A 57,671-nucleotide genomic window follows, 5' to 3' on the forward strand; every position below is an offset into this window, starting at 1 on the left:
TAATTCCAATTATAAGGAGTTTTTCTATTTTAAGCAAGTATTTTCGCTGAAAATAGAACTTGACATTTATTAAATATTTTTATGCAATGCTAGTGGAGGAATTACTATTATGGATTTTGTATTTAGCGAAGGTTATTTCGAAGATGATATTCTAGAAGAGGGAAATTACAGGGCAGAATTCACGAACTTTGAACTGGAAGAGAATGTAGACACAAAATATGGTGTAAGAGATCGACTTGTCCTTAGATTTGTAGTTCAAGATAAACATATAGTAGAGAAGTGTCTGGTATCAAAATCTCGTAACTCAAAAATGTATAGATTTATTTCCGGTATGACGGATAATGATATAGGTGGAAACTTTCGTTTTGAAGATTATATTAACTCTGAGTTCTTAGTTGAGATTAAAAATAATACAGATGATCAAGGTAAAGTTTGGTCCAATATCGTAGCTATAGAAACTATAAACAATACTAAAGAAATTGATTAACTCAATTCTCCCTGAGTGGTTATTTGCTCAGGGAGTAATTAAACATCATTATTTAAGGAGGGCCTTTTATTTATGGAGAAGAAAAAACCGAAGATAAAGAATGTTGATAAAGACAAAGCAAAGCTGATGGAGATCAAAAAGCTTAACCCGGGTATCTTTTCAAAAAATGGTTATATAGTTCGAGGGATTAAAGGTGATTATCAGATTATTGCCCGGGATATTAAAGTGAGAAGTATTAAAGAAGTTTTAGAGACTGGTAATGAATTTTTAGAATTAGAAATAGCTACCAGAAATAATAACCGTAAAAATGTTACCATTCCACGAGAATTATTCGGAAATAAACGTAAGTTATCAGAAGTAATGGTTGCTCAGGGTGCAGATGTATATGAGCACAATTCAAAAGATGTAATTAAGCATCTGGTTAACCAAGAAATTAAAACAAAAAAGAATATTATTCACCACAGCTTAGGCTGGGGTGAAAATGATGAAGATAAATTATACTTTAAGCATTTTGATGGTATAGGAATTAAGTCTAAATATGATGGTGATTATGATATTGAGCCCAAGGGTGATTTGAAAGATTATCTTCAGCTTATTAAAAATGAAGTTATAGGAAATAGAAAATTGGAATTAGCTTTTACAATTGGCTTTACTTCAGCAGTAATTGGTCTGATAGGTCGAAGTATCGAGGCTGATTCCATGTCAATCCATATTTTTGGAGAATCAACTACGGGTAAGACAACTGCTGCCCAACTAGCTACCTCGGTCTGGGGTAATCCATCGAGAACAGGCTCTGGTCTTTTACGGGATTGGAACTCAACTCAGAATGCTCTTATTGCAGAACTTAGAAATAATACAGGGGTTACAGTTGCTTTTGACGAGGCATCTATGGCTAACCTTTATGATTTTACTAACACCATTTACAAATTAGCATCAGGCAGGGACAAATCCAGGCTGAACCGTGACGCTCAAATGAAAGAAACTGCTACCTGGTATACGACGATTATCAGTACTGGGGAACACGCACTTACTACGAAATCAAATAATAATATTGGACTTTTGATGAGGGTGATTGAAATTGGTGATATTACATGGACTAATTCTGGAGCTCATGCAGATAGAATTAAGCATGGTGTTACAGCAAACTATGGTTTGGTTGGCCCATTATTTGCCGAGGATCTTATTGTAACTGGCAAAGAAGAGATTATTAATCTCTGGAGCGATGAACAGCAGAAGATATTTGATTATGCTGATGAGGATGATAGATTTCAACACAGAATGGCCAACAAGCTAGCTATTATTACAACCACTGCTATTTTAGTTAATGAATGTTTTGAGATTGAGCTGGATGTTGATGCTATTTTAGATCTACTCTTTGAAGCAGAAAAGACACGTTTACCTGATCGAGATCTGTCTGGTAGAGCTTATGATTATTTGATGGAACAGGTTGCTATTGCTTCAAGAAAGAATTTTAATAGTGATTATGGTGGACATATTGGAAAGATGGAAGGTGCTAATTATTCAGAGTTCTGGGGCAAAAAAATCATGAAAAATGGGAAAAATGAGCTGGTTATTTTCCCTTCAATATTTGAAAAATTGATGAATGATGGTGGCTTTGAAGAGCCACAGTCTATTCTTAGAAAATGGAAAGAGCAGGATGTTTTAAATGCTGAAAAGGATAGATTGACCAGACGCAGGAAAATTGGAGGCAGCAGGACTCCTGTTCATGTTATTAAAATAAAGGATGATGAAGATGATGAGGATGAAGAAGAAGTGAAAGAAAAAAAGGAAGTAGATCAGGAAGCAATCAATGCTAAATTTAATATGGAAGATATTGATGTTAATTAATTAGACTTAGACTAAAGGTATTATACTAACCCACCAATCATTATTATAAGTGATTGGTGGGAACAAAATGGAGGAGATTATTATGCAAAATTATGATCCTAGAGATTGTGAAGGCTATCAAAATACAGATCATTTTAAGAAGCTTGAGTTTATGAAGAATTTGAAAGAGGAAATGCTTGATTATCCAGAACGACTTAGCATTGATGCTCTTTATCATTATGCACCTTTTGAACTGAAAGAAGAGGTGGGAGAAGCTGTAGAAACTGGCTCTTTAGCTTCCATTTACAGCAATGGTGAAGAGATGGTCGAAAAGCAGAACTTTATTTTATGGTGTGCAGAACAAATTACATCAAGCTATGCTCAACCAGTTTATTGATTGAACTTACTTTTTGCGGGACCCGGGTTGGAAACGGGGATGTTTGTGGGTGGCAGAATTTGATGTCATTTAGTGCTTTACAGCCACTTTTCCCGTTTGCCCGTTACTTTTTACTCTCAGAGCTTAGGTTGTTATTTATTGCTGTTGTACATTAGTTCCAACAAAAATGACCTTTTATTCTACTATTTTTTCTAGCGGGAGAACGGGAATTATTATTATCTTTGTTGACATTACATGAATTTTATTTCCCCGTTATGCTAACCGTTAGTTCACCGTTCCCCGTTGAATCATTACACTGCTCAATTATATTTTATTATTTGCATTAGTCATTATTTTGGGTGGTCCTACTTTTCATCATTAGTTATTTATTATTATTCGCTGTTTGTTTTAGACTTGGTGTTGCTCCAACTTCAAATTCAATCCATTCTTTTGTTCTATTTATTTCAAAAATTTGAGTATTAAAAAAACCTGAGCTTACTGAGTTTATGATTATATATTATTATAAAAATTATGAAAGGAAGGGATATTCATGTTATTTACAGAAGCAATTGAGAAGTTCAAAGATTACCTTACCAAAAAAGATTATGCTGAAAAGACCATATACAATTATTCCAAGATATTGGAGGTTTTCAACCAGCACCTGGAAAAGAAGTACAACGGGCAGGTGTACCTCACTGATGTTGTGACAGAAGATATTGAGGATTACATCTACCAGCGGAAACTTGAGGGTGACAGCTCCTCGACTCGCACTCTTAATGGTTATACTATGCGTAGTTTTTATAAATTTATTGCCAGAAAAGATTTTGGTAAAAATATTACTTTAGATTACGAACCACCGAAAGCAAAAATTAAGGAAAGAGAATACCTGACAGCAGAGGAGATGGAAAGAGTTTTAGCAGAAATAGAAAAACCTCTTATTCGTATTGTAGCTTTGTTTATTTTCAACACCGCAGCTCGCATCAGTGAGGCTTTGGATCTTAAGATCGATGAGATTTCTTTCGAAAATGATTTAATTAAGATTATTGATGGAAAAAATAGTAAGGATAGAACTATACCTTTGAATTCCACATTGAAAAGAGAGCTTAAATATTACTTTGCAAATATTAGACCAAAAAATATTGATTCTGACTTTGTATTTGCCACCGCAAAATCTGGGAGTCTTAGTTCAGCATATTTCAACAGAAGACTAAAAAAGGCTGTAGCAAAAGCAGGTATCAACAAATCAATTTCTGCTCACTGCTTGAGGCATTCTTGTGCAGTATTTCTGACAACTCAGCAAGATGTTGCCTTACCTACTATTCAGCGGATATTAGGCCACGAGAATCTGCAGACCACATCCGTGTACCTGCATGCAGACCCGAGTCAGATGAGAGATGCACTAGAAGCTATGTAGAAAGGAGATGTTATTATGGCTTTAGCAAATGTAGAGGGTCCAAAATACAATGAGAAAGTGGAATATATTTTACAGGAGTTGGGAAAAGGTCGATCCAGAGAAGACTTAGCAGCTGAGTATGATTATTCAAATTACAAAAGTTTAGATATCTATTTACGCAGACGAGGTTTTCGCTATGATTCAGAAAAAGAAAATTATGTTCCAGACCTACCGGAAGAAGAGGTTGTAGTACCGGAAAATGCAAATTCCAAAGTGACTCTTATTATTACCATGTTTATAAAAGAGAATGCTGATCCAAAAAAGATTGCAGAAAGTGCGGGCTTTGAGGACCACAGGGAGATGGCAAACTATATGCAGCGTCAGGGTTACAGCTGGTCTACAACACAGCAGAATTATCGTCCTGCAAAAAACAAGGGTGTAGAAGAAGAGAAGGAAGATGACTCTGGTCCAGAAAGTGCAGAAGTACTGACAGAAAAGAAAGAGATGTTACAATCTTCATCTTTACAGAAGTTTATTCCTTTACTGCAGAAACTGCAGCAGAAGGAGGAAGAACTCTTTGCTCTGGTTGATGGAAATTCAGATGGAACTGTACCAAAGTACGCAGTGCCGGGCCAGTCGACTACGAAAAGTATTTATATGTCGAAAAGTCTGGCTCATTTTCTGGAAGAGTTCAGTGATGTCAAAAACCTTAGTCAGCGAGAAATTGTTGAGGCAGCATTGGTTCAATTTCTCAAGCAGTATGGATTCAAAACAGAAATGGAGACCTTACTATCTTCTTAGGGCAAAAAAGAGAGCAGTCTTTCTACGGGGAGACTGTTTTCTTTTTTTTACAGCATCAGAGCAACAATCACTCTTTTTTCGACAAAAATCATCAGCAACACTTGTTATTGCTGGGGTTGCAGATGACTCCTTTAGTTTTTATTTCTATTTATTTTCTTTTCATTGTCTATCTATGGAACAACTTTTCTATTGGCGAATTATCCATAGTTTTTCTATAGAACAACAAATGGTAGAAAAAAGAGAACAACTATCTTTATTGTTATGACAGGGATTACAGGCACTTTCTATTTTGCTGGAAAAATATGTTATCTTCGTCCTTAATGGAAAAGAACACTCAGGACAGCTTAACTGATGCTCAGGCTGAAGAAGTAGCAGATATCGTTGATGCTTTAACATTTGAATTAAAAGCTGAACTTAAAGTATTAGGCGCAGACGTTGACGCTTTAGGTAAAGATATGGCTGAATTAGAAGCTAAAGTAGACGCTATGGACGTTCCACAGGATAACATTGAGTTTACAGCTACTATAGATACATTTGCAGAAGTTGCTAACTATGGTGATAACGCAGATGCTGTTATAGAACTGTGGGCTGATGGAGACGCGCTAGATATTACTGCACCAACTACTTCTGATGAAGAAGATGCAGAAGATTTCCCAGCAGAAAAGAAATTCTGGCAGGAAATTGGAATTAACGCTGCTGGTGAATTAAATGGAGCTAGCTTTAATCTTGCTGTAGATACTACTACTAATGTATTTGCTAAAGAAGATACTGTTTTTGATAGCAGTGTTTATAGTGTTGAAGAAGATGGATTAGATTTAGCTGTTGATAGTGCTTTATTAGAAGTAGCATATAATGATTATGAATTTAAGTTTGGTGACTTAGATGGATATACAGCTTCTTCATACTTCATTGATGATGAAGATATGGAAGGTATGGAAATGACAGCTTCTTACATGGGTAATGACATCACTGCTTTTGTTTTAGGAGAAGATTATGATGTTGATACAGATTATTATGGTGTTCATGTAAGTAGAGAAATGGACTTCGGTACTGTTACTGGAAAAGTATATCAGGCTAGTTTTGATTTAGAAACTAAAGATGTTACTGATGTAGCAGTAGAAGTTTCTGATGTAGCTGTTACTGATATGGTAACTGTTGGTGGAGAAGTTGTGTTTAATGATACTGATACAGAAAGTGATACACTATTCAATGTTAATGCTGAAGCAAAAGTTAGTGACGCATTAACTGTTGATGGTATGTTTGAAACTGTTGGCGAGAATTTTGAGTCAGCAAGTGTATTAGGAGATCTTGAAGAAGCTAATGACTATAACAAGTTTAATGTAGGTGCATCATATGTATTAAATGAAAATAATACGGTTACTGGTGACTATACATTAGTTCAAGATGAATCTAATGACAATAACGAAGATAAAAATACTGTAGAAGTAGCATTAGATAATAGTTATGGTAAGTTTACTAATAGTGCATCTGTTGCTTATACTATGAATGATACTTACAAAGATGGATATGATACTACTATCATCACTTTGGGTACTGAGTATGCTTGGAACGATACAACTACTCTTGGTGCAGAATTAGTTAATAAAGATGAAGATGATAATGGTGCCACTGTAATTAGTTATAACTACCTGAAAGGTTATATGACAAAAGAACTTTCAGATAATATGACTTGGAATACAGAAGCTAAGTGGATTGACGGAGAAGATGACGTTGAGGGCGAAGGTACAGGTAATGCTGTAACTACTTCCTTATCTGTAAGCTTCTAATCATAGTCTAATATAAAGAAATAAAAACAACCCGGGGGATTTATCCCTCGGGTTTTCTATGTTTATAGGAAAAAAATAACAAACTATAGGAGGAATTTAAAGAATGAAGAATAAAATTATAATATTAATGATGGCCTTAATGATAGTAGGGTTGTTAGCAGGAAGTGCAGCTGCATCTGATTGGGAAGCTGTTGGTGGGATTTCTATTACAAATGTTACATTAGATAAATGGAATTCTACAATAGATGATTTAAATAATTTAGTTGCAAGCAATTTTCAGGGTTCAATATCAACAAGTAATATTGAAAAAATGGACAATATTGATAAAGTTCCTATGCTTTATTTAGGAGCGAAAAAGAAAGTAAGTGATAAATGGACAGCAAATATTCAGTATGAACATATCTTTGGTGCAGTAGAAACAAATTTTGATTCTGCTGTTGGAAAAGGATCAGCTGAAATTGATGTTGCACTTAATGGTCTTGCTCTTTTAGCTGATTATGAATTAAGTGAAAGATGGACAACTGGTGGAGGAGTAGCTTTTTATAAAGGTACTAAAGATAAGAATTTTGAAGGTCAAGCTTTTGCTGCTTCAGGTTTAGTAGATGAAAAAGTAGATTTAGATGCGGTTAGTTATAGATGGGGTATTGGTTATAAACGTCAATTTGCTGATAGCTGGGATTTTAATGCTGGTATAGATTATCTATATCTTGAAATGGATGATGAGGATGAAGGAGATGTTTACAGTAACGGATTTTCATATAAAGCTGGTTTAACATATAGTTTCTAAGCGATAAATTAATAATTAATAAGAAGCCCTTAAGGCAGATATTCAAATTTTGACTTAAGGGCTTTTTAAAACAATAATTTAATTAGTCAAAAATAAATCTCTGTATTTTTTTACTGCTTCATCAAATTTATTTAAATCATAGTTTAATTCATTTCCTGCTGTAGGATCTGGAAGTTTAAAGCTTCCTATATTTAAGCTTTCATGAGTCATCATTTTTTCAATCAATTCTTTTTCCAGCTGGTCAGGAAGGTAAAGACTTTTTCTTTCCTGAGAAACCTCACAAACAACTCTATTAGTTACACCATCATCGAATTGATAATATATTTCGTATTCATTACCTAGTTCTTCTATTTTATAAGGCTTCATAACTATCATTATCTCGCCATTTTTCCAAATCACCCTTAAAGGTATAGCATAATCTGATTGGTATATTTCTACAGTAGTATTCCCTGATTCAGAATCTTTACTTTTACTTGTAATCCAATTATCAAAAATATCTATTTCGGGTGCTGCAAATACAGTTCCACTTAAAAATAAAATTAAAGTCAATATAAGTACTAATATATGTTTTCTTTTTTCCATAGATTATCTCTCCCGAGGTTATTTATTTTGTACCATGATATATAATTCTTTGCAAATTATTAGTCTCCTTTATTTTTAAATATGAAACTCAATTTTAAGCTACTGATCAAGATAATGTTCTTAAAAGTTTTTGTTATAAGGTATCTTTTGAAATTTAAAGCAGCATTCTATTTAAAACTTCCAGATAACCACTGATCATTAAAAATCCAAAAATAATTAGTAATATTCCTGTTATTTTGTTTACTAATGGTAGATACTTATTAAAAGCTTTTAACTTTGGCAGGAGATAGTCCATGAAAATTGCTGATAAGAAAAAAGGAACTGATAGGCCAATGGAATAAAATAAAAGGAGCAATCCTCCTCCCATGATGTTGGACCTTGTGCTGGCAGCGATCAGAATTGAACTTAAAATAGGTCCTATACAGGGAGTCCAACCGAGGGCCAGAATTAATCCCATTACAAAGGAACGTAAATTACCCTGCAGATAATCCGGTAACTCAAATTTCTTTTCTCGATAGAAATAGCTTATTTCAAGAATTCCTGTTAAATGAAGACCAAAAATAATAATAATAATGCCGCCAATGTTTGTCAGGATATTCTGATTTCTAATTAAAAATTTGCCTAAAAATGTGGCTGATAGGCCCAGCAAAATAAATATAATAGTAAAACCAGCAATAAAGCTGAGAGAAGAGATTACAATTGAAATATTCTTATTTTTTTCTTTTGCTTTTGCATAATCACCGACCAGATAAGATAGGTAGGTCGGTATTAATGGTAAAATACAGGGAGAAAAGAAAGATAACAGTCCTGCCGAAAGAGCTGCAATCAAACCTATATCTGCTGACATATGATCACCTCAAATATATTTTTATTAATTAGATTATATAATACTATATCGAAATAGACAAATATAATAAATTGGAAAATAAAAGGTTTTCTTATCTGGATTATTCAGGCCAGATCTGTTATAATTAAAGTGTGTAATTATAAAAGAAAGGAGGCAGGGAAAGATGAAGAGGGTATTGATATTTACTGCCATTATTTTGTTAATTTTTACTTTCAATATTTCGGCTAAGGAAGCAGATCAGACCAATACTGATCCTGAAACAGAAAATCTTAAAAGTCTGGACCTGTCTCAGGAAAAGTCGTTTTCCGATTCTGCCAGGGAAGAACTGCTGGGTATTGCTTCTCAGTTTGAAAGTACAACCAACATCGAAGATATTGAAATAGACAACAGCAGCTTTAATCTTACTGGTAATGGAAGCCAGCAGAATACAGGTTTACAGCTTTTATCTGATCTTAATTTTAATACGGATTATAGTCAGCAGATTATTGATGATGAAGTCATTAGTGAAACCCAGCTGCAGCTTGAATATGCCATTAACTCGCGAGCTCTGATTAGAGCAGGTTACAGTCTTGCTAACCGAGAATGGTGGGAGGTGCAGAGTGTAAATTCTTCCACGGTTGATTCGGAAGCCAATCCGAATCTTACTATTAACAGTGAGGAAAACCTATTAACACCTGCCAGTTCTGAGAGAGTTTTTAGAGAAGAAAATGAAAGTCGGCGCAGTCTGGGACTTGCCTATCAAACCAGTGATCGGCTTACAGTTTCTGCTGATTTTATAGAAAATAATGATTTAAATACATTTAATGATGATTATGACTTAAATGCTGATACTACAGTTTTTGGATTGCAGTATAATGACCCAATGGGAACAATTAGAGCCAGCTATCAGATTGATTTAAATGACGAACTGACTCAGAGAATAACTGGTGTTGAGCTTGATTTTAATAATTTGGCAACTTTTAGTGCTTCCTATAAACTGCTGAACCCAGAGGACCTGGAGTCAACTTTAAAATCTCAGACAGCCTGGGATTTAGGTCTGGGAGTAACTTTTGATGAAAATTATGGTTTGAATCTTGGTTATGAATTAATCGAAAATGACGAAAATAAGGATGATAGCGAAAGAAATATTAGTGCTTCTTTCGAAATAAACTTTTAAGGATGGTGCAGTATTTTGTCAATAAATATAAAAAAAATTACAGTACTGATTTTAGTATTTTCAATTATTATGACACCTATTTTGCCTTATTCCCAGCTGCAGGCTGCGGGAATTATCCCGCTCGATGGTCTGGCAGATGCGGAAAGGCTTTTATATGGTTCTGTGTCGGATAAGCCGATTTTAGAACGGGTTAGTGATGTTGAACAGAGTTTATATCAAAAAAAACAGCCGGGATCCATTGTCGAAAGAACAGAAAAAATAATTTCAGATCTTTTTGAAACAACAGAAAAGTCTCCTTCTCTTGTTTTTCTCTTTAATACAGTTGAGTGGGCAATAAGTGGAGAAATCGGGAGATCTAATCTGCTTGAACGGATCAGTAATTTAGAGAAGATGGTAAGTGGTCAAGTTACTGAAGGCCCACTTAAAGAAAGGATTAAGGAGCTTTATCAGCTAACAATCAGCGGGCGGGAAATGCCAATTCAGCTTGTAAAAAGCAGAGAGGATCAGCTAATCAGGATCGAATTACTGGAAGAAATTGATTCTAAAACTGCCAGCCGGGGTAAGAAAGTTCCCTATCAGGTGATAGAAGATATTAAAATTGGGGATGTTTTAATCATACCTGCAGGTACTACAGGAGAGCTGGAAGTTACAGAAATTAAAGAAGCCGGGAAAATGGGTCAGGATGGAGACATTAAAATTGGTTTTCCTCAACTGACTGCTATTGATGGTAGTTCACTGGATGTTGCAATTGAAGATGAGGCCCGAGAAGAGAACGAATCACAGAAACTGGCTATTGGTGCCAGTGTGCTGGGAACGGCCCTTCTTGGTTTGCCGGGAGTAGTTGTCGGTTATTTTGTTGAAGGTGAAGATGAGACAATTCCTGCTGGTTCAGAGTTATATATCCAGCTGATTGAAGAAAAAGAAATTAGGGGTATAGTTTTAAAATAGATCTAACCTGCCAGAAAGGCGGGTTTTTTCATATTATTTTAGATGAGCAGAAAACTGATTTGAAAAGGAGTTAGAATCTTGCAGAAAAATAATTATAGACATTGTCAGTTAAATCAAATTGGAGGATTTTTGCTGCTTGTTTTTGCCTTTCTTTTTTTACTTTCGTTTTCAGTATCTGCAGCAGATTATGTTGTTCAAGGAGAAGAAATTACTTTTATTGAGCAAACAGGTCTGGTAGTTTTTGAAGGTTCACCTGTTTTCAAATCAGCTGATTTTACTGTTAGAGCAGATAAATTTGAACTTGATACCGAAAATAAAAAGTTAAAAGCTTATAAAAATGTTTTAATTGAATCTGATAAAGATGATCTGCGGGGTGACAGCCTGGAGTATAATTATCAACTGGAAACGGGAAGTCTTTACGATGCGAAAGGAAGTGTTGGCCAGATATATTTTTCTGGTTCGGAGCTAAATATACTTTCGGCTTCACCAGTAGAAGGTGTCATGCAGTCAGCAGAATTTACTCCCTGCAGTCGTCCGGAAGCGCACTATCATTTTAAGGCTAAAGAGGTCAGAATTAATCCTGATAATACGATTACTATTCATCATATAGTTCCTTACATAGCCAATATACCTGTTTTTTACTTTCCATATTATTCTGTTACCTATGATCCTGACGGAAAAGAGGGAGAAGAACTTAGAAACACCTTTCCCCTGCCCAGATTCGGCTATGATGCTGAAAAAGGAGTTACAGTTGAGTTGTCCTATCCCTACCAGATTGGAGATTCTAACAGCGGCCGAATTTATTACTGGCGGGAAGGGTCCGGAGAGGAAAGAGATGAACGCAGAGAGTATCTTAATATCCAGCGATTTACTGAGAATTTAAGTTTCAAAAATCGTTATTATTATCTTTATGATTATGATTTTGAGGATGAGGTTTTAGACGAAGAAGAAAAAGAATTTAGAAGTTCACTGCTTTATACTCCTGGCAATTTAAGTTTGGAAGCAGGACTTTTGCGAGATTTACTGCCTGCAGAGCCGGTCAATCGATATTTTGTTGAGGCAAATTACCAATTTGAAAGTGGTTTGAAAACTGGTCTTTTTAAGAAATACGATCCGGAACAGAAAGAAATAATTGAAACAGTTTATACAGCTGACTATCGCTTTGGGACAGGGGTCAATGCATCTTTGAGAAGAGAATATAATAGCGAAGAACTGATTAAAGAAAATTACAGTTTAAGCCATAATCAGACAGCTGTTAACTGGAATCTTAAATATGTGGCAGGAGAAGACTACAATTACTATCCTTATCTTGAACTTTCATTTCCTGCTTTTTATTCTTTTAAAACTTCCCTGGGGACAGGACGGGTCGAAAATGGAGGAGTAGAGTTAAATAAATCCAGATTAAATTTAAACTACAACAATAGCTGGCAGCTTCCAGCTGGTTTCTCCTACCACTTAACTCATAATTATCGACTTGATCATTATCAGAGCGGCTATGATCAGAATTATCACTTTTCGGTTTTAAATACCGGTCTTCGCTATCGAAATCAATTAAATAAAAAGTTGCTTTTTAAATCTGCCCTTTTTTATCGGCAGGATAGAGTGATGGGCAGTACCCCATTAGTCGATGATCGGGAAGAAGAGGAAAGATTGCTTAAACCTTCAATTTCTCTAGATATCAGAGGTGATTATCCAGATTCAGCCTGGGCACTTGAGGCTGATGGCAGTTTTGATTTATCTAGCGAAGAATGGGACGAAATAAACCTTCGACTTAGAAAAAAAGAAGACTGTTTTGATTTTTTTATTGGCTATGAATTTGTTGGTAAAAGTATTAATTTTGGTCTTTCTATTTAAATCTAATCTAATTTATTAAAACCCTGTCTGATTAAAGGACAGGGTTTTGAATATTTTTTCACAAAATTGCAGGAATTTTCCTTTTAATCGTGAAAAATAAAGAAAAAGGGGGATTTTTGTGAAAAAGAACACAATAACTTTTCTGATAGTTTCTATTCTTTTAATTTTCTCTGCTTTGACTTTAACTGGTTTTTATGCAGCCCCGGTGGCAGCTAAAGACTATAGGCCGGAAATTAGTGGCAGTTTTGAGAGTGGAGATAGGCTTTATACTGATCCGGGAGACCTGGAAGAAAATGAAGATAACATTGTTGATTATTATCAGTATAACAAACAGTGGCTGCGATATAAACAGAAGCTGGCTGTAGGTGAATATTATTATTTGAAAGCTCAACGGCAGCAGCGCATTTATGAACAGAGTCAGACCTATGATAATTTGAATTTAGAAGTTGAGGGTAATTATACCTTTTATTTAACTGAGAAACTGCGCAATCGATTTAAACTTTTGCTGCGAGATAAGGATTATCTGGAGGCGGAAACAAAAGACTATCAGCTGGCCCGAGTGCAGTACACACTGCAGTATGATTTAAATGAAAAACACGATTATGAAATTTTATTTCAAAGACAGTGGACTGAATATAAGATCAGTCCGGAAGATGACTATCGATTGAATCGAGTTTCCTTAAAGTGGGGCTGGAAATTTAGCGAAAATCTTGATCTGGACACAAAGCTGCAGTTTGACCAGCAGATAAATACGAAAAATTCCGGTCGAACTGATAAGAGTGGCCGCAAAATTTCTTTGAAATTTAAATATAAACTCTAATTTTTCTTAATTCTTTAAAAACTTTATAAAAAAAATTATTTGTGATATAATATTTTCAATGAGTAGCATAAATACTTTAGATCGTTTATCAACAAAGGAGTTGATCAATTTTGAGTTATATGTCCAGATATCGCGATTGGCTTTTAAGTGACTATTTTGATAAGGAGACAAAAGAAGAGCTGGAAGCCATCCAGGATGATGAAGCAGAAATTGAAGATCGCTTTTATAAAAATATTGATTTTGGTACAGGTGGTATGAGAGGAAAAATGGGGGCCGGAACTAATAGAATTAATAAATATGTGATCCGGAAAGCCACTCAGGGTCTGGCCAATTATATAATTAATTACAGTGATGATGGTCAGGAAAAAGGTGTTGTAATTGCCTACGATTCAAGACATAATTCGCCGGAATTTTCACTGGAAGCAGCACTTGTGCTGGCTGCAAATGGCATCAAAACATATTTATTTACCGGAATGAGAGCAACTCCGGAGCTTTCTTATGCAGTTAGAGAATTAGATGCAATCGGTGGCATAGTAGTTACCGCCAGTCATAATCCACCGGAATATAATGGCTATAAGGTCTACTGGGAAGATGGGGGACAGGTAGTACCTGAGCAGGCTCGAGATATTATTGCTGAAATTGAAGAAATAGATGATTTTTCTATTGTTAAAACTATGGATGAGATGGAGGCAGTTGATAAGGGATTATTAAATTACATTGGTGCCGAAGTTGATGATAGTTATCAAAAAACTTTAATAGATATTTTACCAGATACAGATCTAGCAGCAGAGAAGGGCAGCAATTTATCAGTGGTTTATACTCCACTACATGGAACAGGCAGTACAGTAATTCCAAAACTTCTCAGTGATTTAGGTTTTTCTAACCTGCATCTTGTGGAAGAACAATCAGATGGAGATTCAGAATTTTCTACCGTAGAAAGTCCAAACCCTGAAGACAGAGAGGCTTTTGATCTGGCATTAAAGCTGGCTGAGGAAGAAGAAGCCGATCTGGTTATTGCAACTGATCCTGACTGTGATCGGATGGCACCTGCAGTTAGAGATGCTGAGGGGAACTATCAGTTTTTAAATGGGAATGAAACAGGTGTTTTATTTGCTGATTTTCTTTTAAAAGAAGCAAAGGCAGCAGGTAAGCTACCTGATAATGGAGTTATTGTTAAGTCAATTGTTTCTACAGATATGGTTTTAGATATTGCTGCTGAGTACGGGGTGGAAGTACTCGATGTACTGACAGGATTTAAATTTATTGGAGAAAAAATTACAGAGTTTGAAGCATCAGGGGAAAAAGAATTTATTCTGGGTTTTGAAGAAAGCCTCGGATATTTAATTGGTAAACATGCGCGCGATAAAGATGCTGCGGTTGCCGCTGGTCTGGCAGCAATTATGGCTCTAAAATATAAAGAAGAAGGAACAAATCTGCTGGAGCGTCTGGCAGAATTGCGAGAAGAATTTGGTTATTATCTGGAAGATTTAGAGTCGATTCGCCTGGAAGGAAAGGAAGGTCAGGAAGTAATAACTAAAACAATAGCCAGACTGAGAGAAGAGAGTCCCGAAAAAATAGCAGGCCGCAGGGTTAAGGTGGTTAAGGATTATAAATTATCTACAATTAATTATTTAGATGAAAATCAGGAAGAAGAAATAAAGCTGCCTAAATCAAATGTGCTTCAATATTTACTGGAAGGTGATGCTAAACTCACTATTAGGCCCTCCGGAACTGAACCCAAACTTAAATTTTATTTTGCAGTTCGCGAAAAAGATCAGGCAACAGCAGAAAAAGTGCTGGCCGGATTTAAGGAGAATTTAATGTCTGAAGTTGAGGAGATAATGAACAGCTTCTAAGTATTTGGCATGCAAGAAGAGTAATAGAAAAATAAGAGGCAGAATTAAAAAAATAAAAGGGAGGCTCTGCCTCCCTTTGCTGTTTTATTCAGCTTTTCCCGAACAGAGGTGTTTATTATGAAAAAAATAATTTTCATTTTTATTCTAGTTATTATTTTCACTACTTTATTTTCCGGGCTTCTTTTTGCTGAATCAGAGCCCGAAAGATCTGCAGCAGAAAATAGTCTGCAGGAAATAGAATTTGATGGCGAGAGCTATCTGGTGGAAAATTATCAGCATTTTAAAAACAGGATTGGAGCAAAAAGTGAGCCGGCCGTGGGGCTGGCACTTTCTGGTGGAGGAGCCAGAGCAATTGCAAATCTGGGGGTCATAAAAGCTCTGGTAGAAAATAACATTCCCATTGATTTAATGACTGGAACCAGTATGGGTTCAATTATTGCTACTCTCTATGGTAGTGGTCTGTCGGTGGATCAGATCGAAGAAATTGTAACTGATACTCCTTTTGCCAGACTTTTTAATTTCGGTCGGGGTGCTCTTTTGAATAGTAAAAAAGTAAATATTTTTATGGAATCAGTTGCACCGCAAAAAAAATTGGAAGATTTTTTGATTCCGACAGCTCAGCTTAGTTTTGATCTGGCAGAAGGAAAAAAATATTTAACAACAGAGGGTAAAATCTCAGAGGTGCTGCAGGCGGCCTATTCAATTCCCGGTTATTTTCCAATCCATTCTCAGAATGAGCATTATTTTATTGATGCAGGGGTACTGGAATCATCTCCTGCAAAATCAGCTGCTCTGCTGGGAGCTGATTATGTTATTGCCACTCACACACCTGAAGATGAGAAAAGATATGATTATGGAAGTCCTTTTCAATCAGCAAACCGTTTTTTAGAAATTATTCAGGATGAGTATTCCGGCCAGATACTGGACAGATATGCTGATTTTATTATTACTGCCGATGTTGAAAACTATACGTTTATGGATTTTAATTATGCCAGCAGACTGGTAGAAATAGGTTACCTGGAAACTTTAAAGAAAATTCCACAGTTAAAAGCTGAATTAAAAAAAGCAGGTATACCTCTCCGACAACCAGTTCCTCGTCAAAATTATAGTTTGGACAGCATACTGCGAGATCTTGAATTCGACCGGCTGATTGTAGAAGAAAGGGGAATAAGTCCTCTGATTTATTATGGAAGAGATTTTTCGCCTTTCAGCCAGGAATTATTTCGTACACCACTGGATCAATTTCAGGTAGGTGCTGAGATCTATTATAACAGGGCCAGGCTTGCTCTATTGGGAGAGGACAGCTGGGAGGATGCTTACTCAGCTGCTCTAAGAATAAAAAAAATTACGGATAGTCTTGATCTATATTTAAAATATAGAAATGATTATGATTCGGCTACTAAAAGTGATTATGAAGCAGAACTTAAATATTTTGGTAGAAGATTTAATTTATCTGCCGGCTATGGCAGGAGACAGGGGACTGAATATTTGCTTTTTGGAAATGATTTTCGCTATCTGGGTGATGACTTTCAGTGGCAGTCCGAAAATGATCTTTTTTTAAATTATCAGCAGGGTGATGTTGATATTTTGAGTTCACACCTTATTAATTATGACTTTACTGAGGCCTGGAGTATTGGGACCGAAGTTATTTATAATAGCAGTGATTTTGTGGAATCTCCACTTATCTATAGGGGTCAAAAACTGGACAGTAATACCAATCTGCAGGCTTCTTTAAATTTCAATTATAATTATAATTTGCAGCTGCCGATGGAACTTCTAAATTTCTTGCAGTTAACTGATATTGGAGGTTACCTATTTGTTGACTATTACAGTGATCAGCAGTGGTCAGAGGAGGGACTGGCAGTTGGGCCTGCTTTTAATTCGAGATTATATTTATTAGGTTTAAAACCAATAGAAGTTGATTTATTTGTGGCCCATGATTTTGAAATTAAAGATCAACGCTATGGACTTCAGTTTTCCTACAGTTTTTAACATCTATCTGATTTAATGTTATAATATTAATAAGAGAAATTTTGATTAATCTGACTTAGACTTAGCGAAAATTATTTGGGAGTGATATAATGAAGATTAAAAAAGCAGTAATTCCAGCAGCCGGCTGGGGAACCAGACTATTACCGGCAACCAAGGCTCAACCCAAAGAGATGCTGCCGATTGTTGACAAACCTTCTATTCAGTATATAGTTGAGGAGGCAGTTGCAGCAGGAATTGAGGATATTTTAATCATTACCTCTAAAGATAAACAGAGCATTGAAGATCATTTTGATAAATCTCAGGCCCTGGAAGCAGCTTTAAAAAGACAGGGTAAAACAGAGCTTTTAAATATGGTTGAAGATATTTCGGAGATGATTACTATTCATTCAGTCAGGCAAAAGGAGCAGAAAGGTCTGGGCCATGCTATTTATTGTGCCAAAACATTTGTGGGTAATGATCCTTTTGCAGTCCTGCTTGGGGATGATATAATCCATTCTAAAAAGCCAGTTATTCAGCAGATGATGGAGATTTATGAAGAAAAAGAGACTGCTGTTCTGGGCTGTAAAACTGTTGCCGAAAAAGACGTAAATAAATATGGAATAGTTGATTATAGCCGCAAAGATGGTGATGTTTATCGGGTCGAAGATATGGTAGAAAAACCATCACTGGAAGAGGCGCCTTCCAATCTTGCAATTTTAGGACGTTACATTATTACTCCTGATATTTTTAATATTTTAGAAAACACGCCTCCAGGCAAAGGAGGAGAGATCCAGCTAACTGATGCTTTAAAGACTCTGCTTGATAAGCGAGTAGTTTATGGTTATGATTTCGAAGGAAAACGTTATGATGTTGGAAATAAAATGGGTTTTTTAAAAACCACAGTTGAGCTGGCTCTGGCAAGAGAAGATTTGGGGCCTGAATTTAAAAAATACTTAAAGGAACTGACAGCAGATTTTTAATCAGTATTTAGAATTGAAAAAAATGGGAAAGAGTTTTCTGATCAAAATCTGGCCCCAGTAGAGCAGATAATTCTTTAATATCTGCTGGTTTTTCCAGTATTAGTCGGGAAGCTCTTTTGCTTCCGATTCCCGGGATAGCTTCCAATTCTTTTTTACTATAATCATTAAATTTTTTGGGCCATTTGAGAGCTGTAATTGAGCGATAACCGTGATCAACAACTTTTACTTTTTGAAAAAAATTGTCATTTTGATCGATGACTGCTGTTAGTATCGGGTAGGTACCCAGCTGTCTGCAGTAGTTGAGACTGCCCTTTTTCTTTTCGGAATAGAGGTCAGTTAAAACAACACCTGCCGGAAATACTTTTTTTAGCATTTGCTGATTAATTTCTTTATTTATTTTTTGTTTGTATTTTTTGAATTCACCCTGGGAGTACTTAACTTCAGGATAACTGCCCAGGCGGACAACCTGTCTGATATTAATTCTTCTGAGCATTAAATTATCAGTCAGTAATTTTTTTAAGAACTGATAATTATAATTAAGAGTTTTTCGGCTTTCTCCAATCAGGCCGTGGAGAAAATTGAGACCTGGAAGCAGTTTGGGGATGCCGTTTTCTCTTCTGCCGCCAATTTCATTCATTAGTTTAATGGCAAAATAATTATCCTTACTGCTGCTGTCTATATTATTTTTCTTTAAGACTTCTGGGTCGGCTGATTCCAGCCCAAAGGCTGCTGTATCACCGGGAGTGTTATATTTAGCAATGGTTTCTATAATTTGAGCTGATTTTTCTGGATTGCGGGCAATTTCAGCCGGGTTCATATTATCCATATGCAGCACTTTGAGATCAGGATCCGCTCTGCGAATGCCCTGATAGAGTTCCTTGATCTGATCTGGGTTTAAAATAAAATTTTCATTTTTCAGCTGAGCCCCATAGAGCAGTAGATCTGTCTGGCTTCCAAGGCGGTAGTGATGAATACCTACTTCAGCCAGAGCCTTAACTTCTGCGGCAATATTTTCCGGGCTGCGGCTGTAAGTTAAATTCTTTAGGCGTTCACTGCAGAAAGCACAGTGGCTGCTCCGGGGACAGCCTCGAAAAGTTTCCAGTTCGGCAATTATTTTTGGATAATTGGGGTGTCTTTTGAGTAAATGACTGCCGCTTAAGGCAAATTTGTTTATATACTTGTCAATTTCAGCTGGTAAAATTTCTGTTTGGGTCAGCCTTTTAAAAATATCTACTGCAGCGATTTCCGCTGCTATAATATCAAAATTATCTTTAAATTTTTCTTTCATGTTTTCAATTAAGGTGATTGGCCCCCCCAGAACTTTGGTGGGATAAAAAACTTTTTTGCCTATTTCTTTAATTTCTGCCGCTGTAGCTGGCTGTCCCCCGAGATAATGTCCGGGAACTGTGGTTCCGGCAATCATAATTACTATGTCTGCGGTTTCCATTTTTTTTAGTTCTAAATCTTTATTTTCTCTTAGGCTGTCAATGGTCAGGTAGTTAAGATTATCGTCTCGCACGCCTGCTTCCAGGAGAGCACCCCAGAGATAGCGGATATGAGGAGAAATATAAGGTGGAACTCCGAGGCAGGAGGGTTCATCTAAATATCCATCTATTACTGTGATTTTTAACTGGTTATTTTTCATGGTTAGGTCCTTTCTCACTATTAATTTGCTGTTTTAAGCTCTTAAAAAGAGTTTAAAAGAGCTTTTTAATGTCTCAACTTTAGTTTTATGTAATCTTGATAAGTGATTTTTAACAGTTTCTTTGACTTTATTATAACATAAAGCTTAACCCGAGGAAAAATACCTGAATAAATCAAAAATCCAGGCAGGATTTGCGGCTTTGAGATTAAATATATATAAGTAGGGAAAAAAGATCTCTCGGAAAAGTTTTGGATTTATACGGATTATTGAAAATCGGATAATAATAAATGGAGATGAAAATTGTGATTAAATTAAATTCATTTGTTTTAAAAATTTTTGGTTTTGCTCTAATTATATTGCTTTTGCTGGCGTTTCCTGTTTCTGCAGAGTATTATCAATCCGGATTAATTGATTTTATCCAGTCCAACCATCAGATAACAGTACCTATTTTTTCTCCAACAGCTGAGATCAGCCTGCGGGCTGAGAAAGATACAGTTCTAATAGCAGCAGGAGCTGAAAATCTGAAGTTGGAAGCTGGCAAAGAGTATTACATAACTCAGGGAGAGATCAACCTGCAGCAGCCTGAATTAAAAAGTGGCTGGGGAGTTCAGATAATGGCCAGTTCTACCGCTGAAAATGCCAGTCAGTTTAAAAACCAGGTAGAAATAGATTTTGAGGAACAGATAATTGTAAAAGAAGAAGAGGGGCTTTTTAAAGTTCTGGCTGGAGCCTTTAACGAGCGCGAACAGGCAGAAGCATTTCAGCAAAAATTGCAGCAAGCCGGCTATAATGGCTGGATAAGAGAGATTAAGATTAAGAATCAGGATACTGACCCTCAGCAAAAAGCAGAAAATCAGCAGGTTCAGCCCTACAATCAGGAAGTTGGAGAAGGGCTTAATTTCTATAATGATGCTGGTGAGAAAATACGAGCGGCTCATGTTTTTAAGATCAGGGGTCAGTTTAAGGTTGAAGATAGAAAAATGCAGGGAGAGTTTCAATTTGGACCGATTGGAAATTCAGTCTTATTCAGCTATAAAACTAATCTGGAGGAGATGACAGCTTATCTGCTGCAGAGTTCTTTTAATGCAGGTGCTCCGGTGGAGGCACTAAAGGCCCAGTCTATTCTTTATAGGACTTCACTGCTCTATCAGTTGGAAGTTCAGGGTGCACGCCTGGAAAACTTTAATAAGCTAGCCTTTGGTCGTTTGAGTCCGGTGTTTAAAGAAGCTGTAGCAGCGACTTCAGGCCAGGTACTTACCAGGGATAAGGAGTTTTATTATAATAGTGATTTTTCTTTAAAAGAAATTAACAGTCCCAGAGCTGGTATTGTTCCCCTGGCTCAGGCAGATTATAATTTTCAGGAGATTATAGAATATTATTATGATCGAGCGGAAATTGCGGAACTGACAGAACTTATAGATAGTGAGCTTAAATTTACTGCTCGTATTAACCGGGGACTTAATTTTAAGGAAATCAGGCAAAAGAGCTGGGCCGGACCCCGAGTAATTACGGTTGTTGATTATGACCTCTCAGTTGATGAACTTAATTTAAAGCCAGTGCTGGCTCAGGGAGTTGTACCGGGAAGGGAAGATCTTGGTGATATCATTCGTGATCATTCTGCTCTGGCTGGTGTTAATGGAGGCTATTTTCATTACAGCGGCAGACCGCTGGGGCTGCTTTATCTTGATGGAACTCTGGTCAGTGAACCGCTTTATCAACGAACTGCACTTTTAATTGCTCAGGACAAAGAACTTTCTTTTGCTCAGGTAGACTGGGAGGGAGAACTGTTAATAACTGATCTTTCCAGAAGCTTTAAAATAAATGGTGTTAACAGGTCAGTTCATGCTGATGAAGCAGTTGTTTTTAACAGTTATTATGGGGCTCGAATGCCGGCCTTAAGTAAGGGCTATTATGATCTTGTTATTCGTTCGGGAAAAATTTTGGGTACAGAAACTGAGCCAGGAGCTGAAACTCCAATTCCCCCGGATGGATTTGTGGTCCGGGTTGGTTCCGAAAGAAGAGATTTGATATATTTAACACCCGAATTAAAGAACCAGAGGGTAAAGATTAATAACAAGTTTTCGCCTGATTTAGAAGAGAAGAATATTATTTATGCTGTCGGTGGTGGCCCGCGTCTATTGAAAAATGGAGAAATAAAAATTACAGGTAAGCAAGAAAAATTTCAACCTGACATTTTAAATGGTAGAGCGCCGAGAACAGCACTTGGATTAACAGCGGATAATCATCTTTTGATGCTGACTATTGATGGTAGACAGGAAAAATTGAGCATTGGAATGAGTTTAGAAGAAACAGCTAAAATTTTAAGAGAGCTGGGTGCTGTTGAAGCTATGAATCTTGATGGTGGTGCCTCAGCCAGAATGGTGATCAGAGGTTTTACAATGAATCGTCCCAGTGCAGATCGTTTGATTTCGAATGGAGTCATAGTTAATCGCGAAGATTAAAGCTCTGCATTGGAAAGTAACTTTTGCAGAAATAATTTTAAATATAGCTTTATCTAATATATAATAAAATTACACTAGAGGAGAGATAAAATGACTAAAAAAATAATGATATTAATGATTACAGTAAGCTTAATTTTTACAGTTTTTACAGCAGTTAATGCAGCTGAACTGAAAGAGGTAAATTACCTTATTTCAGGTGATTCAATGGAGATTGACACCCTGCAGTTAGAGCCAAAGTTTATTCTTAATGGTGGCCATCAGGGGAAGCTGAACCTCGCTTTTGATGGAGACGATTTTCATATTGGTGCAGATATTGGTTTGAATATGATTTCCCAGCCTGAGTTTAAAATGGATCTGCATCTGATGCTGACAGACAAAGTTGATGCTCAAGACTTTGGTAAAGGGGTAGGAATTTCGGCTGCAACTTTAAATAAGGATCTAAACTTTTTCTGGCAGACCTATTACTTTGTTGATGAGGACTTAACTGATCACAGTTATTACAGAGGTGGTGCCAGATATAATATTGGTCCCCGCAGTGATTTGGAGATAAGTATTGGTAATCAGTACTGGGATCTCAGCAATCGAGTTATAAATTTTGGTCTGACCTATAAAATGTAGGGGGCTGAGATGGGAAACTATAGTTCAGAGGAATTAATAAAATATATAAATAAATTTAGCGAAAAAAGAATAATGGTTCTGGGAGATTTAATAGCTGATAAGTTTATTATCGCTGATCCAGAAAGGCTTTCTCGCGAGGCACCGGTTCTGATTTTAAAACATCAGCAGGAGAAAATTCTGCCTGGTGGTGGAGCCAATGCAGCTGCCAATATTGCCAGCCTGGGAGCAGAGGTTGATCTGCTTGGTGTTGTAGGAGAGGATCTGGCAGCAGAAGCTCTGATTGAAGAGCTTGAAGAACGGCAGATTTTAACTGCAGGAGTCTTTAAGGACAGAAGCAGGCCGACTGCTGAGAAAACAAGGATTCTGGCCGGTGGTGAGCAGATTGTTCGCCAGCAGGTGGTAAGGGTTGATAAAGTTAAGAGTTTTGATATCAGTACTCAGCTTCAGCAGAAATTAAATTCTTACCTTAAGGAAAATATCGCCAGCAGTGATGCGATTCTTTTTTCGGATTACGGAAACGGAATTTTTAATCAGAATAGTACGGCTCAGTTTGTAGAAGCTGCCGCTGCTGCCGGAAAAGAGTCAGCTGTAGACAGCCGTTATCAGTTAAATCAGTTTAAAGGAGCTGTAATTGCAACTCCTAATTTAGAAGAAGCCTCTGCTATTTATGGCAGGGAACTGAGATCTCAGGCTGAAGTAGAAAAAGCTGGTCTAGAAATGAGGAGAAAGCTGGAATTAAAATATCTACTTATAACTCAGGGTGGAGATGGAATGACTCTTTTTGCACCCGGAGATAAAATAGAGCATATTGCCGCTGCTAATTTTAGTGAAGTTTTTGATGTAACAGGTGCTGGAGATACCGTGGTTGGTACACTGGTTCTGGCCCTGGCGGCAGGTGCACCGGCAGAGATTGCGATTAGAATTGCCAATTATGCTGCCGGGATTGTTGTCCGCAAAAGTGGAGTTGCTTCAGTTACAGGCGCCGAATTAATCAGGGAAGTGAATAAAAATGACAGCTAAAATTATGGACCTCGATGCTTTGAAAAAAGAAATTGATGCCCGAAAAGAGGCGGGAGAATTAATTGTTTTTACAAATGGTTGCTTTGATATCCTGCATGTTGGTCATATTCGCTATTTGAAAAAAGCTGCTTCTCTGGGTGATAAGCTGGTGCTGGCTGTAAATAGTGACAGTTCAGTTAGAAAGCTGAAAGGGAAAACACGTCCTCTGATGCCGGAGGCTGACAGACTCGAAATGCTGGCTGCTCTGGAAATGGTCGATTATCTAATACTCTTTTCGGAAGCTGATGCCACTAACTTACTGGAGCAGATTAAACCACAGGTTTATGTTAAAGGTGGAGATTACAGAATTGAAGATCTACCTGAGGCGGAGACAGTTTACAGTTATGGTGGAAAAATAGTTTTAATTACCGAGGTTAAGGGAAAATCAACAACAAATTTAATTAAAAAGATAAGGCAGATTAAAGATGAAAAATAGTCAACTTCAAATTCTTATTCTGCTGACCCTCTTACTTTTAGGAGTGACAATGCTGGAATTGGGTATTTCATTTCAGGATTTGATGAGTTTTTGAGGGAAAACTGAGACCAGGATGGGGGGATATTCTTGTTTAAAGAGAAGGAAGAAGAAGAGATTATAGAGATGGCCCAGGCTGGAAATGACTTTGCAATAGAATATCTAATAGATCAAAATATGGATATAGTCTATGCTAAGGCCAGATTCTTTTTTATCAAGGGTCTGGATCGGGATGATGTTATTCAGGAGGGACGAGTTGGACTGTACAAAGCAATCCGGGATTTTAAAGAAGATAAAGGAGCTTCTTTTCGAGGTTTTTCTCAGCTTTGTGTACACAGACAGCTGGTTTCTGCTATAAAAAAGGCAAATCGCCAGAAACACATGCCTTTAAATACCTCTGCTTCTCTTGATAAAAGCCTGGACTATGGCAATGAAACGGGAAGAACTTTTAATGAAATTTTACCAGATGAAGGAGAAAATCTAGAAAAGAAATTTATCTGTCAGGAAACTTTAACTACAATTATTGACGAACTCTCGGAAGAATTAACAGATCTTGAATGGAATGTGTTTATGCTTTATCTGGATAGTAAATCCTATCAGGAAATATCCGAAGATCTTGATATTAATGTCAAAACGGTTGACAATGCTCTGCAGAGGGCCAGAAAGAAAATTGATGATCTGCGTGAACATTACAACCTCAAAGGAGTTGTTAATTAAAATTGAAAGTACTGGATATTTTAAAAGATTTGGTTTATCCTGAAAAACCTGTCTGTCTTGCCTGTGGTCGCAGATATGATCATTCCGAAATAGAAGGGGTTTGTGACCGCTGTCTGGCCCGTTTTTCTTTTATTACAGATGCCTGCCCGGTCTGTGGAAGAGAGGTTGTTCCGGCAACCTTAATTGAAGGGCAGCCCTGTCCGGAATGTAAGGAAGAAAGACCGCCTTACAATTATGCCCGCAGTGTTTTCACTTATTCAGGTTATGCCAGAGAAGTACTTTTGGAATATAAATATGGTCACCGGCCAGATCTGGCTGAGCCATTTTCGCAGATGTTATTTCTCTATTATGATGAATATTTTAAAGATCGGGATATAGATTTTTTAATTCCAGTACCAATGCATGGTGACCGCAAAACATATCGCGGTTATAATCAGGCTGCCAGACTGGCAAAAGAGCTTTCCAAAAAAATAAAAGTCGAATATAAGGATGTGCTTTTTCGAGTTAAAAATTCACTCCCACTTTATACTTTGACCAAGAAGGCAAGAAAACTGGAGCTGGAGGGAGCTTTTGAGTTAAAAGATAAGATTGATCCCGCTATTTTTGAGAACAAAAACATTTTGATTATTGACGATATAATTACAACAGGTACCACTTCTTCTGAGATTTCGCATTTTGTTTTAAAAGAGATGGGTGCCAAAAATGTTTATGTGCTGACAGCAGCTTCAGTACCGGTTAAGTTAGACTAGTTTTTGAATTACGCTTCTTTCTGAACTTAAATTAAAACTATTTAGATTAAAATTAAATTAAGATTTTTAATAATTATTTTTTAAGGCAGGAATTATTTTCACTTTGTAGAATAATATAATATACAGAGAAAAGCAAAATATAATAATAATAATAGTTGTATGAGAGGAGTGAGCTTCATGAAAATTATGACCTATGGTAAAAACATTGATGTTACCCCGGCTCTAAAGAAGCACGCAGAGGAGAAGGTAGAGAAGCTGGAGAAGTATTTCAATGGAGAACCGATGGAAGTTCAGATCTCCATGGAAGTAGAAAAAGAAAGACATATTGTCGAAGTTACAGCCTTTGTTAAGGGTCTTATCCTTAGAGGTGAGGAAGCTTCCGGTGATATGTATGCTTCTATCGATGGTGTAATGGATAAACTTGAGCGCCAGGTTAGAAAATATAAAACTAAGATTCACGATAGATATATTGAGAAGAAACAGGAATACAAAGAAGAATATAAGGAGAAGCGCAAAGAACAGGTCTTAAATCATCAGTTAGGTAATGAGGAAGAAAATATTGATACTGATGTATTTGAGCCGCAGGTTGTGAGGACCAAGCGTTTTCCAATGAAGCCGATGAATGTAGAAGAGGCCTGTATGCAGATGGACCTCTTAGATCATGACTTCTTTGTTTTCCATAATGCTGATACAGAAGAAACCAATGTGGTTTATAAGCGAAACGATGGAAATTATGGCTTGATTGAGCCGACATTTGGTTAAGCTAATAATAGTATTAGATAAGATTGAATTAAGAGGGATGCCCTGGCGGGCTCCCTTTTTTTATACCATTATGAGAAATAATTCACTATAAATAAGAAAATAGATCTTTTGATCGGGGATTAATCAATAATCTAATCTGCCTTTAATTGTGTTTTAGGGTTTAAGATGATATAATTACTTTGATTGAGATAGCAGGAATGCATTAGATTTGTAAATGGAATTATATTATTATAATACGATTGAAAATTTTTTAATCGTCAAATTTAGGGAGGAAGATAAATGTTTGAGTTCCTCAAGAACTTATTTAAAGATCCAAACGAAAAAGAACTGGAAAAATTGGAACCGATTGTAGAAAAAATTAATGCTCTTGAACCTGAAATGCAGGCGTTGAGCGATCAGAATTTAAAAGCGAAGACTGCAGAGTTTAAAAATAGATATCAGGAGGGAGAAAGTCTGGATGAGCTTTTACCGGAGGCTTTTGCTGTTGTAAGAGAAGCTTCTCAGAGAGCAACTGAAGCTGGTTTTCGTCACTATGATGTTCAGCTGATTGGAGGAATTGTTCTTCATCAGGGGAAAATAGCAGAAATGAAGACCGGGGAAGGAAAAACGCTGGCTGCAACCCTACCTGTTTATCTTAATGCTCTGAGTGGACAGGGGGTACATGTAGTAACAGTTAATGACTATCTGGCCGAAAGAGATAGTGAGTGGATGGGCCAGATTTATCGTTTTTTAGGGATGTCTGTGGGAGTAATTTTAAGTGGAATGTCTCCTGGTGAGAGAAGAGAAGCTTATAACTGTGATATTACCTATGGTACCAACAACGAGTTTGGCTTTGATTATCTGAGAGATAATATGGCCTATAAGGAAGAGGATCTGGTTCAGCGAGAGCATCATTATGCAATTTTAGATGAGGTCGACAGTATACTAATTGATGAAGCCCGGACACCGCTGATTATTTCGGGGCCGGTTCAGGAAAAAAGTTCGGATTACCGTAAATTTAATCGAGTTATTCCAGCCTTAAAACGTGAGGAAGACTTTGAAATAGATGAAAAAAACAAACTGGTAACTCTGACTGAATCAGGAGTAAAAAAGGCTGAAAGCAAGTTGAATGTGGACAACCTTTATTCAGAAGAAAATTTTAAACTCAATCATCAATTAAATCAGGCCTTAAAAGCTCATACTTTAATGAAAAAGGATAGAGACTATATAGTTAAAGATGGTGCCGTAAAAATTGTGGACGAATTTACCGGTCGAGTAATGGAAGGCCGACGCTACAGTGAAGGGCTGCATCAGGCTATTGAGGCTAAAGAAGGAGTAGAGGTCCAGAAAGGAAGTCAGACCTTTGCCAAAATTACTTTGCAAAACTTTTTTAGAATGTATAATAAACTGGCTGGAATGACAGGTACTGCTGAGACTGAAGAGGAAGAATTTATAAAAATTTATGATATGCCCGTAGTAGTTGTGCCTACAAATGAGCCGATGATCAGGGATGATATGCCGGATTTAGTTTTTACCAATAAAGAGGCTAAATATAAGGCAGTTATTAATGAAATTAAAGATTTATATAAAACCGGTCAGCCGGTGCTGGTTGGTACAGCAGATATTGAAAATTCGGAGATGTTAAGCCGCCAGTTAAAAAGAGAAAATGTACCGCATGAGGTTTTAAATGCGAAAAACCATGAACGGGAAGCAGATATAATTAAGGATGCCGGACAGAAAAAAAGTGTAACAATTGCAACCAATATGGCCGGTCGTGGTACAGATATTGTTTTAGGAGAAGGTGTCAAAGAACTTGGCGGTTTGCATGTGCTGGGTACAGAACGCCATGAGAGCCGCCGGATAGACAATCAGCTTCGCGGCCGTTCTGGACGTCAGGGAGATCCAGGTTCTTCCCAATTTTATGTTTCACTGGAAGATGATCTTTTAAGACTTTTTGGTTCTGATAAGATCAACGGTATTCTCGATAAATTGGGTGTTGATGAGGATCAGCCAGTTGAACATAAAATGATTTCTAACTCAATTGAGCGGGCTCAACAGAAAGTAGAGAGCCGCAATTTTGATATCAGAAAAGCAATTCTAGAATATGATGATATCTTAAATAAACAGCGGGAGGTTATTTACGATCAGCGCCGCACACTTTTAACTACAGCCGAATTGGAAGCAAAAATAGCTGGAATGATGGAACAGCTTTTGGATGATGTAATCGAGATGTTTATGTCTGAGGATCTCCATCCAGATGAGTGGGATTTAGCTGGAATGTTTGAATATCTGCATGGAATTGGACTGGCCAGTGAGTTAGAAGCAGCAGATTTAGACAGCCTGGAGAGAAATGAAATTAAAGAGAAAATAACTTTAAGTTCGCTGGGAGCTTACCAGCAGAAGCGAGAAAAAATAGATTCAGAGAGATTTAATAAAATAATTAAATTTTTAGCTTTAAGAGTAATTGACCGCAAGTGGATGACTCATCTGGATAATATGGATGAGCTTCGCCAGGGAATAGGTTTAAGAGCTTATGGTCAGAAAGATCCTCTAACAGAATATAAATTCGAATCCTTTGATATGTTTAATGAGCTAACTGCTTCTATCCGGGAAGATATAGTTGAGACTGCCTTTAAAGTTGAAGTTGAAGAAAGAGAAAATATTCCGAGACAGGAAATTAATCAGCGTCAGTTAAACTATTCTTCACCTCAGTCAGCTCTAGAGGGGAAATCAAAGGGAAATGATAGATCAACAGCTGGTGATGGCAGTGTTGGTCAGGCAACTGTTGTAAAAGAAGAAGAACCTGGGCGTAATGATCCCTGCCCCTGTGGTAGTGGTAAAAAATATAAAAAATGTTGTGGGAGATGATTTAAATGAATAATAGTTTTAAGGACAAATTTTCAGAATTAAAACAGAGATTTAAGGAATTGAGTGATTTACTTTGACCGGGAAAAATTACTGCAGGATAAAAAAGATATAGAATCTGAGATGTCAGCAGGTGGATTCTGGGATGATAAAGAAAATGCTCGTAAAAAATCGCAGAAACTGGACTGGATTAAAAAACGTCTTAAAGTGATCAAGAGCCTGGAAGAAAAATTTGAAGAGGCTGAAGTTTATCTTGAACTTGCTGCTGAAGAAGACGAAAGTCTGGAGAGTGAACTTAAAGTAACTCTCACTGAACTGGAAAAGGAACTTGAAAAACTTGAGTTGAAACTGAGATTAAATGAGCCTTATGATGATCACAATGCTATTTTATCTATTCATCCGGGAGCAGGTGGAACTGAATCTCAGGACTGGGCTCAGATGCTGCTTAGAATGTACAGCCGCTGGGCAGAAGCAAATGGTTATCAGCTTCAAACTCTGGATTTTAATCCAGGTGATGAAGCCGGAATTAAGAGTGTGACGCTGATGATCGAAGGAGATTATGCATTTGGTTATTTAAAGGGTGAACGAGGGGTGCATCGTCTGGTCAGAATTTCTCCTTTTGATTCCTCTGGCCGCAGGCATACTTCTTTTGCTTCGGTTGATGTAATGCCGGAGATTGATGATGATATTGAGGTTGATATTGACGAAAGTGATTTGAAGATTGATACTTATCGGGCCAGTGGAGCTGGCGGGCAGCATGTCAATAAAACTGATTCTGCTGTAAGAATTACCCATCAGCCTACAGGTGTGGTAGTCCAGTGTCAGAATGAAAGATCACAGCATAAAAATAAAGAAACAGCAATGAAGATTTTAACTGCCAAATTGCTGGAATTAAAAGAAGAGGCTCAGGCAGAAAAAATTGATGAGTTAAGCGGTGAACATAAGGAGATTGCCTGGGGGAGCCAGATCAGATCCTATGTTTTTCATCCTTATAACATGATTAAAGATCACCGAACTGATTTTGAAGAAGGTAATGTAGATAAAGTAATGGACGGTTATCTTGATGAATTTATAGGGGCTTATTTAAAATATCAGAGCGCTCAATAAATTTTAGCACAATAAAACCTGCGGGGATAAATAGGCGCTCCTTTTTATGAGTTCTGTAATTAATTATTTTAGAGGAAAAGGTGAATTTTGTTGAAAAAAATATTGATTGGAGTTATTTTAATAACTTTTATTGCAGCTGCCTGGACACTGAATGCAAGAATTAACAAAGTTGATCAAAATCCAGGTATAGAAGTAATAATGGATGGAGAAGCTTATACAGAATTAAAGTCTCTGGAACCAGAACTTGATCTTCGGCAGTTAAAAGAAAGTGGGGTTACAGGTCTGGCTATTTATCAACAGAGTCTGGAAGACTTTGTTGAGAGAGGGGCTTTAAAAAGAATTGAAGCACTGGATATTATTCTGGGTGGTGAGCAATTAAAAGCTGAACTGGCCTCCAGCCGGATTGAAATTTCAGAACTTGAAAATTCAGCTCTTTTTGCTGTTTTTAGTGACTCACTGTGGCAGCAGATCAATAAACTGGCACCAGAATTAAAGGCAGATTATGCAGCCAGGACTATTAAAACTGGTACTTATAATTTTCTTTATTTTCCCAGCTGGCACAAGAACCTCGAAGATATTAATCTTGGTTATAACGAAAGCCAGTTTAAGGAGGCAAAAGCAAATGATTTAAAAATTGCTTTTAGAAGTAATAATAAATTAAATGCGCTATCTGCCCTGAAAAATAACCTTGAGTTATTAAAAGCAGATTATTTGATTTTTGATGGAGAAGAGGTTACCGGTTATCCTGACAGGCTTGATCAAACGGCTGCTTTAATGCAGGAGCACAATCTGATTTTTGGTAATATTGAAGCTTTTATTGCTGCTCAGGCTGGAGCTGAAAAACTGGCTAAGTTAAATGATTTTCAGCTGCTGCGGACTCATAGTATGCAGCAGGAAGAAGTTGAAAAGGCAGATAATCAGGAAATTATAAATCGTTATTTGCTCTCAGTCAGAGAAAGAAATGTAAAGATTCTTTATCACAAACCTTATCTTAAAGGTGATCAACTGAAAGAAAAAAATCTGACACTGCTTGGGGAGTTAACTTCCAGCCTCAAAAAGGAAGGTTATCTACCGGGGAGTGCAGAAACAGCGCCCTATTTTAGTAATTCAGGCTGGGATGTACTGTTGATATTGCTTGGAGTAACAGCTGCCGGAATTTTACTCCTCAATTATTTTACTGCTTTTAAATACGAAAAACTAATGATTCTCCTGCTGCCAACAGCTGCTGTTGTTGGATTTCTATTCTTAAGTTCAGGCAGGGAAATTTTGCTGCGACAAATAACTGCACTGGGCTCAGCTGTGATTTTTCCATCGCTGGCAGTGATCGTTTTTCTGCTGGAAAAAAAGCAGGGAGGGGAAAATCTGGAAGGTGGTTTAAAACTGGCTTTTCTATTCTTTAATTTTACTGCTGCTGTTTTGACAGCACTGGTCGGAGGAATATTAGTTAGCGCTGTTTTAAATAGCAGTGAATTTATCTTTAAAATCAATGATTTTAGAGGTGTAAAAGTTGCTTTTTTAATGCCTCTGATTATAATATCACTTTATTATCTTTTCCAGCCTGGCTCAAAGGATTTACGTCATAAAATACCTCAGCTTCTGGAAAGTGTAATTAAGGTTAAACATATTATTCTGGCAGGAGGTTTGGCTTTAATTGCAGTTATTTACATTGGTAGAACAGGTAATTTTCCTCTGCTGCCTGTGCCAGCCTGGGAATTAACTATTCGCAGTCTGCTGGAGAAAATTCTTTATGTGAGACCTCGTTTTAAAGAGTTTTTAATAGGTCATCCGTTATTTATTTTCTCACTGTATTTGAGTGTTCAAAAAAGAAAAGAGCTTTATTTTTATCCGCTGTTAATGCTGGCTTCAGTAGGTGTTATAACTATAGTCAATACTTTTTCACACCTGCATACACCAGTGCTGATCTCACTGCTTAGAACTTTTCATGCTTACTGGTTGAGTTTTGCAGTTGCTGCAGTTTTTATTCTTGTCTATAAGCTCTTTACTAACTTATATAAAAAATACTATCTGGTTGGGGTTAAATAATGAAGAAAATCGTGATTTCGGGCTATTATGGTTTTAATAATCTTGGTGATGAAGCTGTACTGGCTGGAATAACTTCACTTTTAAAAGCAAAAAACGAAGATCTGAAAATTACTGTTCTTTCAGCAGAACCTGCAAAAACTTCTGAACGATACAAACTTAATGCTGTAAATCGAAATTCGATTATTCAGATTCTGGCTGCTCTGGCTGAAGCGGATCTTTTTATTAGTGGTGGTGGCAGTCTGCTGCAGGATGTGACTGGAAATTTTTCGGTTCCTTATTATCTGGGGCTTTGCTGGCTGGCCAGAATACAGGGAGTAAAAACAGTTTATTATGCTCAGGGTGCAGGTCCACTTGATAAAAAGTGGAGTCAGTATTTAACTGCTCTGACGTTAAATAGATTTGAACTGCTTGGCGTCAGAGATCAGACTTCTAAAAAGCTGCTGAGAGAGATCGGAGTTAAAAATGAGATTGAACTAACAGTTGACCCAGTATTTGCTCTTTTTGATCCTATTAACAATCTGAGACAGCAGATTAAAGGACAAATCGAAGTTGGAATTTCGGTGCGCCCCTGGTCGGTTGATTATATATCTGAACTTGCTGATGCTTTAAATCAATTTGCCCGGGGGAAGAGGGTAAAATTTAATATTTTCCCAATGCACCAGGGTTCAGATGAAAAAATTTCACTTCAGCTTAAAAAGAAGCTGGAGGCTGAAACAGAAATTAAGGAGCTTTCTTTGATTCCGGAAAAAGCTTTAAAATCTTTTTCTCAGCTTGATTTATTTGTTGGAGTTCGTCTCCACAGTTTGATTTTTGCGCTTTTAAATCAGATTCCGGTGCTGGCTTTAAGTTATGACCCCAAAATTGAGGGACTAATGACGGAACTAGATTACCTGCCGTTAATGAAGCTCGAAAACTTAGAGTCTTCTCAGGTGTTGGAAAAGCTGGAATCTATTTTTGCTGAACGTTACAGTCTGCGCAAAAAAATCAAAGAATTTTTGAAGCTCAAAAAAGCAGAGGCAGAAGAATTTGCCGAACTGGTTCTAAAGGAGGTTGACTCTTGCGAGAGCTGATTAAAATACTGGATATAAATATAGATAAACTCAATATGCGGCAGGCAGTTGAGAGGGTAAAAGAACTAACTTTTGATCACAGCAGCCCTTCTTTAGTAGTAACTCCAAATTCGGAGATGCTGGCCCTGGCCATTGAAGATCAAAAGCTGGCGGAAATTTTAAATTCAGCTGATCTGGCAACTGCTGACGGGATTGGGGTTGTTATTGCTTCCAAAATTTTAGGTGATCCACTGGAAGAGAGAGTGGCCGGTTTTGATCTGATAAGCTTATTATTTAAAGAACTGGCTGCAGAAAATATTAACTTTTATTTTTTGGGTGGTAAGCCAGGAATTGTTGACCGGGCGACAGCAAATTTAAAAAGAGATTTTCCTGATTTAAATATTAGCGGTTACCATCACGGCTATTTAGATCGAGAAAATCAGCAGCAGGTGATTGCAGAAATAAATGAAAAAGATGTTGATCTGCTGCTGGTCGGGATGGGTGTTCCTCTGCAGGAAAAATTTTTGGCTAATAATTTGGAGAATTTAAATGTAGGAGCTGCGATTACAGTTGGCGGCAGTTTTGATGTGCTGGCCGGTGAGGTTGAAAGAGCTCCGCTCTGGATGCAGAAGGCTGCCCTGGAGTGGTTTTATCGATTGCTGCAGGAGCCATCTCGATTTGGGAGAATGTTGTCTCTGCCGCGATTTATTTACCTTGTAATTAAATCTAAATACTTTAAGCTGGACTAATTAAATAAAAAACTAAATTTGCACAGGGAGCTAAGTATAAGAGGGGGAGATAGCTTGAAAAAAAGAATTTTTATCGATTATCTTGGAATTACAGCTGGTTCATTTTTGATTGCACTGGCTTTAACAGTTTTTCTGGTTCCCAACAAAATTGCTGCCGGAGGGGTCAGTGGACTGGCAACCGTCATTTATTATCTGACATCTTTTCCGATTGGTATAACCATGCTGGTTATTAATATTCCACTTTTTCTGGCTGGCATTAAGATTATGGGGATGAGTTTTGGGATTAGAACTATTTATGGGATTGTTTCGCTTTCTGTTTTTACTGATCTGCTGCAGCCTCATATGACGGCTCTGACTGATGATCTTTTGCTGGCTTCAATTTATGGTGGGGTAGTTGGAGGAGTAGGTCTGGGAATAGTTTTTAGATCCCGCGGTACTACAGGAGGTACTGATTTAATAGCCTCCCTGATCAATTATTTTACGGGGATCACAGTTGGAGAAGGACTTTTAATTGCAGATGGAGTTGTAGTTGCTCTGGCCGGAATCTTTTTTAATCTTGAAGTTGCACTCTATGCAGCCGTTACTATTTTTATTACTTCTCAAACTATTGATGTTGTGCAGGAGGGTTTAAACTTTAAAAAAGGTGTGTTAATTATCTCCGATAAAGCTGAAAAGATTAATCAGATGGTTGTTAACGATTTAAATAGAGGGATAACTGAATTTGAGGCTAAGGGTGGTTATACCGGTGATCGCAAGCGAGTTCTGCTCTGTATAATTTCACGTTCCGAGGTTTCAGAGCTAAAAAAGGCAGTGTCCCAAATCGATCAGGAAGCTTTTGTTATTATTAGTAATGTTCATGAAGTTCTGGGCGAAGGTTTTACTGAAATAGTTCATTAGCTGATTTAGTATATCATATTTTAATTTATTAATTTAAGAAAGCGGGTGGCGAATTTAATGAAAATAATTAGAGATAAATTTAAACATAAGGTCTGGCTGATAGCCATAACATTTTTATTATTATTTACTTTTGCAGTTTCTGCACAGGATAGTGCAGTGGACAAACAGCTTCCACAGGAGCCTCAGCAGGATGAAAATTACACCAAGGCTGATGCTTTTCAGGATGTAATGTTTCTGCTGCAGAATTATTATGTTGAGGATGTAAAATTTGAAACACTGATTGAAGGTGCCATTGATGGAATGCTAAATAAGGTTGATCGATATTCTTATTTTATGTCTCCTTCGGAATATGAGGAAATGCAGCAGGAATATGAGGGTCATTATGGTGGAATTGGAATTGTAATTACAATGAGAGATAATAAATTAACAATAGTTTCTCCGATAAAAAATACTCCCGGAGAGAGAGCAGGTCTGAGATCTGGAGATATCATTACTGCAATTGATGGTCAGGAGACAGCTGAGATGTCACAGATGAAGGCAGTAGATTTGATGCGCGGAGAAGAAGGCACAGATGTTACTCTGACTATTGATCGAGGAGATGAAGATCCATTTGAGGTTAAAATTACTCGCGAAGATATAGAAGTGCCCTATGTTGAAACTGAAATGAAAACTGATGAGATTGGCTATATTAGTCTGGCCCAGTTTATTGAGAATGTAGGTACAAAAGTAGAAACTGCTGTGACTGATTTAAAAGAACAGGGAGCTCGAGGTATTATTCTTGATTTAAGAAATAATCCCGGGGGTCTGCTGAATGAGGCTGTAAATGTTTCTTCAGTATTTTTAGAAGAAGGAGTTGTAGTTTCTGTCAGACAGAAGGATGAGACAGAAAGAATACTGAAAGTAAATCAGGATATTAATTCGAATACTGAAATTCCGTTAATTATTTTAATTAATAAGGGTTCTGCCAGTGCCTCCGAAATTGTTTCAGGGGCTATCAAAGATTATGATCGCGGTAAGTTAATTGGAACAACAACTTTTGGTAAAGGAGTTGTACAATCAGTTGTACCGCTTAAGGATGGTTCTGCAGTCAGTTTAACTACTGCTCGCTATTATACTCCTGATGGCAACTATATTCATGAAAAAGGAATTAAGCCTGACGTAAAAGTAGAGCTGGATATTGAGGCAGCTCAGGAAGATGGTAGTGATAATCAGCTGGAGCGGGCAATAGATGAGATGGAAAATATGATCTTTGTGCGTGAATTTCAGGATAAAAAGGCTGCAGGAGAGTAAAAACGATCGGGATAAATTATTGATATTTAGGAGCTGAAAAAAATGAGTATTTTTGAGATTATGGGACCGGCTATGATCGGTCCCTCCAGCTCTCATACTGCTGGAGCCGCCAGAATTGGTAGAATGGCCAGACTTTTATTTGCAGATAAAATTGACCGGGCAGTGGTTAAGCTGCACGGTTCTTTTGCAGATACTGCAGTCGGTCACGGAACTGATCGGGCAATAATTGGTGGGTTACTTGGATTTTTGCCTGATGACGAGCGGCTGCGTGGTTCTTTTGAGCTGGCGGATAAGCAGGGGATGGAATTTTCTCTGGAAGAAGTTAAGCTGCGAGAGGTGCATCCCAATACTGCAAAGATTGAGTTATATAATAAAGAAAATAATAAGAAGCTGGAAATTGTAGCTTCTTCCATTGGTGGAGGCCGAATTAAAGTTACAGAAATAAACGGCAGTCCTGTTGAATTAACCGGCAGAATGCCTACTCTCTGGATTCTACACCATGATCGGCCGGGAGAAGTTGGAATTATTACTTCAATTTTAGGCAGTTATAAGATTAATATTGCCTTTATGCAGGTTTATAGAAATCGAAAGGGTGATATTGGCTCCTGTATTATTGAAATGGACCATAAGCCAAATGAATATGTAATCAAACATCTAGAAAATAGTGAAGACATAATTCAGGTGCGATATTTACCGCGGATATGAGGTGGAGTTAATGGAATATGCGACAATAGAAGAACTTGTTTCCCTGGCTGAAGCTGCTGAAACTTCTATTTCGGAGATTGTGCTCCAGGTTGAAGTTGAAGAGGAAGAAATTACTGAAGCAGAGATCAAAAAATCAATGCTGGCTAATTTAAAAGTAATGAAAGATGCTGTTGCTTATGGCCGTCAGAATAATATTCAGACTGGTGGTGGTCTGGTGGGTGATGAGGCCCTAAAACTGGGAGAGTATTTGACTGCGGCCGCAGAGGCTGAAAAAAATAATATATACAATAAAATTATTACTTTTGCTCTGGCAACTGCAGAAGTAAATGCTGGTATGGGTAAAATAGTTGCTGGACCAACTGCAGGTGCGAGTGGAATAGTTCCTGCTGTTATCTTAGCAATTGGAGAAGAAAATGATTTAAATGATCAGTCAATGTCTGAAGCACTTTTTACTGCTGCCGGACTGGGATATGTTGTTTCCAAAAAAGCGACTCTGGCCGGTGCTGCAGGTGGCTGTCAGGCTGAATGTGGAGTTGGAGCTGCGATGGCAGCCGGTGCGGCTGTGGAACTTAGAGGTGGTACCCCCAGAATGGCAGCTGATGCTTTTGCCATGGCTTTAAAAAATATGCTGGGGCTTGTCTGTGATCCTGTGGCCGGGTTGGTTGAGGTCCCCTGTGTAAAGAGAAATGCTTTTGCTGCCGCTCATGCCTACACGGCTTCGACAATGGCTCTGGCTGGAATTAGAAGTGTAATTCCCGCTGATGAAGTAATTATGGCTATGACAGAAATTGGAGATCAGATGCCTACCTGTCTTAAAGAAACTTCCCGTGGGGGGCTGGCAGTTACCCCAACAGCTCTTAAAATTAAAGAAGAACTCAGGGATTAAATTTTGTCTTAATTTGAATTAAAGAGGATGAAAACGGGATTAATTTATCGTTTTCATCCTCTTTTATAATAATTATAATTTATTTTTTAGTTCTGCAACGTCAGCAAAAACATAATCAAAGTATTTTTGTCCGGAAGCAAGATTTTTTATATCCTCTCTTTTTGTTTCTCCACTTAAAACTAAGATTCCTGTTATACCTGCATCGTGAGCCATTCGCATATCAGTATATAAACGATCTCCAACCATTGCCAGTTCTGATTTTTCTAGATCAAATCTTTTTAAAATATAATCAATAGTAAGTCCTGAAGGCTTACCTACTATTAAAGGCCTTTTTCCGGTTGATGCAGCCAGTAGTTCGATCATTGCTCCGGTATCCGGCTGAGTTTTACCTTCACTAAGAGGACATACCAGATCAGGATGGGTGGCTACATAGTCCACACCGGAGAGAATTAACTGGTGTGCATCCCAGAGTTTTTTATAAGTTAATGTTTTGTCAAAACCTAAAACTACAAAGTCAACACTGTCCGCTTTTTCTCTGATATTTTTCTCTTCATTTACAATCTGATGGCCAAAGCGTTCCATTTCTTCTCTTAAAGAATCTGTTCCCAACAAATAAATTCTTTTACCCTGCTTAGTGCCCTGTTCAGCTAAATAAGAAGCTGTAATCTCACCGGAATTAATAATTTTTTCTGCAGCAATATTAATATTCATCTGTTCCAGTTTCTGCTGATAATCCGCTCTGTTTTTAGAAGAATTATTGGTTAAAAATATGTAATCTCTATTTGTTGCTTCAACTTCTGCCAGGAAATCAAGACTTCCTTTAAGTATATCGTTTTCTAAATAAATTGTTCCATCCATGTCCAGTATAAAAAATTTAATTTCATTTAGTTCATTCATCTGCTGCCCCTTTCGAAATCTTAATTGTGTAATATTAATTAGCAGTGTAAAGCTGCTGAAGTTTTGTCTGAAGTTTTGTCTTATAAATAAATCTCATAGTACTAATTTATCAATACTTTCAACTAAATTCAAGTGTTAAATTAAAACCCGGCCGCAGAAAATGCAGCCGGGTAGTAATCAGTCTATTTTAGATTATTTATTCTCCAAATAGTTCAGTGTAATCCTGGAGAACTTTATCAGCTTCCTCATCAGCTTTGTTTAAAGCTTCTTCAGCAGTGGAAACCCCAGTAAAAGCTTCTTCAACTGCTGTATCAACAATATCTCTAATTTCTACAAAGTTACCTAAGAGTACACCATTAGCTGCAGGAGACTGAACTCCACTTAATACCTGCAGGAAAGCAGTTAGATAGTTAGGATTTTCGCTAAACCAGCGGTTATCCATTAGAGTTTTAACTGCTGCGTTTGTAGAGGGGAAATAACCGGTATCTTTGTGCCACTGAATAGTAACATCAGTTTGACTTAGATATTTAAAGAATTCTACAACTGCGTCATATTCTTCCTGGCTGTGTCCTTTCATTACCCAGAGTGAAGCACCACCAATAACTGAATTACCAATTCCCTGACCTTCAAACCGGGGGAGGAAAGTAGTACCAACTTCAAAATCAGCTGAGTCCATAATTGAACTTAAAGAAGAAGTTGACTGAATCAGCATAGCTACTTCTCCAGCTAAGAAATCCTGATTAGCAGAATATTCGCGGCCGCCATAAGCTACAACATCTTTTTCTACTAAATCTGTCCAGTAACCTAAAACCATTTTCGCAAAGTCACGATCAAGATAAACTTCAGTTGCTCTGCCGCTGCGGCCATTATCATTGTTGGCATAGGGTTTATTATGATAGGCATGCATCTGTTCTAAAATCCAGGCTGGCCAGCCAAAAGATAGTCCATGATTGGCAGCGCCACTATCAATTATTTTTAAACCCATTTCTTCAATATCTGCCCAGGTTTCCGGAACATCTTCTATACCAGCTTTGGCAAAAGCATCTTTATTGTAATAAAGCATTGCAGTTGAAGAATTAAAGGGCATTGAGTAGAGGTGACCGTCAACACTGTAGTAATTTAAAATTGGTTGAATAACACTGCCAAAGTCAATTTTTCCTTCTGCGATTTCATAAACAGGTACAATTGCTTCACTATCTAACATGGTCTGAGTACCTACTTCGTAAACTTGAATAATGTGGGGCGGATTACCTGAACGAACTGCAGAAATACCCTGAGTTAGAGTTTCAGCATAACTCCCGGTAAACTGAGCTGTTACATGAATGTCATCATGTTCTGCATTAAACCCATCAACAATTTTTTCTACTGCTGCAGTACGACCACCACTCATGGCATGCCAGAATTCCAGCTCGATTGTCTGAGCAGATACCATTGCTGCGCTAAAAGCAAAGAGAGTCACCAAGGTTAAAATGATAATAGATTTTTTTAACATAGATTTTCTTCATTTAAGTAAATAAATGAAGATCACACCTCCTTTTTTTGTTGAAAAATGAATCAGATTAGACCACTTATTTTGAGATCACCATTCAACTTCCCAAATTGAATACTGAAAATCTCACCCCCAGTTATTAATTATTTTCTGAAGTTAACCTCAGCTTATCCCTCCTTTTAGAATTTTAGTCATATTTTTATATTATTTGTCCTGCTGCATGGCAAAACCTTCGACAAGGCTTTTCTGCAGGGTCAAATAAACCAGTAGTGGTGGAATAACACCAATTATTAAAGCTGCCATAATTACATTCCACTCCGGCTGAGCGTCAGAGGGAATTAACATTTTGAGACCAATTTGAACTACCCGTACTCGGGCACTGTTAGTTGTAACCAGTGGCCAGAGATATTGATTCCAGACCCAGATAAATTCTATAGTAAATAAGGCGACTATATTACTTTTAGAAAGAGGTATCAGAATTGACAAGAGAAATCTAAGTGGTGTAATACCATCGATTAGACTGGCTTCCAGAAGTGATTCTGGTACTGTCATATAGAACTGTTTAAATAAAAGAACGCCTGTGGCACTGGCAAAAAACGGAATTGTTAAGGCATAATAAGTATCGAGCCAGCCCAAATTATCCATTAACTGGTAGGTTGGCACTATTCTAATTGGCAGCGGCAGCATATGGGTAATTAAAATCATAATAAAAAGCAGATTTTTGCCTGGGAAATCCCCAAAATAGACAAAAGCAAAGGCTGCCGAAACAGATAGAATAATTTTTCCTACAGCAGTAACTATCGAAATAAAAGAACTGTTAAAAAGAAGTTTCCCCATGTTTGAACGTTCCCAGGCTTCCCGGTAATTATTTATTAAGTTATCTCCCAGCTGTAATTTGGGTGGGGATGAATATACTTGATTAATATTTAAAGTACTGACCATAAATGCATAAATTATTGGAAAAGAAACTAAAAAAACAGAAACTATTAAAAAAAGATGAATAAATATTGTTGTAGTTTTTTTACGCTTCATTGCTCAGATCTCCCCTTTATTGATAAAATACTTTTTCTCCGGCATATTTAAACTGAATAATAGTTATTATTGCTACAAAAATAAAAAGTATTATTGACTGTGCGGATGCATAGCCGGTTCTCATACTCAAAAAAGCATCTCTAAATAATTTGTAGGTAACTATATCTGTAGCTCGAGCTGGTCCCCCCTGGGTTAAAACATCAACAACACCAAATGTTAGAAAGAAAACCTGCAGGGTATTCATAATCAACAGAAAAAAAGTGATAGGCGAAATTAAGGGAAAGGTAATTCGCCAGAATTTTGTAAAGGGACTGGCTCCATCAATATCAGCTGCCTCTAATAGTTCAGGTGAAACATTTTGCAGAGCAGCAATAAAAAAGATAAAGTTATAACCGAGCATTCGCCAGCTAGAGGCAATAATAATTAGAATAAATGCGGCTGTACCATTACTAATCCAGTCAAAATTTAAAGTTGTGAGTAATTTAATATAATAAGCCATGATTCCCACATTAGGATGCATTAAAACTCCCCAGATAATTCCAGCAAAAGCAAAGGAAAAAGCAAAGGGCCAGATTAATAAACTTTTATAGATTTTAGCACCTCTGATGTTTTTATTGGTAACAACTGCCAGAATTAAAGCTGAGGCAATAGAAATAAAAACTGTAATTGCTGTAAAAACAAGAGAACGAACTAAACTGTTCCAATAGGCGGAAGAGGTTAAAAGCCGCTGAAAGTTCTCCAGACCAACATAGATTTGTCTGTTGCCAAAGGGGGTAGAGCGAAAAAAACTTAAGTAAAGTGACTGGAGCGAAGGATAGATCAAAAAGGTTGTAACTATAATGATTGATGGTGCAATTAAAAGATAGGCTAAATAACGATATTTTTTAGCAAACTTACTATTCAATCTGATTACCTCCCAAAAGTAATAATATTATGAATATTTAAAATAAAAAAACAGAAGATGCTAATTCTATATTTCGCTGTTAGAGAAAAAAACCCTGCCTTAAATTTATAAAACAGGGCTTAAAATTTAATTTTTTTGACTGTATTCAATTCTATGCAGCAAATAAAAATAGCTGAGGCCAGCAATGAGCGAAATTGCACTCCCAAAAGCATACATGGCTGCTCCTCCAGCACCATCATAAATCATACCGCCCAGTAAACTACTGACAACGGTGCTGACACTGATAATTGAGGCATAAAGATTTTGACCGGTTGAACGAAATTTCTCTCCTACAAGTTTTGAAATATATCCAACAGCTGTGACATGGAATAAAGCATAAGTCAGACCGTGAAAAAGTTGAGTCAGTAAAATTAGAATTGGTGAAGACCAGATAGCGATTAAAAACCAGCGAAAAGCAAAGGCCATTGCCGATAATAATAATACCTTCTTCAGTTTAAATTTTTTCAAAAATATATCTGCTTTTTGAAAAATAATTAGTTCACTTCCTGCTGCAATAAACATTCCCAGGCCCAGCAGAGTTTCTCCTCCACCGATTGATTTAAAATAAATTGGAAAATAAACAAAATTTGCAGTTAATGGAGCCTGAATAAAAAATGTAAAGATTAGAAAGTACAGCAGATCTTTATTTTTAAATAAGAGTTTAAAACTGCCCATACTGGTTACTTTAATGGTTCGATTACTTTTGGGTAATTTGTAGGCAAAAAACAGGGATAAAAATAATCCTGCAGCTGCCAGTAAAAAAGTAGTTTCAGACTGAGTCCGTTCTATAATCCAGCCAAAGGGCATAATTCCCAGCATATAGCCAAGTGATCCCCAGACTCTAAACTGGCCGTACTGTTCTGCTCGATCCCCCAGATGATTTAGCAGGAGAGAGTCTGACAGAGGGACAATTGAGCTGCTGAAAACCATAAAGAAGCTGTAGAGAATAAAAATAATTAAAAAACTCTGGCTCAAAAGAAAACTGAGAGAAAAAAGAAGAGTCCCGGTGATAGTAAAAAGTAATATTTTTTTATTGGCTTCAAAATAATCAGACATCATTCCCCAGACCGGTAGAGCAGTGATCGCCAGTGTTTTGGCAACTGATGTCATCAGACCAATCTGAGTTGCGCTGAAGCCAATTGATTCCATATGAATATTAATGTAAGTAGTTGCTGCTACATAAATATAATAGATAAAATAGTATGATTTAAATAAGATAGTAATTCCTTCTTTCTATAGGTGCTTATCATAGTATAAGCATTTTAAATCTTTTTTGCAAGCATATTTAGTAAATTGATTTAACTTTTAAATTAAGTTGTGAAAGAATATTCAAAATTGACAAATAATTAAAATATATATATAATTATAAATGCAGAGGAATCAAAATTTGTAATATTTTAGTTTCTTTGTAGTTGGAGATTAAGAATTCCAAAATATATCTAAGGGGGGATGGACTAAAAGTAAAATTTTTTGTTCAAAATCTAACAAGGGGAGTGAATTATTTAATGAGAAAACTGACTTTTTTAATGGTGATTTTATTTGCTTTTATCCTGACATTTTCAGCTGCAGCTCAGGAGCCAGTAACTATTGAATTCTGGCATGCCATGGGTGGCTACAATGGTGAAATTGTAAATACTATTGTGGAGAGATTTAATGAAAGTCATGATGATATTCAAGTTGAAGCCCAAAATACAGGTAGTTATAATGATACTTTAACTAAAACACAGGCTGCAGTTCAGAGTGGATCAGCACCTCATATTGTTCAGATTTATGAGATTGGAACTCAGGTTATGCTTGATAGTGGTATTATAATTCCTGTAGAAGAATTAGGAAGAGAAGTGGCTCAGGATGACAGCTTCGATTGGGGTAAATTTTTAATTCCTGTTTCTAATTATTATAATGTAAATGGCCAGCTGAATTCAATGCCTTTTAATTCATCTACACCTATTTTATATTATAATAAAGATGCTTTTGAAGAAGCAGGTCTGGATCCAAATGATCCTCCACAGACTTTTGAAGAGTTAAAAGAATATGCTCGTAAACTTACAATTCGTAATGAAGATGGAGATGTAGAGCGTTATGGATTTACCTTAGGTATAGTTGGCTGGTTTGTTGAACAGATGACAGCTAACCAGGATGCCTTACTTGTTAACAATAATAATGGTCGTGATGGACGAGCTACTGAGTCTTATTTAGATCGGGAACCAGTAGTGAGATTTATTGAACTCTGGAAAGAAATGGTTGATGAAGGTATAATGTTAAATCCAGGTCGCGGCTGGGATGGAGCCAAGCAAGCCTTCCTTTCTGGTAGAGCTGCAATGATGATTGAGTCAACCGCACAGGTTACTAACTTTACCAATAATGCTGAAAACGATGGTTATGAACTGGGTACAGCTTTCCTACCTCGTCCTCAGGGCGTAGATCGTGGTGGAGTTGTAATTGGTGGAGCAAGCCTCTGGGCTGTAAGAGACCATCCTGAAGAAGAACTTAAAGCTGCCTGGGAATTCTTAAGTTTCCTTTCCGAAATGGAGCAGCAGGTATACTGGTTTGAAAATACCGGTTATTTCCCGGTAACAAAAGCAGCTGTAGAGCATGAAATGAATGGCCAATTCTTTGCACAGAATCCAAACCATTTAACTGCATTTCTACAGTTATTATTGAGTAAAAGATCTCCTTCTACTCAGGGTGCATTAATTGGTACCTTCCCTGAAGTAAGACAGATTGTGGAAGAGGCAGTAGAAAAGACTCTGCAGGGAGATATGACTCCTCAGGAAGCTATGGACGAAGCAGCTTCCAGAGTTGACAGATCATTAGAACAGTATAACTCACTATATGAATAAAAGGCATAGAAAGTAGAAAAGTTTGTTATGCCTCTTAACCCCTTCCTCGCTTATTGAGGAGGGGGATTTTTCCATTAAAAATTAATAATCTATAAATTACTAGATATTCCAGGGGAGGTAGAAAAAATTGAAAGAACAAGATTATGACTCACATTTTTCGGTTCCATATTTATTAATATTACCGTCAATGATTATTTTAACTCTTTTTTTATACTGGCCTACAATCCAGTCTGTGATTTTAAGTTTATATCGGACAGCTCCATTTGGTGCCCGTAGAATTTATTCCGGCTTTGATAATTATATAAATTTATTTACTGATCCAGTTTACAGAGCAAGTCTGCTCAGATCAGCCGTTTTTGTTTTAATTACTATTTTTGGTGGTCTGGCTGTATCTCTAATTTTGTCTGTGCTGGTTAATCAGAAATTGAAGGGGATTAAAATTTACCGGACTATATTTTTTATACCTTATGCTATTTCTCCCACAGTAGCCGGTTCTCTCTGGGTATTCCTTTTAAACCCGGTAGCTGGTCATGTGAATTACTTTTTAGATCTTTTATTTAATGTTCAGGTGCCCTGGCTGACCAATGGGTTTTTTGCTTTTATAGCTATTATAATTGCAACTATCTGGAAAAACATGGGGTTTAATATTATATTTTTTCTGGCTGGGCTGCAGTCAATTCCAGACAGTGTTTATGAATCTGCCAGAATTGATGGAGCGAATTCTTTTCAAATTTTTAGAAAAATAACTATTCCTCTGCTTTCTCCTACAACTTTTTATCTAATTATTATGAACATTATTTTTACTGTTTTTCAGTCTTTTGGTATTGTAGATATTATGACTCAGGGTGGACCTGCAGATGCTACTAATATTGTAATCTACAAATTATACCGGGATATGTTTGTTAATTTCCGTCCGGGACTGGCGGCAGCACAATCAGTAATTTTGCTTATTCTGGTATTAATAGTAACCTTCTTCCACTTTAGATTTGGCAGTAGAGGTGTTCATTACCAGTAAAAGATAAAAAAATTCTGATAAGATAAAATTAATCAATTTTAAAATCAACTAAATTATAAAAGGAGAAATATTATAGAAGGAGTGGTTATCTGATGCGCAAATCTCGAAAAGATTTAATAAATAAAATTTCAACCCATCTGCTCTTAATGGTAATTAGCTTTATAGTTTTAATGCCTATTTTACTGGCATTAAGTGTAAGTTTTCAACCCAGAGCGCAGATTTTTTCTTATCCACCGTCATTGATTCCGGATAAATTATATTTTGGCAACTATATTAATGCCTGGAATTTAGTCAATATGGATCGGCTGCTAGTTAACAGTCTTTTAGCTTCGGCAATTGTAATGTTTGGTAAACTGGCTCTTGGAGTTTTAAGTGGTTATGCATTTTCTCACTTTGAATTTAAATACAAAAAAACACTGTTTTTTGCTATTTTATTTACTCTGATGCTGCCGATGCAGGTAAGAGTAGTTCCCCTATTTGAATTTGTCAGTAAACTTGGCCTGGCAAATACATATTCAGGATTGGTTCTTCCTTTTCTGGCAAGTGCAACAACAACTTTTTTAATGAGGCAGCATTTTTTGACAATTCCCACCTCTCTTATGGAGTCTGCACAGCTCGATGGCTGTGGCCCTTTTAGGTTCTTATTTCAAATTCTGATCCCGCTTTCCGGTCCAACTCTGGCCGGTCTGGCAACAGTAAATTTTCTAGTTATGTGGAATGCTTATCTCTGGCCTTTAATCATTTTGAATTCTGACGAAATGAAGGTTGCCCAACAGGGGGTAAAAATGTTATTCACCAGTGCTTCAGAACGAGACTGGGGACTAATTATGGCTGGTACAATCATGGTGGTTATTCCAACTTTAATTGTTTTTTTGCTGGCTCAAAAGTTCTTTGTTAAAGGTATTGCGACTCAGGGACTGAAAGAATAAACTTGCAGCTTGTTTAAAAAAACTGTATTATAATATTAAATTTTAATTAAGATGGATAGAGGAAGTGATAGTTTTGAGGACAAAGATTATTGGACACCGCGGTGGAGCAGCTGGCTATCCCGAAAATACTCTGGCAGCTTTTAAAAAAGCTGTTGATTTTGGAGCTGATGGGGTGGAATTTGATGTACAGCTGACCAGGGATGGAGAAGTAGTGGTAATTCATGATGAATTAATTGACAGGACAATGACCGGAAGTGGTCTGGTTAAAGATTATACTCTTGCTGAACTGCGTGAAATGAGTGCTGGAGAATTTTTTAGTCCTGAATTTAAAGCCGAAAAAATTCCAACCCTGGCAGAAGTTCTGAAAGTTGTTAAGGGGCTGGAAGTAATTAATATTGAATTGAAAAATTATCTCCCCTACCCTCGACTGGAGGAAAAGGTCTTAAAACTGGTTGATCAGTTTGGATTAAGAGAACAGGTAATCATTTCTTCTTTTAATCATTACAGTCTGCAGAAAATAAAGAGATTACAGCCGGAAATGAAAACCGGATGTCTTTTGATGTCAAAAATGATAAATGCTGCTGATTATGCATTTAAAAGAGGCTTTAATGCTTTGCACCTCCATTTTTTAACAGCTGACCAGGAGGTGGTCGAAAAAGCTCATTTTATGGGTCTGCAGCTGAATGTTTACACAGTTAATTTTCCCGATGCAGTTGTCGGGCTGCTTGAAAAAAAGGTTGATATGATTATGACTGATGACATTGAGATGGCTCTTGAAATCAGAGATAAAATTGAGAACAAGTCCTGAACCAGTCTTTGAACCAGTCTTAAAGTATAGCTTTTTAAGTTTCAATATTCCTCTTAAATTTTTAATCAAAACTTAATTTCTATAGTTTGAATTAGCTGTTAATCTTTATTATAATTAATTTAGAAGGAGATAAACTTAAATAGATTGATCTTCCGTTTTGAGGCGAAAATTTAAGAGAGGTGAGCAGTTATGTTAAGAAAGCTCAAAAATCTCGAAGGATTTACTGTTCAGGGTCGTGATGAAAAGCTGGGTAAGACAAAAGACTTTTATTTTGATCAACATCGTTTTGTATTGAGGTATCTTGTTATAGATACAGGTAACTGGCTTAAACACGAAAAAACCTTAATTTCTACAGATTCATTTGAGGAAATAAATTATGATAATCAGGAAATCATTGTCAATCTGACAGCAGAAGATCTGGAAGCAGGACCAAGTATTCAGAAAAACAAACCAGTTTCCAGAGTGATGGAGGAAAAAGTAGTTAAACATTTTGACTGGCCAATTTACTGGACAAGTCCTCATCCTGCCGATGGACCTGCTATTCAGGCAGGCAGCATAATTAGAGAGAAATTATTTAATTTCGAGAATCTAACTGATGAGGAAAAACAGGCAAAAGAGAAAGAAATCGAATCCAATCTGCGCAGCTTTAACGAAATTCGTGGTTATCACATTCAGGCTCAGGATAAAGAATTTGGCCATTTAGAAGATCTATTTGTTGACGAAGAAAACTGGGTGATTCGCTACCTGTTAATCGATACTCGAAATATTCTGCCTGGAAAAGATGTTCTGATAGCACCGGAGTGGCTGCAGAATATTAGCTGGAATAAAGAAAAATTATATGTCAGCAAAACCAGGGAAGAAATTAAAAATGCTCCGGAGTATAGAGAAGAAAGCAGCGATTATCTGGTTGATCGTAGGTACGAAGAAAAACTCTATAATCACTATGATGAGATTAAATACTGGCAGCAGTAAATTTCAAATAGAATTCAAATAATTATCTAATAAACACTGTTAGGATTTTAAAAGTGAGATATAAAAACAGCAAATTAAAAGAAGAGCCCTCTGAGGGGCTCTTTTTTTTATATAGGAAATTATGCTTTTGCAGGAATGTGGATAACCTTGTTGCCAGGAAATTATAACTATAATATTTTTAATGATGATATTTTTATTCCAGAAAGTAATTTAATTTAAGTCTTTAAATTAATAATGATTATTGCTATAATAGAAGAGCAGACTAAACATACATTCACTTATTTATTAAAAATGTCAATAATTTTACTGAAAATTATTTGATTTAAATATATAATAGTTAATTAACCATTGATTTTGAATTCAGTGGTTAAGAGTTTAATTAGTTTGCAAATTATATTTGGGGGGATTATTGTGAAAGAAGGACAATTTAAATTAAAGGCCCCTTTTGAGCCAAAGGGTGATCAGCCTGAGGCGATAGAAAAATTGGCTGAAGGAATAAAAAAAGGATATCGTCATCAGACTCTACTTGGTGCGACAGGTACCGGAAAAACTTTTACTATGGCCAAACTGGTGGAAGAGGTAAACAAACCAACCCTGGTTATTGCTCATAATAAAACTCTGGCAGCTCAGCTGACCAGTGAATTTAAAGAGTTTTTTCCTGATAATGCTGTAGAATATTTTGTTAGTTATTATGACTACTATCAGCCTGAGGCTTATGTACCTCAGACTGATACCTATATAGAAAAAGATGCTTCTGTTAATGACGAAATAGAGAAACTCAGACTTTCGGCTACCACTTCACTTTTTGAGAGGCGAGATGTGCTGATTGTGGCCAGTGTCTCCTGCATTTATGGTCTGGGTTCGCCGGATGATTATTTAAATCTTTCACTTGATTTGAAAGTGGGCAAGATAATGGATCGCAAGGATATTACCCGGAGCCTGACATTTATGCAGTACAGCCGCAATGATATGGATACCTCACGCGGCCACTTTCGGGTTAAGGGAGATGTTGTTGATATTTTTCCTGCTTATCGTGACATTGCAATCAGAGTGGAACTTTTTGGAGATGAAATTGACAGAATTACAAGAATTAATACAGTTACAGGTGAGGTTGAGGCCGAAATTAATGAGATGACAATTTATCCGGCCAGTCACTTTGTTACTCCAGAAGATAAGGTTGAAAGGGCAATTAAGACAATTTCAGCGGAGCTGGAAGAGAGACTTAAAGAACTGCGTGCAGAAAATCGACTGGTTGAGGCTCAACGGCTTGAACAGAGAACCCGATATGATCTGGAAATGCTGGAGCAGATGGGTTTTTGCTCAGGGATTGAAAACTATGCCCGGCATCTTGCTGGTCGTGAACCTGGTTCCAGACCGATGGCTCTTTTAGATTACTTTCCTGATGATTTTATGGTAATTATTGATGAGTCACACATGACAGTTCCTCAGATTGGTGGAATGTTTGCTGGTGACAGGTCTCGTAAAGAAAAGCTGGTAGAATATGGATTTCGTTTACCGTCAGCTCTGGATAATAGACCGCTAAACTTTGAGGAGTTTGAAGAGGTTGTACCCCAGGCGGTGTATGTTTCGGCAACACCTGGTCCTTACGAAGAAAAAAACAGTCAGCAGATTGTAGAACAGATTATTCGACCGACTGGACTGGTTGATCCCGAAATTGATGTTCGACCAACCAGGGGCCAGATTGATGATCTGCTAGAAGAGATCCGTCAGGTTGTAGGAGATGAAGAGAGGGTCCTGGTTACTACTCTGACTAAAAAGATGTCAGAGGATCTGACTGAGTATCTGGCTGAAGCAGGTATCAGAGTCCGCTATCTACATTCTGATATCGACACAATTGAGCGTTCAGAGATCATTCGTGATCTGCGCCTGGGTGAATTTGATGTACTTGTAGGAATTAATCTGCTGCGTGAAGGGCTTGATCTGCCTGAAGTTTCTCGAGTGGCAATTTTAGATGCCGATAAAGAGGGGTTTCTGCGTTCTGAGCGAGCGCTGGTTCAGACTATTGGGCGTGCTGCTCGTAATGTTGGGGGTAAGGTGATTATGTATGCTGATAAAATAACTGATTCAATGCGGAATGCTATTGATGAAACAGAGAGAAGAAGAGAGATTCAGATTCAGCATAACAAAGATAATAATATTACTCCGGAAACAATTATTAAACCTGTTCGCGAAGTAGTGAGACCGGTTGAGATGGTAGTTTCTGAGGATAAGAGCCGCTATTATGATAAAAGTCAGGATAATGAAGATCCGGATGATAACAGTCAGAATTATGATCAGATGAGTCGTAAAGAAATTCAACATTTAATTATAGATCTGGAAGCTGAAATGGAAGAAGCAGCTGATAATCTGGAGTTTGAAATAGCTGCTCAGATTAGAGATGAAATTGAAGAATTAGAAAATAAATTATAATCGGGACCGGTTATCTGTAGAATATACTAAATAACTATAAAAATTAGATGCAGATATTTTTCAGGTAACTGGTGCCTTAGAAGAGGTGTTATTATAAATGGGATTAGATCGTTTGATAGTTAAGGGTGCTGAAGAGCATAATCTTAAAAAAGTAGATTTAGATATACCCCGGGATGAACTTGTGGTAATTACTGGACTCAGTGGTTCTGGTAAATCTTCGCTTGCTTTTGATACTATTTATGCAGAGGGGCAGAGGCGTTATGTAGAATCACTTTCTGCTTATGCTCGCCAGTTTTTGGGACAAATGGAAAAGCCAAAGGTGGAATATATTGAAGGGCTTTCGCCAGCTATTTCTATTGATCAGAAAACAACAAGCCGTAATCCACGCTCAACAGTTGGTACAGTAACTGAGATTCATGATTATTTGCGCCTGCTTTATGCCAGAGTTGGGGTTCCTCACTGTCCTATCTGTGGTAAAGAAATAAAGTCGCAGACGGTAGATGAGATTGTGGATCAGGTGCTTGAACTGCCAGAAAGAACAAAAATTCAGGTGCTGGCCCCCATTGTTCGCGGGCGAAAAGGTGAGCATGAGCGTACTTTTCTGCAGGCTCAGCGCGATGGATTTGTTAGAGCCAGAGTTGATGGTGAGACAATTTTGCTTGAAGATGCAGAAAAGCTGGATAAAAACTTTAAACATGATATAGAGATTATAGTTGACCGCCTTGTAATCAAGGCTGGGATCAGAGAACGACTGGCTGATTCAATAGAAACAGCTCTCGATTATGCAGAGGGTCTGGTAATGATTGACGAAATAGAAGGAGAAATTACAACTTATAGTGAAAAATTTGCCTGTCCAGAGCATAATATCAGTCTGGAAGAAATGTCACCTCGTATGTTCTCATTTAATTCTCCTTATGGAGCCTGTGAGAATTGCGATGGACTGGGAGTAAAAAAAGAATTTGATCCAGATTTAATCCTGGATAAAGATAAATCGATTGCTGATGGTGGAATTATCCCCTGGGCCAGCTCATCCAGCCGCTATTACCCGGCGCTGCTGGAAGCAATGGCCGCTGAGTATGATTTCAGTCTGGAAACAAAAATTGAAGATCTGGATTCTGAGATTATTGACAGGTTGGTTTATGGTGATGACAAAAAGATTACTTTCCCATATACAAATCGTTATGGTCGGACCAGGGATCATACCACCAGGTTTAAGGGGATAATTGGCTATCTTAAAGAAAGAATGAATAAATCTGACAGTGCTTCGACCCACCGGAAAATGGAAAGGTATATGAATGAAATTCCCTGTCATGTCTGTGAAGGCCAGCGCCTAAAACCTGAAGTCCTGGCAGTTACAGTTGGTGGAATTTCAATAGCTAAATTTAGTTCGTTTACTATTAAAGAAGCCCATGAATTTCTACAGGGAGTAGAGCTGGATGATAGACGAGCAAAAATTGGTAAGGAAATTTTAAAAGAAATCCGAGAGAGATTGCGCTTTTTACTGGATGTAGGACTTGATTATCTGAGTCTTGATCGTTCGGCCGGAACACTCTCTGGAGGAGAAGCGCAGCGGATCAGGCTTGCTACTCAGATTGGATCAGGATTAATGGGAGTTTTATATATCCTCGATGAACCAAGTATTGGTCTTCATCAGCGTGATAATAATCGTCTCATCAGTACTCTGGAGCATATCAGAGATCTGGGTAATACAGTAATAGTTGTTGAACATGATGAAGATACAATTCGCTCGGCAGACTATATTATTGATATGGGACCGGGTGCCGGAAAACATGGTGGTGAAATTGTTGCTGAAGGCAGTCTTGAGGATATAATTGCTGAAGAACGTTCACTGACCGGGCAGTATCTTTCCGGAAAAAAGAAGATCCATGTACCTGCAGATAGATATCAGACTGGCGAAAAATGGCTTAAATTGAAAGGAGCCAGACAGCATAATCTAAAAAATATTGATGTTGATTTTCCACTGGGAACATTCACCTGTGTAACAGGGGTCTCAGGTTCTGGTAAAAGTACACTAATTAATAACACTTTAAAAAGACAGTTGATGCGGGATATCTATGATTCAACCCTTCATCCAGGAAAACATGATTCAATTGAAGGGATTGATAATATTGATAAGGTGATTAATATTGATCAGTCTCCGATTGGCAGAACTCCTCGCTCAAATGCTGTAACTTATACTAAAGTTTTTAATTATATTCGGGATGTCTTTGCCAGCACTCCGGAAGCCAAGCAGCGCGGTTATGAGATTGGACGTTTTAGTTTTAATGTTAAGGGAGGACGCTGTGAAGCCTGTAAGGGACAGGGAATTGAGGAAATTGAAATGCACTTTTTACCTGATGTGTATGTACCCTGTGATGTCTGTAATGGTAAGCGTTATAATCGAGAAACTTTGGAAATTAAATATAAAGGAAAAACAATTGCAGATGTACTTGAAATGACAGTAGAAGAAGCACTTGAGTTTTTCGAAAATATCGAGCCGATTCGCCGCCGTCTGCAGACTCTTTATGATGTGGGTTTAAGTTATATTCGTCTGGGACAGCCGGCTACAACTTTTTCTGGTGGAGAAGCTCAAAGAATTAAAATTGCCAAAGAGCTGGGAAAGAGAAGTACCGGGCAGACTCTCTATCTACTTGATGAGCCAACAACAGGACTTCATTTTGCTGATATTAAAAAACTGCTTGAAGTACTGCATCGCCTGCGGGAAGATGGCAATACTGTAATTGTAATTGAACACAATCTTGATGTAATCAAATCAGCTGATTATTTAATTGATCTCGGACCAGAAGGTGGAGAAAAGGGAGGAGAAATAGTTGCCACTGGCACTCCGGAAGAAGTGGCTCAGAGCGAAAATTCTTATACCGGCAAGTTTTTAAAAGAAGTGCTCTAGACACCAGAGTCTGGATATTATTCCCAATAACTTTAATTAAATTATTCCTTTTACTGTAAATATGTAGTATAATAGTTATATAATATCACGAGGAAAGTTATAATTGAGGACTAAAAGGGAGGTGCAGCATTTGAAGAAGAGAGATAAGAGAGAATCGATGCAGGGCAAAACTGGAGAGTTCATTAGCGAAGAAAAGATGAAGGAACGGATTAAACAGCGGGAAAAAATGTTTGCCAGCGCTTTAAATGAGGCACCGATTCCAGTTATGATTCATGCTGAGGATGGGGAAGTTGTAATAGTAAATAATACCTGGATTGAAATTAGTGGTTATAGCAAAGAAGAAATCAAGACAATTTTTCAGTGGATAAAAAAAGCTCATCGCGGTAATATAAAAGAGATAAAACAGGAAATAAACAAATCATTTGCAGCTAATAAAAGTATTGGTGGCGAGTTTGAAATTCTCACAAAGGATGGAGAAAAAAGAATTTGGGATTTTAAAACAGCCCCCCTGGGACGTGATGAAGAGGGGCGTAAACTGGTAATCAGTACTGCTGTAGACATAAGCCGCCGCAAAAAAGCAGAAGCTGACCTGCAGAAATTAAACGAAATTTACCGAACTTTAAGTATGGTAAATCAGCTAATAGTCAGAGAAAGATCGCTGGAGAATCTGCTGGTAGAAGCAGCTCAGCTTACTTTTGATTACGGCAAATATAGTAATATTTGGATCGGTAAATTTAGTAAAGATCAGGAAAAATTAAAAATTTTAACTTCAACAGAACAGAATTGTGACTTAATTAGAAAGGGAGATAATTACAGCTTATTTTCGAAGGATTTAGGTTTTGATTTTAAGGATGCAATGATTAATAATAATCAGGATAAAGTGATTCAGAACAGCTGTCAGAATTCTTCTGGCTCTGAGTTTTCTTTTCCTAAACACTGTGGTTCCAGAGCTTTTTTTCTATTGGAAGTTATGGACCAACCCTGGGGAATATTTTCTTTTTGCTCAACTGAGGATGACGAGTTTGATGAAATGGAGATTAAACTACTGTCTGAACTGACAGGAGATATTTCTCTGGGAATTGAAAAGATTATTAATGAGCAGCTAAGACTGGAGTCAGAAAGGCGGTTGAAAAAAAGTGAGGAGAATTATCGCAGATTATTTGAAAATTCTCCGGTGGGGATTTTCAAAACTACATCGACCGGTCAGGTGAAAATGATTAACCCTCATATGGCTCAAATTTTAGGTTTTGATTCAATATCTGAAACTATAACTTATTATAATGATCTCAAAAATTCTCTTTATGTAAATTCTGAACGCCGGGATCAATTTTTAAACCAGATTAAAACAGAGGGTATGGTTGATAATTTCGCTTATCAGGCCTATGATCGGGAAGGGAATATTTTGTGGCTGGAAATGAATGCACGAGTCAGTCAGAAAGATGAAGACGGCAGTTTTATGATCGATGGATTCTGTCGAAATATAACTGAGCGGCGTCAGAGTGAAGCGAAAATTCGTTATCTCGGTTTTCATGATAAACTTACCGGGTTATATAATCGGGCTTTTTTAGAGGAAGAAATTAAAAGGGTAGACACATTGCGTCAGCTGCCGATTAGTATAATTATGGGTGATTTAAATAATTTGAAATTGATTAATGATACTTATGGTCATGCCAGTGGAGATAGATTGATTAAAGAGGCTGCTGACATTTTCCGAAAATCATGCCGGGATGAAGATATAGTTGCCCGCTGGGGTGGGGATGAATTTGTTGTGTTATTACCTCAGACAGATAGGGCTGAGAGTGAAGATATCATTAAAAGAATTAATGCTTATTTAGAGCAGGAGGCTGGAGAACTGCAGGTTTCTATTTCACTGGGGACTGCTGCTAAAACAGATATTGAAGAGGATTTGATGGTTGTTTTAGGTAGGGCAGAAGATAGAATGTATAAAAATAAAATTGCCAGCAGAAAAAGTGCACGCAGTAGTGTATTGGCAGCTTTTTTAAGTTCGTTAAGAGAAAAAAGTTCAGAAACTGAAGAACATGTACAGAGGATGAGTAGTCTCGCGGCTGATTTTGCCCAGAAAATTGGACTTTCTAGCTCTGAGCAGGACCGGCTTTATCTTTTAACTCAAATGCATGATATTGGTAAAATTGCAGTACCGGAAGAAATATTAAACAAAACAGAAGAGTTGAGTGATGAAGAATGGGAGATAATCAAAAAACATACTGAAACTGGTTTTAGAATAACTTCTAACATCGAAGATTTTGCCCATATATCTTCCGAAATACTGCATCATCATGAGTGCTGGGATGGTTCAGGTTATCCAGAAGGAATCAGTGGTAAAGATATCCCACTCCTTTCACGGATGCTGACAATAGTTGATTCTTATGATGTAATGATTAGCGGCCGACCTTACAAGAAGGCATTGACTAGAGCTGAGGCTTTAGCAGAACTGAAAAGATTTGCCGGAGTTCAGTTTGATCCAGAATTAGTGGAAAAATTTATTGAGAGTTTAGATTAGCTAATATTATATCATTTATTTTTAAAAGATTGTTTTGTAACAGTTGAAGAAGTAATTATTCACAAATTAAGGTGATATTTATGACAGACAATGAAAATAGAAAAGAACACATAGAAGCACAGCTCAAGGAATTACCCCGACAGCCCGGTGTTTATTTAATGAAAGATGAGACCGGAATGATTATTTATGTTGGTAAAGCTAAATCTTTACGCAGTCGGGTAAGATCATATTTCCGTAAAAATGATCAGACTTATAAGACCAGAATGCTGGTTAAATATATAGATGATTTTGATTATATTATAACTGATACAGAAGTTGAAGCCTATATTCTAGAGGCTAATTTAATCAAAAAACACCAGCC

General features: G+C 37.2%; 47 protein-coding genes (1 of these 47 running past the window's edge). 39 read left to right on the forward strand and 8 right to left on the reverse strand.

Annotated elements, in window-relative coordinates; translation table 11 throughout:
* Positions 1-109 precede the first annotated feature (109 nt).
* The 7 genes from DFR80_RS06110 (at position 110) to DFR80_RS06140 (ending at position 7,458) form a co-directional block, all read left to right on the forward strand.
* Positions 110-487, forward strand: a complete 378-nt coding sequence (locus DFR80_RS06110; RefSeq protein ID WP_114489466.1) for a hypothetical protein — start codon at positions 110-112, stop codon at positions 485-487.
* 72 nt (positions 488-559) lie between these two features.
* Positions 560-2,335 (forward strand): DUF927 domain-containing protein, encoded by a 1,776-nt coding sequence (locus tag DFR80_RS06115; protein ID WP_114489467.1) that lies wholly within the window; start codon positions 560-562, stop codon positions 2,333-2,335.
* Positions 2,336-2,402: 67 nt separating this feature from the next.
* Positions 2,403-2,711: a hypothetical protein gene (locus DFR80_RS06120; protein WP_114489468.1), complete on the forward strand. Its 309-nt coding sequence runs from the start codon at positions 2,403-2,405 to the stop codon at positions 2,709-2,711.
* Between the two features lie 529 nt (positions 2,712-3,240).
* The gene (locus tag DFR80_RS06125) at positions 3,241-4,104 is read left to right on the forward strand and encodes a tyrosine-type recombinase/integrase (RefSeq protein ID WP_114489469.1); all 864 of its coding nucleotides are present in this window, start codon (positions 3,241-3,243) and stop codon (positions 4,102-4,104) included.
* A 15-nt stretch (positions 4,105-4,119) separates the two neighbouring features.
* Positions 4,120-4,884: a hypothetical protein gene (locus tag DFR80_RS06130; RefSeq protein ID WP_114489470.1), complete on the forward strand. Its 765-nt coding sequence runs from the start codon at positions 4,120-4,122 to the stop codon at positions 4,882-4,884.
* A gap of 320 nt (positions 4,885-5,204) precedes the next feature.
* Positions 5,205-6,671 (forward strand): S-layer homology domain-containing protein, encoded by a 1,467-nt coding sequence (locus tag DFR80_RS06135; RefSeq protein WP_147270174.1) that lies wholly within the window; start codon positions 5,205-5,207, stop codon positions 6,669-6,671.
* 103 nt (positions 6,672-6,774) lie between these two features.
* Complete coding sequence (locus DFR80_RS06140; protein WP_114489472.1) at positions 6,775-7,458, forward strand: hypothetical protein; 684 nt, start codon at positions 6,775-6,777, stop codon at positions 7,456-7,458.
* A gap of 78 nt (positions 7,459-7,536) precedes the next feature.
* Here DFR80_RS06140 and DFR80_RS06145 read toward each other — a convergent pair whose 3' ends face one another.
* Both DFR80_RS06145 and DFR80_RS06150 read right to left on the reverse strand, forming a co-directional pair.
* Positions 7,537-8,040, reverse strand: coding sequence for a hypothetical protein (locus DFR80_RS06145; protein ID WP_114489473.1), 504 nt, complete (start codon positions 8,038-8,040; stop codon positions 7,537-7,539).
* A 154-nt stretch (positions 8,041-8,194) separates the two neighbouring features.
* A complete protein-coding gene (locus DFR80_RS06150) occupies positions 8,195-8,887 on the reverse strand; it encodes a cytochrome c biogenesis CcdA family protein (RefSeq protein WP_076545699.1) in 693 nt (230 codons plus the stop codon).
* Between the two features lie 163 nt (positions 8,888-9,050).
* Between DFR80_RS06150 and DFR80_RS06155 the strand changes: the two genes are divergently transcribed.
* The 7 genes from DFR80_RS06155 (at position 9,051) to galU (ending at position 18,472) form a co-directional block, all read left to right on the forward strand.
* The gene (locus DFR80_RS06155; RefSeq protein ID WP_076545700.1) at positions 9,051-10,043 is read left to right on the forward strand and encodes a hypothetical protein; all 993 of its coding nucleotides are present in this window, start codon (positions 9,051-9,053) and stop codon (positions 10,041-10,043) included.
* A 15-nt stretch (positions 10,044-10,058) separates the two neighbouring features.
* Positions 10,059-10,991, forward strand: coding sequence for a hypothetical protein (locus DFR80_RS06160; RefSeq protein ID WP_076545701.1), 933 nt, complete (start codon positions 10,059-10,061; stop codon positions 10,989-10,991).
* 78 nt (positions 10,992-11,069) lie between these two features.
* A complete protein-coding gene (locus tag DFR80_RS06165) occupies positions 11,070-12,845 on the forward strand; it encodes an LPS-assembly protein LptD (protein WP_114489474.1) in 1,776 nt (591 codons plus the stop codon).
* 118 nt (positions 12,846-12,963) lie between these two features.
* Positions 12,964-13,665 carry a hypothetical protein gene (locus DFR80_RS06170; protein ID WP_076545703.1) on the forward strand — a complete coding sequence of 234 codons (702 nt, stop codon included), beginning with the start codon at positions 12,964-12,966 and terminating at the stop codon, positions 13,663-13,665.
* A gap of 110 nt (positions 13,666-13,775) precedes the next feature.
* Positions 13,776-15,521 carry a phospho-sugar mutase gene (locus tag DFR80_RS06175; protein WP_084566200.1) on the forward strand — a complete coding sequence of 582 codons (1,746 nt, stop codon included), beginning with the start codon at positions 13,776-13,778 and terminating at the stop codon, positions 15,519-15,521.
* A gap of 117 nt (positions 15,522-15,638) precedes the next feature.
* Positions 15,639-17,513 (forward strand): patatin-like phospholipase family protein, encoded by a 1,875-nt coding sequence (locus DFR80_RS06180; RefSeq protein WP_114489475.1) that lies wholly within the window; start codon positions 15,639-15,641, stop codon positions 17,511-17,513.
* An 89-nt stretch (positions 17,514-17,602) separates the two neighbouring features.
* On the forward strand, positions 17,603-18,472 hold the full coding sequence (gene galU, locus DFR80_RS06185) for a UTP--glucose-1-phosphate uridylyltransferase GalU (protein ID WP_076545705.1): 870 nt from the start codon (positions 17,603-17,605) through the stop codon (positions 18,470-18,472).
* Between the two features lie 7 nt (positions 18,473-18,479).
* Here galU and DFR80_RS06190 read toward each other — a convergent pair whose 3' ends face one another.
* On the reverse strand, positions 18,480-20,117 hold the full coding sequence (locus tag DFR80_RS06190; protein ID WP_114489476.1) for a radical SAM protein: 1,638 nt from the start codon (positions 20,115-20,117) through the stop codon (positions 18,480-18,482).
* Between the two features lie 293 nt (positions 20,118-20,410).
* Here DFR80_RS06190 and DFR80_RS06195 point away from each other — a divergent pair, with 293 nt between their 5' ends.
* From DFR80_RS06195 to sdaAA, 16 genes are all read left to right on the forward strand, one after another.
* The gene (locus DFR80_RS06195) at positions 20,411-22,579 is read left to right on the forward strand and encodes a phosphodiester glycosidase family protein (RefSeq protein ID WP_114489516.1); all 2,169 of its coding nucleotides are present in this window, start codon (positions 20,411-20,413) and stop codon (positions 22,577-22,579) included.
* Between the two features lie 90 nt (positions 22,580-22,669).
* The gene (locus DFR80_RS06200; RefSeq protein ID WP_076545707.1) at positions 22,670-23,197 is read left to right on the forward strand and encodes a hypothetical protein; all 528 of its coding nucleotides are present in this window, start codon (positions 22,670-22,672) and stop codon (positions 23,195-23,197) included.
* A 9-nt stretch (positions 23,198-23,206) separates the two neighbouring features.
* Positions 23,207-24,217 (forward strand): bifunctional heptose 7-phosphate kinase/heptose 1-phosphate adenyltransferase, encoded by a 1,011-nt coding sequence (locus DFR80_RS06205; RefSeq protein ID WP_114489477.1) that lies wholly within the window; start codon positions 23,207-23,209, stop codon positions 24,215-24,217.
* Positions 24,207-24,692 carry a D-glycero-beta-D-manno-heptose 1-phosphate adenylyltransferase gene (gene rfaE2, locus DFR80_RS06210; protein ID WP_076545709.1) on the forward strand — a complete coding sequence of 162 codons (486 nt, stop codon included), beginning with the start codon at positions 24,207-24,209 and terminating at the stop codon, positions 24,690-24,692. Before DFR80_RS06205 ends, rfaE2 begins: the two co-directional genes overlap by 11 nt.
* 126 nt (positions 24,693-24,818) lie before the next feature.
* Complete coding sequence (gene sigH, locus DFR80_RS06215) at positions 24,819-25,445, forward strand: RNA polymerase sporulation sigma factor SigH (protein WP_076545710.1); 627 nt, start codon at positions 24,819-24,821, stop codon at positions 25,443-25,445.
* Between the two features lie 2 nt (positions 25,446-25,447).
* A complete protein-coding gene (locus DFR80_RS06220) occupies positions 25,448-26,194 on the forward strand; it encodes a ComF family protein (protein WP_114489478.1) in 747 nt (248 codons plus the stop codon).
* 177 nt (positions 26,195-26,371) lie between these two features.
* On the forward strand, positions 26,372-26,956 hold the full coding sequence (gene hpf, locus DFR80_RS06225) for a ribosome hibernation-promoting factor, HPF/YfiA family (protein ID WP_076545712.1): 585 nt from the start codon (positions 26,372-26,374) through the stop codon (positions 26,954-26,956).
* A 279-nt stretch (positions 26,957-27,235) separates the two neighbouring features.
* Positions 27,236-29,803, forward strand: coding sequence for a preprotein translocase subunit SecA (secA, locus tag DFR80_RS06230; protein WP_114489479.1), 2,568 nt, complete (start codon positions 27,236-27,238; stop codon positions 29,801-29,803).
* Between the two features lie 5 nt (positions 29,804-29,808).
* Positions 29,809-30,907 (forward strand): peptide chain release factor 2 gene (prfB, locus tag DFR80_RS06235; protein ID WP_199505789.1). Its coding sequence is split into 2 segments (ribosomal slippage): positions 29,809-29,877 and positions 29,879-30,907, totalling 1,098 coding nucleotides; the frame shifts between segments, so codons are not numbered across the junction.
* 90 nt (positions 30,908-30,997) lie between these two features.
* A complete protein-coding gene (locus DFR80_RS06240) occupies positions 30,998-32,950 on the forward strand; it encodes a DUF5693 family protein (protein WP_114489480.1) in 1,953 nt (650 codons plus the stop codon).
* Entirely contained in the window at positions 32,950-34,020 is a 1,071-nt protein-coding gene (gene csaB / locus DFR80_RS06245; RefSeq protein WP_114489481.1) for a polysaccharide pyruvyl transferase CsaB, read from the forward strand. The genes DFR80_RS06240 and csaB overlap by 1 nt, the downstream gene beginning before the upstream one ends.
* A complete protein-coding gene (locus tag DFR80_RS06250; RefSeq protein WP_114489482.1) occupies positions 34,008-34,748 on the forward strand; it encodes a WecB/TagA/CpsF family glycosyltransferase in 741 nt (246 codons plus the stop codon). Before csaB ends, DFR80_RS06250 begins: the two co-directional genes overlap by 13 nt.
* Before the next feature lie 54 nt (positions 34,749-34,802).
* Positions 34,803-35,645 carry a YitT family protein gene (locus DFR80_RS06255; RefSeq protein WP_114489483.1) on the forward strand — a complete coding sequence of 281 codons (843 nt, stop codon included), beginning with the start codon at positions 34,803-34,805 and terminating at the stop codon, positions 35,643-35,645.
* Positions 35,646-35,702: 57 nt separating this feature from the next.
* The gene (locus DFR80_RS06260) at positions 35,703-36,935 is read left to right on the forward strand and encodes a S41 family peptidase (RefSeq protein WP_114489484.1); all 1,233 of its coding nucleotides are present in this window, start codon (positions 35,703-35,705) and stop codon (positions 36,933-36,935) included.
* A 42-nt stretch (positions 36,936-36,977) separates the two neighbouring features.
* The gene (sdaAB, locus tag DFR80_RS06265) at positions 36,978-37,640 is read left to right on the forward strand and encodes an L-serine ammonia-lyase, iron-sulfur-dependent subunit beta (protein WP_084566201.1); all 663 of its coding nucleotides are present in this window, start codon (positions 36,978-36,980) and stop codon (positions 37,638-37,640) included.
* A gap of 10 nt (positions 37,641-37,650) precedes the next feature.
* Positions 37,651-38,526, forward strand: coding sequence for an L-serine ammonia-lyase, iron-sulfur-dependent, subunit alpha (sdaAA, locus tag DFR80_RS06270; protein ID WP_114489485.1), 876 nt, complete (start codon positions 37,651-37,653; stop codon positions 38,524-38,526).
* A 72-nt stretch (positions 38,527-38,598) separates the two neighbouring features.
* Here sdaAA and DFR80_RS06275 read toward each other — a convergent pair whose 3' ends face one another.
* The 5 genes from DFR80_RS06275 to DFR80_RS06295 all read right to left on the reverse strand — a co-directional run bounded on the left by DFR80_RS06275 (position 38,599) and on the right by DFR80_RS06295 (position 44,111).
* Entirely contained in the window at positions 38,599-39,423 is an 825-nt protein-coding gene (locus DFR80_RS06275; RefSeq protein ID WP_076543864.1) for an HAD-IIA family hydrolase, read from the reverse strand.
* A 196-nt stretch (positions 39,424-39,619) separates the two neighbouring features.
* The gene (locus DFR80_RS06280) at positions 39,620-40,915 is read right to left on the reverse strand and encodes an ABC transporter substrate-binding protein (RefSeq protein ID WP_114489486.1); all 1,296 of its coding nucleotides are present in this window, start codon (positions 40,913-40,915) and stop codon (positions 39,620-39,622) included.
* Positions 40,916-41,116: 201 nt separating this feature from the next.
* Complete coding sequence (locus DFR80_RS06285; protein ID WP_076543866.1) at positions 41,117-41,944, reverse strand: carbohydrate ABC transporter permease; 828 nt, start codon at positions 41,942-41,944, stop codon at positions 41,117-41,119.
* A 16-nt stretch (positions 41,945-41,960) separates the two neighbouring features.
* Positions 41,961-42,848: a carbohydrate ABC transporter permease gene (locus DFR80_RS06290; RefSeq protein WP_076543867.1), complete on the reverse strand. Its 888-nt coding sequence runs from the start codon at positions 42,846-42,848 to the stop codon at positions 41,961-41,963.
* A gap of 126 nt (positions 42,849-42,974) precedes the next feature.
* Positions 42,975-44,111 carry an MFS transporter gene (locus tag DFR80_RS06295; protein ID WP_084566066.1) on the reverse strand — a complete coding sequence of 379 codons (1,137 nt, stop codon included), beginning with the start codon at positions 44,109-44,111 and terminating at the stop codon, positions 42,975-42,977.
* Positions 44,112-44,392: 281 nt separating this feature from the next.
* On the opposite strand from DFR80_RS06295, the gene DFR80_RS06300 reads away from it, so the two are divergent.
* The 9 genes from DFR80_RS06300 to uvrC form a co-directional block, all read left to right on the forward strand.
* A complete protein-coding gene (locus tag DFR80_RS06300) occupies positions 44,393-45,727 on the forward strand; it encodes an ABC transporter substrate-binding protein (RefSeq protein ID WP_114489487.1) in 1,335 nt (444 codons plus the stop codon).
* A gap of 127 nt (positions 45,728-45,854) precedes the next feature.
* On the forward strand, positions 45,855-46,742 hold the full coding sequence (locus DFR80_RS06305; protein ID WP_114489488.1) for a carbohydrate ABC transporter permease: 888 nt from the start codon (positions 45,855-45,857) through the stop codon (positions 46,740-46,742).
* A 92-nt stretch (positions 46,743-46,834) separates the two neighbouring features.
* Positions 46,835-47,671 (forward strand): carbohydrate ABC transporter permease, encoded by an 837-nt coding sequence (locus DFR80_RS06310; protein WP_076543870.1) that lies wholly within the window; start codon positions 46,835-46,837, stop codon positions 47,669-47,671.
* 73 nt (positions 47,672-47,744) lie between these two features.
* On the forward strand, positions 47,745-48,479 hold the full coding sequence (locus tag DFR80_RS06315; RefSeq protein WP_158537688.1) for a glycerophosphodiester phosphodiesterase: 735 nt from the start codon (positions 47,745-47,747) through the stop codon (positions 48,477-48,479).
* 189 nt (positions 48,480-48,668) lie between these two features.
* Positions 48,669-49,451 (forward strand): PRC-barrel domain-containing protein, encoded by a 783-nt coding sequence (locus tag DFR80_RS06320; RefSeq protein ID WP_114489490.1) that lies wholly within the window; start codon positions 48,669-48,671, stop codon positions 49,449-49,451.
* Between the two features lie 411 nt (positions 49,452-49,862).
* Entirely contained in the window at positions 49,863-51,881 is a 2,019-nt protein-coding gene (uvrB, locus tag DFR80_RS06325) for an excinuclease ABC subunit UvrB (RefSeq protein WP_114489491.1), read from the forward strand.
* A 97-nt stretch (positions 51,882-51,978) separates the two neighbouring features.
* Positions 51,979-54,789, forward strand: coding sequence for an excinuclease ABC subunit UvrA (gene uvrA / locus DFR80_RS06330; protein ID WP_114489492.1), 2,811 nt, complete (start codon positions 51,979-51,981; stop codon positions 54,787-54,789).
* 130 nt (positions 54,790-54,919) lie between these two features.
* A complete protein-coding gene (locus DFR80_RS06335) occupies positions 54,920-57,310 on the forward strand; it encodes an HD domain-containing phosphohydrolase (protein ID WP_114489493.1) in 2,391 nt (796 codons plus the stop codon).
* An 80-nt stretch (positions 57,311-57,390) separates the two neighbouring features.
* Positions 57,391-57,671, forward strand: partial view of an excinuclease ABC subunit UvrC gene (gene uvrC, locus DFR80_RS06340; RefSeq protein ID WP_114489494.1) — the beginning only. 1,570 nt of this gene lie beyond the right edge of the window; only the first 281 of its 1,851 coding nucleotides appear in the window; the start codon lies at positions 57,391-57,393; its stop codon lies off the right edge, out of view.

Source organism: Halanaerobium sp. ST460_2HS_T2 (assembly GCF_003337665.1).
Classification (GTDB): Bacteria; Bacillota; Halanaerobiia; order Halanaerobiales; family Halanaerobiaceae; genus Halanaerobium; species Halanaerobium kushneri.

Coding starts and splice junctions, on each gene's coding strand:
- DFR80_RS06200 (WP_076545707.1), top strand. CDS start 22,670: ATGACTAAAAAAATAATGATATTAATGATTACAGTAAGCTTAATTTTT.
- sdaAB (WP_084566201.1), top strand. CDS start 36,978: ATGAGTATTTTTGAGATTATGGGACCGGCTATGATCGGTCCCTCCAGC.
- uvrA (WP_114489492.1), top strand. CDS start 51,979: ATGGGATTAGATCGTTTGATAGTTAAGGGTGCTGAAGAGCATAATCTT.
- DFR80_RS06320 (WP_114489490.1), top strand. CDS start 48,669: ATGTTAAGAAAGCTCAAAAATCTCGAAGGATTTACTGTTCAGGGTCGT.
- DFR80_RS06120 (WP_114489468.1), top strand. CDS start 2,403: ATGGAGGAGATTATTATGCAAAATTATGATCCTAGAGATTGTGAAGGC.
- DFR80_RS06310 (WP_076543870.1), top strand. CDS start 46,835: ATGCGCAAATCTCGAAAAGATTTAATAAATAAAATTTCAACCCATCTG.
- DFR80_RS06300 (WP_114489487.1), top strand. CDS start 44,393: ATGAGAAAACTGACTTTTTTAATGGTGATTTTATTTGCTTTTATCCTG.
- DFR80_RS06280 (WP_114489486.1), bottom strand. CDS start 40,915: ATGTTAAAAAAATCTATTATCATTTTAACCTTGGTGACTCTCTTTGCT.
- DFR80_RS06135 (WP_147270174.1), top strand. CDS start 5,205: ATGGAAAAGAACACTCAGGACAGCTTAACTGATGCTCAGGCTGAAGAA.
- DFR80_RS06150 (WP_076545699.1), bottom strand. CDS start 8,887: ATGTCAGCAGATATAGGTTTGATTGCAGCTCTTTCGGCAGGACTGTTA.
- DFR80_RS06260 (WP_114489484.1), top strand. CDS start 35,703: ATGAAAATAATTAGAGATAAATTTAAACATAAGGTCTGGCTGATAGCC.
- rfaE2 (WP_076545709.1), top strand. CDS start 24,207: ATGACAGCTAAAATTATGGACCTCGATGCTTTGAAAAAAGAAATTGAT.
- DFR80_RS06195 (WP_114489516.1), top strand. CDS start 20,411: ATGAAAATTGTGATTAAATTAAATTCATTTGTTTTAAAAATTTTTGGT.
- DFR80_RS06125 (WP_114489469.1), top strand. CDS start 3,241: ATGTTATTTACAGAAGCAATTGAGAAGTTCAAAGATTACCTTACCAAA.
- DFR80_RS06110 (WP_114489466.1), top strand. CDS start 110: ATGGATTTTGTATTTAGCGAAGGTTATTTCGAAGATGATATTCTAGAA.
- DFR80_RS06155 (WP_076545700.1), top strand. CDS start 9,051: ATGAAGAGGGTATTGATATTTACTGCCATTATTTTGTTAATTTTTACT.
- galU (WP_076545705.1), top strand. CDS start 17,603: ATGAAGATTAAAAAAGCAGTAATTCCAGCAGCCGGCTGGGGAACCAGA.
- DFR80_RS06115 (WP_114489467.1), top strand. CDS start 560: ATGGAGAAGAAAAAACCGAAGATAAAGAATGTTGATAAAGACAAAGCA.
- hpf (WP_076545712.1), top strand. CDS start 26,372: ATGAAAATTATGACCTATGGTAAAAACATTGATGTTACCCCGGCTCTA.
- sdaAA (WP_114489485.1), top strand. CDS start 37,651: ATGGAATATGCGACAATAGAAGAACTTGTTTCCCTGGCTGAAGCTGCT.
- DFR80_RS06140 (WP_114489472.1), top strand. CDS start 6,775: ATGAAGAATAAAATTATAATATTAATGATGGCCTTAATGATAGTAGGG.
- DFR80_RS06285 (WP_076543866.1), bottom strand. CDS start 41,944: ATGAAGCGTAAAAAAACTACAACAATATTTATTCATCTTTTTTTAATA.
- DFR80_RS06275 (WP_076543864.1), bottom strand. CDS start 39,423: ATGAATGAACTAAATGAAATTAAATTTTTTATACTGGACATGGATGGA.
- secA (WP_114489479.1), top strand. CDS start 27,236: ATGTTTGAGTTCCTCAAGAACTTATTTAAAGATCCAAACGAAAAAGAA.
- csaB (WP_114489481.1), top strand. CDS start 32,950: ATGAAGAAAATCGTGATTTCGGGCTATTATGGTTTTAATAATCTTGGT.
- DFR80_RS06205 (WP_114489477.1), top strand. CDS start 23,207: ATGGGAAACTATAGTTCAGAGGAATTAATAAAATATATAAATAAATTT.
- DFR80_RS06145 (WP_114489473.1), bottom strand. CDS start 8,040: ATGGAAAAAAGAAAACATATATTAGTACTTATATTGACTTTAATTTTA.
- DFR80_RS06180 (WP_114489475.1), top strand. CDS start 15,639: ATGAAAAAAATAATTTTCATTTTTATTCTAGTTATTATTTTCACTACT.
- DFR80_RS06190 (WP_114489476.1), bottom strand. CDS start 20,117: ATGAAAAATAACCAGTTAAAAATCACAGTAATAGATGGATATTTAGAT.
- DFR80_RS06130 (WP_114489470.1), top strand. CDS start 4,120: ATGGCTTTAGCAAATGTAGAGGGTCCAAAATACAATGAGAAAGTGGAA.